Source organism: Nocardioides sp. Root122, from assembly GCF_001425025.1.
Lineage (GTDB): Bacteria > Actinomycetota > Actinomycetes > Propionibacteriales > Nocardioidaceae > Nocardioides.
This window is the reverse complement of sequence record NZ_LMDE01000016.1, coordinates 2024-58448: the sequence shown is the minus strand read 5'-3', so window position 1 is coordinate 58448 and position 56425 is coordinate 2024. Positions and strand designations below refer to the sequence as shown.

Annotated in this window: 55 protein-coding genes and 1 pseudogene (1 of these 56 only partly in view); 18 read left to right on the top strand and 38 right to left on the bottom strand. The window is 71.1% G+C overall.

Annotated elements, in window-relative coordinates; translation table 11 throughout:
* Both ASC64_RS20985 and ASC64_RS20980 read right to left on the bottom strand, forming a co-directional pair.
* Positions 1 to 132 carry the 5' end (the start) of an enoyl-CoA hydratase/isomerase family protein gene (locus tag ASC64_RS20985; RefSeq protein WP_056909513.1) on the bottom strand. It extends 654 nt beyond the left edge of the window, so 132 of the gene's 786 nt are visible here — the first part of the coding sequence; the start codon lies at positions 130 to 132; its stop codon lies off the left edge, out of view.
* Between the two features lie 192 nt (positions 133 to 324).
* The gene (locus tag ASC64_RS20980; RefSeq protein WP_056909593.1) at positions 325 to 1923 is read right to left on the bottom strand and encodes an ABC-F family ATP-binding cassette domain-containing protein; all 1599 of its coding nucleotides are present in this window, start codon (positions 1921 to 1923) and stop codon (positions 325 to 327) included.
* Between the two features lie 123 nt (positions 1924 to 2046).
* On the opposite strand from ASC64_RS20980, the gene ypfJ reads away from it, so the two are divergent.
* Entirely contained in the window at positions 2047 to 2985 is a 939-nt protein-coding gene (gene ypfJ, locus ASC64_RS20975; protein WP_056909512.1) for a KPN_02809 family neutral zinc metallopeptidase, read from the top strand.
* Between the two features lie 13 nt (positions 2986 to 2998).
* On the opposite strand, the gene ASC64_RS20970 is transcribed toward ypfJ, so the two are convergent.
* From ASC64_RS20970 to ASC64_RS20960, 3 genes are read right to left on the bottom strand one after another with little or no spacing between them, the layout of a single operon-like run.
* A complete protein-coding gene (locus ASC64_RS20970; RefSeq protein WP_056909511.1) occupies positions 2999 to 3913 on the bottom strand; it encodes a phosphotransferase in 915 nt (304 codons plus the stop codon).
* Positions 3914 to 3923: 10 nt separating this feature from the next.
* Positions 3924 to 5501 carry an ABC transporter permease gene (locus ASC64_RS20965; RefSeq protein WP_056909510.1) on the bottom strand — a complete coding sequence of 526 codons (1578 nt, stop codon included), beginning with the start codon at positions 5499 to 5501 and terminating at the stop codon, positions 3924 to 3926.
* On the bottom strand, positions 5498 to 6412 hold the full coding sequence (locus tag ASC64_RS20960; RefSeq protein WP_056909509.1) for an ABC transporter ATP-binding protein: 915 nt from the start codon (positions 6410 to 6412) through the stop codon (positions 5498 to 5500). Before ASC64_RS20960 ends, ASC64_RS20965 begins: the two co-directional genes overlap by 4 nt.
* Positions 6413 to 6465: 53 nt before the next feature.
* On the opposite strand from ASC64_RS20960, the gene ASC64_RS20955 reads away from it, so the two are divergent.
* Positions 6466 to 6936, top strand: a complete 471-nt coding sequence (locus tag ASC64_RS20955) for a GbsR/MarR family transcriptional regulator (protein ID WP_056909508.1) — start codon at positions 6466 to 6468, stop codon at positions 6934 to 6936.
* A gap of 20 nt (positions 6937 to 6956) precedes the next feature.
* On the opposite strand, the gene ASC64_RS20950 is transcribed toward ASC64_RS20955, so the two are convergent.
* The 14 genes from ASC64_RS20950 to ASC64_RS20885 all read right to left on the bottom strand — a co-directional run bounded on the left by ASC64_RS20950 (position 6957) and on the right by ASC64_RS20885 (position 18760).
* The gene (locus ASC64_RS20950; protein ID WP_156385332.1) at positions 6957 to 8546 is read right to left on the bottom strand and encodes an ABC transporter permease; all 1590 of its coding nucleotides are present in this window, start codon (positions 8544 to 8546) and stop codon (positions 6957 to 6959) included.
* Positions 8530 to 9408, bottom strand: coding sequence for an ABC transporter ATP-binding protein (locus ASC64_RS20945; RefSeq protein WP_056909506.1), 879 nt, complete (start codon positions 9406 to 9408; stop codon positions 8530 to 8532). Before ASC64_RS20945 ends, ASC64_RS20950 begins: the two co-directional genes overlap by 17 nt.
* A gap of 74 nt (positions 9409 to 9482) precedes the next feature.
* Positions 9483 to 10088 carry an acVLRF1 family peptidyl-tRNA hydrolase gene (locus ASC64_RS20940; protein WP_056909505.1) on the bottom strand — a complete coding sequence of 202 codons (606 nt, stop codon included), beginning with the start codon at positions 10086 to 10088 and terminating at the stop codon, positions 9483 to 9485.
* A gap of 2 nt (positions 10089 to 10090) precedes the next feature.
* Positions 10091 to 10636, bottom strand: a complete 546-nt coding sequence (locus tag ASC64_RS20935) for an NYN domain-containing protein (protein ID WP_056909504.1) — start codon at positions 10634 to 10636, stop codon at positions 10091 to 10093.
* A 29-nt stretch (positions 10637 to 10665) separates the two neighbouring features.
* Entirely contained in the window at positions 10666 to 11067 is a 402-nt protein-coding gene (locus tag ASC64_RS20930; protein ID WP_056909503.1) for a hypothetical protein, read from the bottom strand.
* A gap of 30 nt (positions 11068 to 11097) precedes the next feature.
* On the bottom strand, positions 11098 to 11880 hold the full coding sequence (locus tag ASC64_RS20925) for an aminoglycoside adenylyltransferase domain-containing protein (RefSeq protein ID WP_200937939.1): 783 nt from the start codon (positions 11878 to 11880) through the stop codon (positions 11098 to 11100).
* A 160-nt stretch (positions 11881 to 12040) separates the two neighbouring features.
* Entirely contained in the window at positions 12041 to 12451 is a 411-nt protein-coding gene (locus tag ASC64_RS20920; RefSeq protein ID WP_056909502.1) for a metal-sulfur cluster assembly factor, read from the bottom strand.
* Complete coding sequence (gene sufU, locus ASC64_RS20915) at positions 12448 to 12915, bottom strand: Fe-S cluster assembly sulfur transfer protein SufU (protein ID WP_056909501.1); 468 nt, start codon at positions 12913 to 12915, stop codon at positions 12448 to 12450. Before sufU ends, ASC64_RS20920 begins: the two co-directional genes overlap by 4 nt.
* Positions 12916 to 12972: 57 nt before the next feature.
* On the bottom strand, positions 12973 to 14208 hold the full coding sequence (locus tag ASC64_RS20910; protein ID WP_056909500.1) for a cysteine desulfurase: 1236 nt from the start codon (positions 14206 to 14208) through the stop codon (positions 12973 to 12975).
* A gap of 46 nt (positions 14209 to 14254) precedes the next feature.
* Positions 14255 to 15013 (bottom strand): Fe-S cluster assembly ATPase SufC, encoded by a 759-nt coding sequence (gene sufC / locus ASC64_RS20905; RefSeq protein WP_056909499.1) that lies wholly within the window; start codon positions 15011 to 15013, stop codon positions 14255 to 14257.
* Positions 15010 to 15345, bottom strand: coding sequence for a non-heme iron oxygenase ferredoxin subunit (locus ASC64_RS20900; protein WP_056909498.1), 336 nt, complete (start codon positions 15343 to 15345; stop codon positions 15010 to 15012). Before ASC64_RS20900 ends, sufC begins: the two co-directional genes overlap by 4 nt.
* Positions 15345 to 16568, bottom strand: coding sequence for a Fe-S cluster assembly protein SufD (gene sufD / locus ASC64_RS20895; protein WP_056909497.1), 1224 nt, complete (start codon positions 16566 to 16568; stop codon positions 15345 to 15347). Before sufD ends, ASC64_RS20900 begins: the two co-directional genes overlap by 1 nt.
* A 57-nt stretch (positions 16569 to 16625) precedes the next feature.
* Positions 16626 to 18044, bottom strand: coding sequence for a Fe-S cluster assembly protein SufB (gene sufB / locus ASC64_RS20890; protein ID WP_056909496.1), 1419 nt, complete (start codon positions 18042 to 18044; stop codon positions 16626 to 16628).
* Entirely contained in the window at positions 18041 to 18760 is a 720-nt protein-coding gene (locus tag ASC64_RS20885) for a helix-turn-helix transcriptional regulator (protein WP_056909495.1), read from the bottom strand. Before ASC64_RS20885 ends, sufB begins: the two co-directional genes overlap by 4 nt.
* A gap of 161 nt (positions 18761 to 18921) precedes the next feature.
* Between ASC64_RS20885 and ASC64_RS20880 the strand changes: the two are divergent.
* The 3 genes and pseudogenes from ASC64_RS20880 to ASC64_RS20870 form a co-directional block, all read left to right on the top strand.
* Positions 18922 to 19548: pseudogene (locus tag ASC64_RS20880) on the top strand (ABC transporter ATP-binding protein); the annotation flags it as partial.
* Between the two features lie 266 nt (positions 19549 to 19814).
* Positions 19815 to 20594, top strand: coding sequence for an ABC transporter permease (locus ASC64_RS20875; protein WP_056909493.1), 780 nt, complete (start codon positions 19815 to 19817; stop codon positions 20592 to 20594).
* A complete protein-coding gene (locus ASC64_RS20870; RefSeq protein WP_235563860.1) occupies positions 20594 to 21526 on the top strand; it encodes a COX15/CtaA family protein in 933 nt (310 codons plus the stop codon). Before ASC64_RS20875 ends, ASC64_RS20870 begins: the two co-directional genes overlap by 1 nt.
* Before the next feature lie 7 nt (positions 21527 to 21533).
* Here ASC64_RS20870 and ASC64_RS20865 read toward each other — a convergent pair whose 3' ends face one another.
* From ASC64_RS20865 to ASC64_RS20855, 3 genes are all read right to left on the bottom strand, one after another.
* On the bottom strand, positions 21534 to 22004 hold the full coding sequence (locus ASC64_RS20865; RefSeq protein WP_056909492.1) for a class F sortase: 471 nt from the start codon (positions 22002 to 22004) through the stop codon (positions 21534 to 21536).
* Positions 22004 to 23308, bottom strand: a complete 1305-nt coding sequence (locus ASC64_RS20860; protein ID WP_156385331.1) for a hypothetical protein — start codon at positions 23306 to 23308, stop codon at positions 22004 to 22006. The genes ASC64_RS20865 and ASC64_RS20860 overlap by 1 nt, the downstream gene beginning before the upstream one ends.
* Positions 23309 to 23526: 218 nt before the next feature.
* Entirely contained in the window at positions 23527 to 24492 is a 966-nt protein-coding gene (locus ASC64_RS20855) for a heme o synthase (RefSeq protein ID WP_056909490.1), read from the bottom strand.
* Positions 24493 to 24736: 244 nt separating this feature from the next.
* Here ASC64_RS20855 and tkt point away from each other — a divergent pair, with 244 nt between their 5' ends.
* The 6 genes from tkt (at position 24737) to pgl (ending at position 32875) form a co-directional block, all read left to right on the top strand.
* Entirely contained in the window at positions 24737 to 26836 is a 2100-nt protein-coding gene (tkt, locus tag ASC64_RS20850) for a transketolase (RefSeq protein ID WP_235563869.1), read from the top strand.
* Between the two features lie 26 nt (positions 26837 to 26862).
* Positions 26863 to 27978, top strand: coding sequence for a transaldolase (gene tal / locus ASC64_RS20845; protein WP_056909488.1), 1116 nt, complete (start codon positions 26863 to 26865; stop codon positions 27976 to 27978).
* Positions 27975 to 29624, top strand: coding sequence for a glucose-6-phosphate isomerase (pgi, locus tag ASC64_RS20840; protein WP_056909487.1), 1650 nt, complete (start codon positions 27975 to 27977; stop codon positions 29622 to 29624). The genes tal and pgi overlap by 4 nt, the downstream gene beginning before the upstream one ends.
* Positions 29624 to 31147 (top strand): glucose-6-phosphate dehydrogenase, encoded by a 1524-nt coding sequence (zwf, locus tag ASC64_RS20835; RefSeq protein ID WP_056909486.1) that lies wholly within the window; start codon positions 29624 to 29626, stop codon positions 31145 to 31147. The genes pgi and zwf overlap by 1 nt, the downstream gene beginning before the upstream one ends.
* A 73-nt stretch (positions 31148 to 31220) precedes the next feature.
* The gene (locus ASC64_RS20830) at positions 31221 to 32135 is read left to right on the top strand and encodes a glucose-6-phosphate dehydrogenase assembly protein OpcA (RefSeq protein ID WP_056909485.1); all 915 of its coding nucleotides are present in this window, start codon (positions 31221 to 31223) and stop codon (positions 32133 to 32135) included.
* Positions 32132 to 32875 (top strand): 6-phosphogluconolactonase, encoded by a 744-nt coding sequence (pgl, locus tag ASC64_RS20825; protein WP_056909484.1) that lies wholly within the window; start codon positions 32132 to 32134, stop codon positions 32873 to 32875. The genes ASC64_RS20830 and pgl overlap by 4 nt, the downstream gene beginning before the upstream one ends.
* 82 nt (positions 32876 to 32957) lie before the next feature.
* On the opposite strand, the gene ASC64_RS20820 is transcribed toward pgl, so the two are convergent.
* The 14 genes from ASC64_RS20820 to uvrA all read right to left on the bottom strand — a co-directional run bounded on the left by ASC64_RS20820 (position 32958) and on the right by uvrA (position 49603).
* Entirely contained in the window at positions 32958 to 33947 is a 990-nt protein-coding gene (locus tag ASC64_RS20820; protein WP_056909483.1) for a hypothetical protein, read from the bottom strand.
* 174 nt (positions 33948 to 34121) lie between these two features.
* A complete protein-coding gene (locus ASC64_RS20815; RefSeq protein WP_082550702.1) occupies positions 34122 to 34481 on the bottom strand; it encodes an RNA polymerase-binding protein RbpA in 360 nt (119 codons plus the stop codon).
* Positions 34482 to 34511: 30 nt separating this feature from the next.
* A complete protein-coding gene (gene secG / locus ASC64_RS20810; RefSeq protein ID WP_056909481.1) occupies positions 34512 to 34751 on the bottom strand; it encodes a preprotein translocase subunit SecG in 240 nt (79 codons plus the stop codon).
* 43 nt (positions 34752 to 34794) lie between these two features.
* Positions 34795 to 35601 (bottom strand): triose-phosphate isomerase, encoded by an 807-nt coding sequence (tpiA, locus tag ASC64_RS20805; RefSeq protein WP_056909480.1) that lies wholly within the window; start codon positions 35599 to 35601, stop codon positions 34795 to 34797.
* 2 nt (positions 35602 to 35603) lie between these two features.
* A complete protein-coding gene (locus tag ASC64_RS20800) occupies positions 35604 to 36818 on the bottom strand; it encodes a phosphoglycerate kinase (protein ID WP_056909479.1) in 1215 nt (404 codons plus the stop codon).
* 5 nt (positions 36819 to 36823) lie between these two features.
* A complete protein-coding gene (gene gap, locus ASC64_RS20795) occupies positions 36824 to 37819 on the bottom strand; it encodes a type I glyceraldehyde-3-phosphate dehydrogenase (RefSeq protein WP_056909478.1) in 996 nt (331 codons plus the stop codon).
* A gap of 204 nt (positions 37820 to 38023) precedes the next feature.
* Positions 38024 to 39010: a DNA-binding protein WhiA gene (gene whiA / locus ASC64_RS20790; RefSeq protein WP_056909477.1), complete on the bottom strand. Its 987-nt coding sequence runs from the start codon at positions 39008 to 39010 to the stop codon at positions 38024 to 38026.
* Between the two features lie 32 nt (positions 39011 to 39042).
* Positions 39043 to 40014: a gluconeogenesis factor YvcK family protein gene (locus tag ASC64_RS20785; protein ID WP_056909476.1), complete on the bottom strand. Its 972-nt coding sequence runs from the start codon at positions 40012 to 40014 to the stop codon at positions 39043 to 39045.
* A gap of 1 nt (position 40015) precedes the next feature.
* A complete protein-coding gene (gene rapZ / locus ASC64_RS20780) occupies positions 40016 to 40891 on the bottom strand; it encodes an RNase adapter RapZ (protein WP_056909475.1) in 876 nt (291 codons plus the stop codon).
* Positions 40892 to 40894: 3 nt separating this feature from the next.
* The gene (uvrC, locus tag ASC64_RS20775; RefSeq protein WP_056909474.1) at positions 40895 to 42928 is read right to left on the bottom strand and encodes an excinuclease ABC subunit UvrC; all 2034 of its coding nucleotides are present in this window, start codon (positions 42926 to 42928) and stop codon (positions 40895 to 40897) included.
* Positions 42929 to 42994: 66 nt separating this feature from the next.
* On the bottom strand, positions 42995 to 45178 hold the full coding sequence (locus ASC64_RS20770) for a hypothetical protein (RefSeq protein ID WP_156385330.1): 2184 nt from the start codon (positions 45176 to 45178) through the stop codon (positions 42995 to 42997).
* A 100-nt stretch (positions 45179 to 45278) separates the two neighbouring features.
* A complete protein-coding gene (locus tag ASC64_RS20765) occupies positions 45279 to 45980 on the bottom strand; it encodes a cytochrome c biogenesis CcdA family protein (protein WP_162245828.1) in 702 nt (233 codons plus the stop codon).
* A gap of 94 nt (positions 45981 to 46074) precedes the next feature.
* Positions 46075 to 46515, bottom strand: a complete 441-nt coding sequence (locus tag ASC64_RS20760; RefSeq protein ID WP_056909471.1) for a Rieske (2Fe-2S) protein — start codon at positions 46513 to 46515, stop codon at positions 46075 to 46077.
* 40 nt (positions 46516 to 46555) lie between these two features.
* Entirely contained in the window at positions 46556 to 49603 is a 3048-nt protein-coding gene (gene uvrA / locus ASC64_RS20755) for an excinuclease ABC subunit UvrA (protein WP_056909470.1), read from the bottom strand.
* Positions 49604 to 49767: 164 nt separating this feature from the next.
* Here uvrA and ASC64_RS20750 point away from each other — a divergent pair, with 164 nt between their 5' ends.
* From ASC64_RS20750 to ASC64_RS20735, 4 genes are read left to right on the top strand one after another with little or no spacing between them, the layout of a single operon-like run.
* Entirely contained in the window at positions 49768 to 50472 is a 705-nt protein-coding gene (locus ASC64_RS20750) for a maleylpyruvate isomerase family mycothiol-dependent enzyme (protein WP_162245827.1), read from the top strand.
* Complete coding sequence (locus tag ASC64_RS20745; protein ID WP_056909468.1) at positions 50466 to 51155, top strand: MBL fold metallo-hydrolase; 690 nt, start codon at positions 50466 to 50468, stop codon at positions 51153 to 51155. The genes ASC64_RS20750 and ASC64_RS20745 overlap by 7 nt, the downstream gene beginning before the upstream one ends.
* A gap of 24 nt (positions 51156 to 51179) precedes the next feature.
* Positions 51180 to 51860 (top strand): thioredoxin, encoded by a 681-nt coding sequence (gene trxA / locus ASC64_RS23110; RefSeq protein WP_082550700.1) that lies wholly within the window; start codon positions 51180 to 51182, stop codon positions 51858 to 51860.
* A gap of 28 nt (positions 51861 to 51888) precedes the next feature.
* Positions 51889 to 52530 (top strand): sulfotransferase family 2 domain-containing protein, encoded by a 642-nt coding sequence (locus ASC64_RS20735; protein WP_056909467.1) that lies wholly within the window; start codon positions 51889 to 51891, stop codon positions 52528 to 52530.
* Here the strand turns inward: ASC64_RS20735 and ASC64_RS22415 are convergent.
* Positions 52524 to 53192, bottom strand: a complete 669-nt coding sequence (locus ASC64_RS22415) for a hypothetical protein (RefSeq protein ID WP_162245826.1) — start codon at positions 53190 to 53192, stop codon at positions 52524 to 52526. The two genes, ASC64_RS20735 and ASC64_RS22415, sit on opposite strands and share 7 nt — an antisense overlap.
* 73 nt (positions 53193 to 53265) lie before the next feature.
* Here ASC64_RS22415 and ASC64_RS20725 point away from each other — a divergent pair, with 73 nt between their 5' ends.
* On the top strand, positions 53266 to 53904 hold the full coding sequence (locus ASC64_RS20725) for a sulfotransferase family 2 domain-containing protein (RefSeq protein ID WP_056909465.1): 639 nt from the start codon (positions 53266 to 53268) through the stop codon (positions 53902 to 53904).
* 19 nt (positions 53905 to 53923) lie between these two features.
* On the opposite strand, the gene ASC64_RS20720 is transcribed toward ASC64_RS20725, so the two are convergent.
* Entirely contained in the window at positions 53924 to 54865 is a 942-nt protein-coding gene (locus ASC64_RS20720) for a zinc metalloprotease (RefSeq protein WP_056909464.1), read from the bottom strand.
* 112 nt (positions 54866 to 54977) lie between these two features.
* On the opposite strand from ASC64_RS20720, the gene ASC64_RS20715 reads away from it, so the two are divergent.
* Positions 54978 to 55721: a dienelactone hydrolase family protein gene (locus tag ASC64_RS20715; RefSeq protein WP_235563859.1), complete on the top strand. Its 744-nt coding sequence runs from the start codon at positions 54978 to 54980 to the stop codon at positions 55719 to 55721.
* A 45-nt stretch (positions 55722 to 55766) separates the two neighbouring features.
* Positions 55767 to 56195, top strand: coding sequence for a hypothetical protein (locus ASC64_RS20710; RefSeq protein ID WP_056909463.1), 429 nt, complete (start codon positions 55767 to 55769; stop codon positions 56193 to 56195).
* Positions 56196 to 56425: the final 230 nt, after the last annotated feature.

The window sequence follows — 56425 nt, the reverse complement described above, 5'->3', positions numbered from 1 at the left end:
GATCTCTCCCAGGGCGATCCACATCGCCGGTGTCTGCGCGTTGCGGACGGCGGGACGGTCCAGCGTCACCGTGGCGATCGGGCCCTCGACGTCGAGGCGGAGGCCGACGGCGGCCAGGTCTTCGGGAGTCATGGGGACGACAATACTACTGACGAGTAACGTGGGGTTTCGAGGCTCGCTGCGCTCGCACCTCAACCACCGAGGGGTCCGCTCGCACCTCAACCACCGAGGGATCCGCTCGCACCTCAACCACCGAGGGATCCGCTCGCACCTCAAACCGCTGAGGGATGCGCTCGCACCTCAAACCGCCGAGGGATCGCTACCTCAGGCGAGGGAGACCAGGTCGGCGTACTCCTCGGACCAGAGGTCCTCGTCGCCGTCGGGCAGCAGCAGGACCCGGTCGGGGTCGAGCGCGCGCACCGCGCCCTCGTCGTGGGTGACGAGGATGATCGCGCCGGTGTAGCTGCGGATCGCGTGCAGCACCTCCTCGCGGGAGGCCGGGTCGAGGTTGTTGGTCGGCTCGTCGAGGAGCAGCACGTTGGCGCTCGAGACGACCAGGATCGCGAGCGCGAGCCGCGTCTTCTCGCCGCCGGAGAGCACGCCCGCCGGCTTGTGCGCGTCGTCGCCGGAGAAGAGGAACGAGCCCAGCACCGACCGGGCCTGGGTGTCGGTCAGCTCGGGGGCGGCGCTGTGCATGTTCTCCAGCACGGTGCGGTTGACGTCGAGCGTCTCGTGCTCCTGTGCGTAGTAGCCCATCTTGAGCCCGTAGCCGGGCACGACCTCGCCGGTGTCGGGCTGGTCGACCCCGGCCAGGATGCGGAGCATGGTGGTCTTGCCGGCGCCGTTGAGGCCGAGGATGACGACCCGGCTCCCCCGGTCGATCGCCAGGTCGACGGCGGTGAAGACCTCGAGCGAGCCGTAGGACTTCGACAGCTCGGATCCCATCAGCGGCGTCTTGCCGCACGGTGCGGGCTCCGGGAACGCGATCCGCGCGACCTTGTCGGCCTGCCGCTCGGTCTCGATGCCGGCCATCATCTTCTCGGCCCGCTTGAGCATCGACTGCGCGGCCTGCGCCTTGGTGGCCTTGGCGCGCATCTTGTTGGCCTGGTCGGTGAGGACCTTGGCCTTGTTCTCGGCGTTCTGGCGCTCGCGCTTGCGGCGCTTCTCGTCGTCCTCGCGCTGGGTGAGGTAGTTGTGCCAGCCCATGTTGTAGACGTCGATGACGGCGCGGTTGGCGTCGAGGTGGAAGACCTTGTTGACCGTCGCCTCGAGCAGGGCGTTGTCGTGGCTGATGACCACGAAGCCGCCGCGGTGGGCCTTGAGGAAGTCGCGCAGCCACACGATCGAGTCGGCGTCGAGGTGGTTGGTCGGCTCGTCGAGCAGCATGATCTCGGCGCCGGAGAACAGGATCCGGGCGAGCTCCACGCGGCGGCGCTGGCCACCCGACAGCGTGCCGATCGGCTGGGCGAGGATCCGCTCCTCGATGCCGAGTGCGGCCGCCATCTGCGCGGCCTCCGACTCGGCGGCGTAGCCGCCACCGGCGTGCAGCTCGGCGTCGGCACGCGTCCAGCGCCTCATGCCACGCTCGTGGACCTTCGGGTCCTCGTGGGCCATGTCGACCTCGGCCTCACGCAGTCGGCGTACGACGTCGTCGAGGCCGCGCGCCGACAGGATCCGGTCGCGGGCGATGACGTCGGGGTCGCCGACGCGCGGGTCCTGCGGCAGGTAGCCGACCTCGCCACTGCGGATCACCTGCCCGGACGCGGGCTGGCCCTCGCCGGCGAGGATGCGGGTAAGGGTCGTCTTGCCGGCACCGTTGCGCCCCACGAGGCCGACCTTGTCGCCTGCGGCGATGCGGAAGGTGACGTCCTCCATGAGGAGCCGCGCGCCGGCTCGGACCTCGAGCTTCTGGGCGGTGATCATCTCGAGCGACATCCTACGAAGGGGTGAGCGCAGGAGCCCCATCGGCGGACCCACGCGCTAACCTGCGCAGAAGCTCCACCGGGGTTCGTCTCCCCGTCACCACCTGCGGAAAGGCACACGCCCATGCGCTTCAACCCCAAGGCCAGGCTCGACACGTCCCGTGTCGGTGACGGGGGCGGTGGCGGCGGTGGTGGCGGTCCGATGCGACTCCCCATCCCGGGCGGCACCCGCGCCGGCGGCGGCATCGGCGGCGTCATCATCATCATCCTGTTCGTGGTCCTCACCCAGTGCCTCGGCGGCGGCATCGGCGGCGGGGGCGACACGGGCACGGGCACCCAGTCCCAGGGCGGCACCGACACGAGCCGGATGGACGACTCGGAGCGCTACGACAACTGCAAGACCGGAGCCGACGCCAACAAGGACGAGGACTGCGCCCGCGTCGCGGTCGAGAACTCGCTCTACAACTTCTGGTCCTCGCAGTTCGACAGCGGCTTCACGCCCGCGACGATGATGACCTTCAGCGGCGCGGTCAACACCGGCTGCGGCCAGGCCAGCTCGCAGGTCGGCCCCTTCTACTGCCCGAGCGACCAGAAGATCTACCTCGACACCACGTTCTTCCAGGACGTCCTCGAGGGCCAGCTCGGCGGCCAGGGCGGCGACTTCGTCGAGCCCTACGTGATCGGCCACGAGTACGGCCACCACATCCAGAACCTGATGGGCACCATGGGCAAGGTCCGCACCCAGCAGGGTCCCGAGTCCGACGCCGTACGCCTCGAGCTGCAGGCCGACTGCTACGCCGGCCTCTGGACCAAGGCCGCCACCGGCACGACCGACGCCGACGGCGTGGCGATCTTCGAGTCGCTCGACGACGCCGACATCCAGGAGGCGCTCGACTCGGCGAAGGCCGTCGGCGACGACCGGATCCAGCAGAAGTCCGGCCAGGGCGTGAACCCCGAGGGCTGGACGCACGGCTCGTCGGAGCAGCGGATGCGGTGGTTCATGACGGGCTACAAGGACGGCACCGTGGAGTCCTGCGACACCTTCGCGGCCAGCCAGCTCTGAGCGGCTGGTCGGCTCAGGCGAGCAGTGCCTCGATCTGGCCGACCTGCCGCTGCATCGCATAGATGTACGGCGCCACGCTGGGGTGGCGGAACTTGCCCGCCAGGGCGCCGTCGCCGTCCGCCACGCGCGCCAGGGCCCAGTCCAGGCGCGTGAGGGCGGTGTAGACGGCCATCACGCGGGCGCCGGTGCGCACCTCGTCGACCGACACGAGCCCCGGCGTGAGCGCAGCGACGTACGCCTCCACGAGCGGGTCGACGTCCTCGCGAGTCGCCAGCGAGAGGTAGCCGAGGTCGGCGCCCACCGGCCCGCGGCCCAGGTGCGCCCAGTCGATGGCGACCGCGCCGTCGCCCGCCCGGCCGGGGATGTTGGCCGCTGACGGGTCGCCGTGCTGCGCGACCTGCGGCAGCGCGTCGCAGCGGTCGAGCCACACCGTGCGGTGCGACCAGAGGTGGTCGGCCACGTCGGCCATCGGCGTGCGGGCCAGGGTCCTCCAGCCGCCACGACGCTCGACGAGACCGAGGCGGCTGCGGAGCTGGTCGCGGGCCAGCCACGGGTGCCGGCCCAGGTCGGCGGAGGCGAAGCGGCCGAGGCAGGCCGCGATCCAGAGCCCGGGTGCGTCGTGGCGCTCGACCCGCTCGTGCACGAGGGTGATGCCCTCCGTGTCCTCGTCCACGCGCACGACGGGCGCCTCGCGCAGCCCGGGGGCATCGGCCACCACGCCGGAGAGGGCCACGTCCGCGGCACGCCGCCAGTAGTTCACGTCTCCGGGCACGAGGACCCCGCTGGGGTCGTGCGGGTCGGGCACGCGGAGGCGCTTGACGACCACCTCGCGGCCGCCGACGGTGGCCGACCAGACCCCGGCGGTGGCCGGTCCGGCGCCGGGCAGGTGTCGCCAGCCCGGTTCGGGTTGCCACCCGGAGGCGTCCATGGCCGCGAACCTAGCGCACCTCGACGTCCCGACGCGTGAAGCTGACGATGCCGGCCGAGGTCAGGGCCACGGCGATCGCCGCCAGCACGAGCAGGGGCGGCCAGCGGAAGGCCTCGGCGGGGACGAGGGCGAGGTGGTGGAACGGTGAGAGGTCCTGCACTGCCTCCGGGATCTGGAGCACCTGCCCGAACAGCATGACCACCACGGCGAAGACCAGCCCGGCCCAGGACAGCGAAGCCAGCCGGGGTGCGATCCCGTACAACAGCCGCGCCAGGCCGCTGAGCACCAGCACCGGCGCGAGGTAGGGCAGGGTGGCTACGACGTAGGTGGGCAGGACACTGCCGTCCCCCGTGGACAGCGCGTAGCCGAGGCCGAGCCCGACCCCCGCCGCCAGCACGACCAGCGCGCTCCCGACCACGGTGAACACGACCTGGGCGAGCAGCCAGCGACTGCGCGAGAGCCCTGTCGCCAGCAGCACCTCGACCACACCGCGGTCCTCGTCGTGCCGCGGCCGGATCGCCTGCGAGATCGCGTAGCCACTGCACATCAGCGCGAGCATCAGGATGGCAGTGGCGTAGAAGCCCTTGACGACGTCGTCGCTGCCCCGCGCGAACATGTCCTGGGTGGTCGCGGAGTCGCCGAGTAGGTCGCCGACGTCGCTGCCGAGGGAGCCGTAGGACAAGCCGGTGAGGAAGAGACCGAGGGTCCAGCCGATCAGCGCTCCGCGCTGCAGCCGCCACGCCAGCCCGAGGGGCGTCCCGAGCGCTGCACGGGCACGTGTCGGGCCGGGCCGCGCCGCGAGGATGCCGGCGTCGTGGTCGCGCCGCCCGAACATCGCCGCCGCGACCGCGGCGACGGCGACGGCGGCGAGCGCGAGAGGTACCAGCGGCCACCAGCGCAGGCCCGAGAAGGCGTGCATGCCCTGGTACCACCCGATCGGGGACATCCAGGTCAGCGTCGGCGAGCCCACGTCGCCGATGGCGCGCAGCACGTACGCGGCGCCGATCACGGCGCCGGTGATGCCGTAGGCAGCGCGCGGCCCGGACGTCAGCTGCGCCGCCAGCAGCGCCACCGCTGCGAAGACCATGCCCACGGCGGCGAGACCGACGCCCAGGGCCAGCGAGTCCGCAGCCTCCAACGGGACCGTGAGCAGGCTGAGCACGACCAGGGCACCCGTGAGCAGGTTGGCGACCAGCGCGACCAGCACCGTCGCGAGAGTGGTGGCCCCGCGCCCGACCGCGGACGCACGCAGCATCTCGTCACGCCCGGACTCCTCCTCGGCTCGGGTGTGCCGCACGACCAGGAACATCGACATCAGGCCGGCGGTGACCGCACCGAACGCCGTGGCCTGCCAAGTCACCTGCCCACCGATCGTGTTGAGCGCTCGGGCCGGGCCCGCCATCGCGACGAACGCCGTGTTGGACTGCATCGCGACCGCGGCGCGGTCGAACTCGGCCTGCGTCGCGTAGAGACCCTTCACGCTCACCGCCTGCGACCAGTAGAGCAGCGTGATGCCCAGCGACCAGGCGAGCAGCATCCACCGGTCGCGGCGCAGGAAGTGGCGCAGCAGCGGCCAGGTGCCGGTCACGACCGCACCTCCACCTCGGGCGCGGCCGCGACGTCGCCGTAGTGGCGCATGAACAGCTCCTCGAGCGTCGGCGGCGTCGCGGTCAGGGTGCCGAGGCCCGCGGTCTGGAGCGTGGCCAGGGCCGGGGCCAGCGCGGGGGTGTCCACCTCGAAGGCCACGCGGAGTCCGTCGATGACGAGGTCGTGCACGCCCTCCAGCCGGGCCAGGCCGTCGACGGGACGTACGGTCTCGGCGCGCACCGTCGTACGGGTCAGGTGGCGCAGCTCGGTCAAGGTCCCCGACTCGACGCACCTGCCGGCGCGGATGATGCTCACCCGGTCACAGAGGCGCTCGACCTCCGCGAGGATGTGGCTCGACAGCAGGACCGTGCCGCCCTGGGCACGGAAGTCCTCGACGCACTGCTGGAAGACCGCCTCCATGAGCGGGTCGAGCCCACTGGTCGGCTCGTCGAGGAGCAGGAGCTCGACATCGCTGGACAGCGCAGCGACGAGCGCCACCTTCTGACGGTTGCCCTTGGAGTAGGCCCGGCCCTTCTTGGACGGGTCGAGCTCGAACCGTTCGACGAGGTCGGCTCGACGCCTCTCGTCGATCCCGCCGCGGAGGCGCCCCAACAGGTCGATGACCTCACCGCCGGTGAGGTTGGGCCACAGGGTGACGTCTCCGGGCACGTAGGCCAGGCGCCGGTGCAGCTCCGCCGCGTCCGTCCAGGGATCGCCGCCGAGGAGCCGGACCGACCCGGCACTGGCCCGCAACAGGCCGAGCAGGACCCGCACCGTGGTGGACTTGCCCGCCCCGTTGGGTCCCAGGAAGCCGTGCACCTCGCCCGGCTCGACCTCGAGGTCGAGCCCGTCGAGGGCCCGGAGGGAGCCGAACGCCTTGACCAGTCCGTGGATCTCGATCGGGTTGCTCACCCGATTGACGATACGCTTCTTTCAGAAGTTTCCAAATGTTCTAGGATGAATGCATGTCAACAGAGGACTACCGCGCCACCTTCGTCGCGCGCATGGGCGCGGCGCTGGCCTCCGCGGGGCTCGCTCGTCTCCCGTCCCGCATCTTCGCGGCGCTCCTCGCCGACCCCGACGGACGGATGACGGCCGCCGAGATCGGCGCCGAGCTCCACGTCTCTCCCGGCGCTGTGTCGGGAGCGGTGCGCTACCTCGACGGTGTCGGGATGATCCGCCGCGAGCGCGAGCCGGGATCGCGCCGCGACGTGTTCGTGGTCGACGACGACGCCTGGCGCGACACCCTCCTCCATGCGGACCGGGTCTACGCCCCCATGATCGCCGAGCTGGACCGCGCACTCGCCGCGATGCCCGTGGACGACCCGGCGCGCCGCCGGATCGCGCTGTCGCGCGCGTTCATGGCCTTCGTCACCGAGGAGATGGGGGCCATGACACAGCGTTGGCAGGAGCGGCTCGCCGAGCTCGACCTCTGACCCGAGCACGCCCGGAGCCGTCATCCGATGTCGCGCACGCGGTAGCGCCACCAGCCCGCTGCGAGCAGGAGCGCGGTCGTGCCCAGGAGCGCGAGCTCGACGCCGACCCCCACCGCTTGCACCGGTACGGCCGGCACGTGCTGGAAGGGTGAGATCCCCACGACCCAGCCCGGCAGCTCGAGCAGCTCTCCCACCTCGCCGAGCGTGACGAACGAGACGAGGGCGGCCCAGCCCGCCCAGGTGGCGCGGGGCCACCACGCCCACGCCAGCAGCGCGACCGCCGCCATCACCCACATCGCCGGCACGTGCGCGAGTGCCGCGGGGACGAGCCGTCCCAGAGCGTGCGGCACCCCGCCCACCTGGCTGCCGTAGCCGACCGCCGAGCCGACGCCGTACGCCGTGGCCAGGAGCAGGGTCCCGGCCATGGCGATCCCGGCCTGGGCGGTGAAGACGCGCACCCTGGACCCGGTCGCCGCGAGGACCTCGGCAGTGCGCTCGTCGGCTTCCTCGTGCGCACCGCTGACGGTGACCTGCACGGCGTACGCCGACAGCATCGCCGCCATGATCGCGAGCAGCGCGGCGAGCATCGTCTCCTCCACCCGCCCACGACCGCCCAGCGCCTCCAGCGCGGCGCGTGCGGCCGGCGAGTCGAACAGCGACCCGAGGTGCGGCGCGACGGAGCCGAAGAGCGCCCCGGACAGGAGCGCGGCGACCACCCACCACCCGGTGGCGAGCCGGTTGAGCCGCCACACCAGTGCCGCGACGGACCCGAACCCGCCTCCAGCCGGGCCGGCCCGCTCGGCGAGCATCCCGTTGCCGAGGTCGCGCCGACCGCGCAGGACGTGGGCGGCCACGACGAGGACGACGGCCAGGCCGAGGTAGAGCCCCAGGACCCACCACCGTGGCCCGTCCCACGCGTGCAGGCGCGTGCCCCAGCCGAGCGGCGACAGCCAGCCGAGCGCGTCGGGGCCGATGTCGCCCGCCGCGCGGAGGCCGTACCAGACCGCGAAGGTCGCCAGCGCGAGTCCGCCTGCCGTGCGGGCGCTGGCGGCGAGCTGGGCGCACACCGCGCCGGTGGCGGCGCCGACCAGCCCGGCCCCGGTCCAGCTCGCACCGAAGGCGACGGACCCCGCCGGGTCCAGCCCGGCGGCGACGTCGATGGCTGCCGCGAGCGTGCCGATGACGACGGCCGCGACCCCGGCCTCCACCAGGGCGGCCCGCAGCGGTGCGGCCCGGCCGACGACGGTGGCGCCGACCAGCTCGGCGCGACCGGACTCCTCCTCGACGCGGGTGTGACGGCGGACGACCACCAGGCCGAGGCCCATCACGGCCACGGCGTACATGACGGTCAGCTTGCCCATCGCGAGGTCGCCGATGCTCTGCTCGGAGACGATCGGGCCGTAGAGGGCGACGAGGGCAGGGCTGCTGTTGATCAGCCGGGCGGCAGCCACCCGGTCGGCGGCGTCGAGGTAGAGCCCCTCGGTCGCGAAGGCCGAGGCGGCCACCATCGCCATCAGCAGCCAGATCCAGACCGGGAGCAGCACCCGGTCGCGCCGCAGGTTGAGCCGCAACAGGCCGGCGGTTCCGTTCGCGTCAGTTGCGGTAGGCATCGAGGAACAGCTCCTCCAGCGACGGCGGCGTGCAGGTCAGCGATTCGACGCCGGCGTCGTCGAGCGCCCGGAGCAGGCCGGGCAGCCCGTCGGGGTCGACCGCGCACGTCACCGCCCCGTCCACGACCTCCAGGTCGTGGACGCCGGGCAGGTCGGCAGGGAGGGTGCCGGTGACCTGCGCGCGGACGTGGTTGCGGCGCAGGTGCCGCAGGGCCGCGAGGGTGCCGGTCTCGACGGTCCTGCCCTGCCGGATGATCGTCACCCGGTCGGCCAGTCGCTCGACCTCGCTGAGGATGTGGCTGGAGAGCAGCACCGTGGTGCCCTGCGCCTTGTGCTCGTGCAGGCACTCGTTGAAGACGCGCTCCATCAGCGGGTCCAGGCCCGACGTCGGCTCGTCCAGGACGAGCAGCTCGACCTGCGAGGCGAAGGCGGCGACGAGCGCGACCTTCTGCCGGTTGCCCTTGGAGTAGGTGCGAGCCTTCTTCGTCGGGTCGAGGTCGAACCGCTCGAGCAGCGCGTCGCGGTCGGTGCGGTCGGGCTCGAGGCCGCGCATCCGCAGCAGGGTGTCGATCGCCTCACCCCCGGTGAGGTTGGGCCAGATCGACACGTCGCCGGGGACGTAGGCCAACCGCCGGTGGATCTGCACGGAGTCGGCCCACGGGTCCAGCCCGTGCACGGTCGCGGTGCCGCTGTCGGTGCGGAGCAGGCCGAGCAGCGCCCTGATCGTGGTGGACTTGCCGGACCCGTTGGGGCCGAGGAAGCCGTGGACCTCTCCTGCGCCGACCACGAGGTCGAGCCCGTCAAGGGCACGCGTGGAGCCGAACGTCTTGACGAGGCCGTGGACCTCGATCGGGTTGCTCACACAGCCAACGCTACGACCGCTCCGGCCCCGGACGTCTTGGGAATCGCAGGTCCCGGCCCGTGATTCGCATGACGTCAGGCGTTGGTGACCTGCACCGACACCGCCTGCGCGTCGGCGACCGCCCGGTCGAGCACGGCCCGGCGCGGGTCGGGCACCGGCAGCCACGGGCCCACCACCGTGACGGCGGAGAGTCGCGGGTCGTCGAGGACCGCGTCGACCGCGGCGTGGTCGCCGCCCGTCACCACGAGGCGTACGCCGTCCAGGATCCGCGCCGCGTGGTCCGCTGCCGCCTCGTAGGCCTGCCGCGCCTGGTTGTCGCGGCGCCGGGCGAACCGCTGCTGGCTCTGCCCGCCGGCCTTGGTGCGTCCCTGCACGTGCCGCTGCCCGATCTTGTGCTCGACGAGCTGCGTGCCGGCGAGCCGTGCCACGGCGAACCCGCCCTTGCGGACCAGGAGGACGCCCCACCGCTCGGGGGCCCGGGCTGCCGACGCGAAGGCGCCCACCTCCGGCGGACCGTCGTACGACGCCCCGAACGGCAGCCGGGCGGTGAAGTCGGAGCCGTCGGCGGCGTCCCCGCGCACCCGGCCGTCGACCACGGTCACCGTGGCGTCGCCGTGGCGTGCGGCGAAGTTGTCGACCCACCGCTCCCAGCGAGCGACAGGGACGAGGACGTCGGGCACGGCTAGAGGAAGTCGAGCGGGTCGAACTCGTCGATCGGGATGATCCGGATCCGCGGGAGCGGGGTGTTGAAGGCGCCGATGTCGTACTCGAGGTCGAGGATCCGCAGGCCCGGCAGGCTGCGGAACTGTGAGTTCACGAACTCGGTGAAGCCGATGACGCCCACCTGGCGGCTGCCGTCGCAGAGCGCTGAGACCTGCTCGACGAAGTCGCCGTCGTGGCTCACCAGCACCACGTCGGCCGCCCGCTGGACGAGCGCCTCGGCGGTGCGCTGGATGGCGATGTCGACGATCTTGCCCTCACCGCTCAGCGGGATCGGCTTGAAGCCGATCGCGAGCAGCGCCTGCACGAAGCTGGTGGGCAGCTCGGTGCTCGCAGCGAGGAAGAACAGGCCGGTCACGTCCTGGTCGAAGGCCCGCTCGGCCCACTCCAGCAACCGGTCCCAGCGTGGGCGCTCCTCCGGCCGCGGTCGGCGCCCGAGGATCGAGGTCCCGAGGGTCGCGTCGATGTTCTCCCCGTCGACGAGGAGGTAGGTCATCCGCTCGGCCATGCGAGGACTCTCCCACACCGCCCGCGGCGTCAGGACCGGTAGACGACCTTGAACGCCTCGACGACCTGGTCGCCGGACACGTCGACGTCGGTGACCTCGACCAGCGCCCGCGGTCCGCCCGCGCCGTCGCACAGGATCGACAGCACACCGGTCTCCGGGAGCTCGCCGGCGTAGTCGGCCGACGCGGCCGTGGTCGCACCGTGCCCGTCGGCCAACACCTGCGCGACGAACTCGTCGGACTCGGCGGCTGAGTCGCCGTAGGCCCACGCCGGCGGCGGCACGGACTCCAGCGTCGTCGGCCCGAAGTAGGTCGGGGCCGCGTTGAGCTTGGCGTGGAACCGGGCCAGGTCCCAGAAGACGCGGAGCTCCTCGTGGTCGAACTCGATGTCACTGACCTCGACGGCGCTGGGGTCGACCTCGGACTCACTCATGGCTCGAGCCTAGACGGCGCGCACGAGCGGTCAGGCCGCCTCGGCGACGTAGGCCGCGAACGCCCGCGCCGTCGCCATCGACCCAGGCCGTGGCTCGGCGGTCGGGTCGAACCCGAGATCGCGGTCGGCCAGCACCTGCTGCAGCAGCGGCCGCCAGGCCGGGTCGGCGTGCATCATCGCCCACCGCAGGGAGTCGCGCTTGCTGGCCACCTGACCGGTGCGCACGGTGTAGAGGCTGCGACAGGCCTGCACGACGAGGTAGCGCTGGCACCACGCGAGCGTCGGCGGGCACCAGGCGAGCACGTCGCGGGTGAGCGTCGTGAGGGACGCCCGGGCGTGGTCGCGGAGCACGTCGTCGGGCACCGGGTCCATCAGCCGCACCGGGCACGGACCCACGAGCGTGACCCCGTGCTCGCGCAGGATCCACCGCGTCCACGGCTGGTTGCAGTGCTCCGACCAGCTCATGTCGTCGTGCCCGTGGTCGACGTAGAGCCACGGCCGCCCCAGCCCGGCGGTCGTGCGCAGGTCGTCGAGGACGGCGTAGGACCCCTCGAGGTGACGGTTCCAGAAGCCGTCGCGGTGCGGCAGGTCGCGGTGCAGGGCCCGGAGCGCCGCCTCCTGCTCGGCGTCCGGACGGTCGCGGACCACGACGATGAAGTCGCAGTCGCTGTGCAGGTCACCCGCCCCGAGTGCGAACGACCCCTGCAGGTAGGCGCCGACGAACGACTCGCCCAGCGCCGCCTGTGCGCCGGTGACGAGGTCGTGCAGCACGCCGTTGAGCTCGGCGTAGCGCGTGGGGTGGGGGTTCAGCACGCATGGAGTGTGCGCTCGGCGCCACCGCGCCGCCACGGGTTTTCTCCGAGGGCCTGTCCTCCACGAGGGGTTTCGACCCGCCCGTCACGAGCTCGCGAGCTCGCTCGTGGGGCTCGCTCAACCTCTTCGCGTTCGCGTCCGGCTTCGCCGTCCGCGAGGCTCAGACGTTGAAGCCCAGGGCGCGCAGCTGCTCGCGGCCGTCGTCGGTGATCTTGTCCGGACCCCACGGCGGCATCCAGACCCAGTTGATCGCGACGTCGCCGACGAGGCCCTCGAGCGCGGACTCGGTCTGGTCGGTGATCACGTCGGTCAGCGGGCAGGCCGCCGAGGTGAGCGTCATGTCGAGGACGGCGTTGCTGTGCTCGTCGAGGTGCACGCCGTAGACGAGGCCGAGGTCGACCACGTTGATCCCCAGCTCGGGGTCCACGACGTCCTTCATGGCCTCGGTGACGTCCTCGACGGTGACCGTCGAGGTGCCGCCGAGCTGGCCGGCCTCGGGCACGTCGGGCAGGTCGCTGTGGTCGGCCTGGTGGTCGGTCTGGTGGTCGGCCTGGTGGGTGGACTCGGTCATCGGGTCTCTCCTTCAGTCTGGGCCTGGGCGGTCGCGTCCTTCCACGCCATCCAGGAGAGCAGGGCGCACTTCACGCGCGCGGGGAACTTGGCGACGCCGGCGAAGGCGATGCCGTCCTCGAGGACGTCCTCGTCGGGTTCGACCTGCCCCTTGCCCTGCATGAGCTCGAGGAAGGTCTGGTGGATCTCCATCGCCTCGGCGACCGGCTTGCCGATCACGAGGTCGGTCAGCACCGACGTCGACGCCTGCGAGATGGAGCAGCCCACGGCGTCGTAGGAGACGTCCTGGACGACGGGGCCATCGGGGCCGTCGGCGAGGTGCACCCGCAGGGTGACCTCGTCACCGCAGGTGGGGTTGACGTGGTGGACCTCGGACTCGAACGGGTCACGAAGGCCCTGGTGGTGCGGGTTCTTGTAGTGGTCCAGGATGATGTCCTGGTAGAGCGCGTCCAGATCGGTGCTCATACGGGGTCCCTGCGGAAGCGCGAGCGAAGCGAGTGGTTTCGTGGGGTGTTCATCGCATCAGTCCACCTTGAAGTAGCGACGGGTGTGGTGGAGCGCCTCGACCAGCGCGTCGATCTCCGCCGGTGTCGTGTAGAGGTACGACGACATCCGGGTGGAGGCCTGCACGCCGAAGCGGGCGTGCGCCGGCTTGGCGCAGTGGTGGCCGGCCCGGACCGCGACGCCGCGCGAGTCGAGCACCTGCGCGATGTCGTGCGGGTGGACCCCGGCCAGCTCGAAGGAGACCGCTCCCCCGCGCTGGGCGGCGTCGAGCGGTCCCAGCACGGTGAGGCCGGGGACCGACTGCAGGCCCTCGAGGGCGTAGGCCGTGATCGCCTGCTCGTGCGCGTGGATCGCCTCGAGCCCGATGTGGCCGAGGTAGTCGACCGCCGCGCCGAGACCGACGGCCTCGACGATCGGCGGGGTGCCCGCCTCGAAGCGGTGCGGCGCCTTGGCGTACGTCGAACGCGCCATGGTCACGGTCTCGATCATCTCGCCGCCGCCGTGGAACGGCGGCAGCTGGTTGAGCAGCTCCTCGCGCCCCCACAGGACGCCGATGCCGGTCGGGCCGGTGACCTTGTGGCCGGTGAAGACCAGGAAGTCGCAGCCGACCGCCTGCACGTCGACGGGCAGCTGCGGCGCAGCCTGCGAGGCGTCGATCACGGACAGGGCGCCGACGGCGGCAGCCCGGGCGACGAGGTCGGTGACCGGGTTGATCGTGCCCAGCATGTTGGAGACCCAGGTGAAGGCGACCACCTTGGTGCGCTCGTCGACCAGCTGGTCGGCGTTCGACAGGTCCAGGTGGCCGTCGTCGGTGAGCCCGAACCAGCGCAGCTCCGCACCCGACCGCTCGCAGGCCAGCTGCCACGACACGATGTTGGAGTGGTGCTCCATCTCGGTGATGACGACGTTGTCGCCCGGGCCGAGGTCGATCGTGCGCGCCAGCAGGTTGAGCGCCTCGGTGGCGTTCTTGGTGAAGATCACCTCGTTGCGCGAGGGCGCGTTGAGGAACGCCACCACCTTGTCGCGCGCGGCCTCGTAGGCCTCGGTCGACTCGGCACCGAGCTGGTGCATCGCCCGGGCGATGTTGGCGTTGTGGCGCTCGAGGTGGTCGACCATCGTGTCGATGACGACCTGCGGCTTCTGCGAGGTGTTGGCGCTGTCGAGGTAGACCAGCGGCTGACCGCCCGCGAGCGTGCGCTCGAGGATCGGGAAGTCCTTGCGGATCACGTCGAGATCCGGAAGCAGTCCTTCCATGGGCGTTACCTCGTTTCGGCGGTGGGAGAAGTGGTGCTCGGGTGGCTCAGGCGTTCGCCTTGAGGTACTTGTCGTAGCCCTCTGCCTCGAGCTGGTCGGCGAGCTCCTTGCCGCCGGACTCGGCGACCTTGCCGTCGACGAACACGTGGACGAAGTCGGGCTCGATGTAGCGCAGGATGCGGGTGTAGTGGGTGATCAGCAGGACACCCTTGCCCTCGCGCTCGCGGAAGCGGTTGACGCCCTCGGAGACGATCTTGAGCGCGTCGATGTCGAGGCCGGAGTCGGTCTCGTCGAGGACGGCGACCTTCGGGTCGAGCAGCTCGAGCTGGGCGATCTCGTGGCGCTTCTTCTCGCCGCCCGAGAAGCCCTCGTTGACGGAGCGCTGCGCGAAGGTCGAGTCGAGGTTGAGCCGCTCGAGCGCACCGTTGACGTCCTTGACCCACGTGCGCAGCTTGGGCGCCTCGCCGTCGATGGCGGTCTTGGCGGTGCGGAGGAAGTTCGACACCGAGACGCCGGGGACCTCGACGGGGTACTGCATCGCGAGGAACAGGCCGGCGCGGGCCCGCTCGTCGACCGACAGGGCGAGGACGTCCTGGCCGTCGAGCGTCACCGAGCCGCCGGTGATCGTGTACTTCGGGTGGCCGGCGATGGAGTAGGCCAGCGTCGACTTGCCGGAGCCGTTGGGGCCCATGATGGCGTGCGTCTCACCCTCGTTGATGGTGAGGTCGACGCCCTTGAGGATCTCCTTGGGGCCGTCCTCGGTCTCGACGGTGACGTGCAGGTCGGTGATGACGAGCTTGCTCATGCGGGGGTGACTCCGTTCAGGGTGGTCTCGGTGTCGACGTACACATCGGTGCCGCGTAGGTCGACGGGGAAGGTCGCGACCGGCTCGGTCGCGGGGAGGTTGGTGGGCTTGCCGGTGCGCAGGTCGAACATCGACCCGTGCAGCCAGCACTCGATCTGGCAGTCGGCGACCTCGCCCTCACTGAGGGCCACGGCGGCGTGGCTGCACTCGTTCTGCAGCGCGAACACCTCGTCGCCGTCGCGGGCGACGACGATCTCCAGGTCGCCGATCGTCACGGCGAGGCCCTGGTCGGGCGTGACCTCGTCGAGTGCGCAGGCGCGCTCGTAGGTCATCAGCTGTCCGACCCGAAGGCTGCCAGCGAGCCGACGTCCTTGAGGACGTTCTTGGCGAGCTCGGCCTCGACGGTCGTGAGGAGGCGGTCCTCGATCGACGGCACGCCGACCTTGCGGATCAGGTCGTTGAAGAAGCCGTGGACGACCAGGCGCTGCGCCTCCTGCTCCGAGACGCCGCGCGACTGGAGGTAGAAGAGCTGGTTGTCGTCGAAGCGCGCGGTGGCCGACGCGTGGCCGGCACCCTCGATCTCGCCGGTCTCGATCTCGAGGTTGGGGATTGAGTCGGCCTGGCAGCCGTCGGTGAGGACCAGGTTGCGGTTCTCCTCGTAGGTCTCGATGCCCTCGGCGACCTTGCGGATCAGCACGTTGCCGACCCAGACCGTGTGCGCCTTCTCGCCCTGCAGCGCGCCCTTGTAGACGGCGTGGGACTTGGTGCGAGGCGCGGTGTGGTCGGCGAAGATCCGGTGCTCGATGTGCTGGCCGGCGTCGGCGAAGTAGAGGCCGAGGAGCTCCGCGGAGCCGCCGGGGCCGTCGTAGGTCACGTTGGCGTCCATGCGGACCAGGTCGCCGCCGAAGGAGATCGCGGCGTGCTTGTAGGTGGCGTCGCGGCCGACCCTGGCCTGGTGGTGGGACAGGTGGACGGCGTCGTCGGCCCAGTCCTGGATGGAGACGACACTTGCCTCCGCGCCGTCGGCGACGACGACCTCGACGACTGCGGCCACCGCGGCGGACCCGGTGTGGTTGAGCACCACGACGGCCTTGCTGTGCCGGCCGAACCGCAGCACCACGTGGGCGCCGCTCGTCGTGTCGGCGTCGGTGCCGTCGACCTCGACCACGATGGGCTCGGCGGCCTCGACGTCGGCGGGCACGTCGACGAGCAGCGTCGCAGGGACCTCGGCGAGGACCCGGGCGGTGAAGCGGGTGTTGGGCACCCAGCCGCTGACACCGCGCAGCGAGGTGGCCTCGTCACCGGTGACGACCCCGACGGACACGCCCTCGGGCGCGTTCCAGGTGGCGTGGGTGTTGCGCCCGTCGAGCGGTGCGTCGGCGTGCAGGCCCTTGAGCCGCTTCAACGGGGTGAAGCGCCAGATCTCCTCGCGACCGGTCGGGACCTCGTGGTCGGCGACCACGAAGGAGCCGGCCGGGTGGAGGTGGCTCTCCACCTTGTCGAGCTCGGGGCTCTGCTCCAGCGCGGAGCGAACGGAATCAGTGGTGACGGTCAACTGTCTTCTTCCTTGGTACTCGGAGGAGCTTCGTACTGTCGAGCGGGCCCGGATCAGTCAGCCGACGGCGCCTTCCATCTGCAGCTCGATCAGGCGGTTGAGCTCGAGGGCGTACTCCATCGGCAGCTCCTTGGCGATCGGCTCGACGAAGCCGCGCACGATCATCGCCATCGCCTCGTCCTGCTCCATGCCGCGCGACATGAGGTAGAAGAGCTGGTCGTCGGAGACCTTGGAGACGCTGGCCTCGTGGCCCATCGAGACGTCGTCCTCGCGGATGTCGACGTAGGGATAGGTGTCGCTGCGGCTGATCTGGTCGACCAGCAGCGCGTCGCACAGCACGTTGGACTTCGAGCCGTGGGCGCCCTCGTTGACCTGGATCAGGCCGCGGTAGGACGTCCGGCCGCCGCCGCGGGCGACCGACTTGCTCAGGATCGAGCTCGAGGTGTGCGGTGCCGCGTGCACCATCTTGGCGCCGGCGTCCTGGTGCTGGCCCGCGCCCGCGAAGGCGATCGACAGGGTCTCGCCCTTGGCGTGCTCGCCCATCAGGTAGATGGCGGGGTACTTCATCGTCACCTTGGAGCCGATGTTGCCGTCGACCCACTCCATCGTCGCGCCGGCGTCGCAGGTGGCGCGCTTGGTGACGAGGTTGTAGACGTTGTTCGACCAGTTCTGGATGGTCGTGTAGCGGCAGCGGCCGCCCTTCTTCACGATGATCTCGACGACCGCGGAGTGCAGCGAGTCAGACGAGTAGATCGGGGCGGTGCAGCCCTCGACGTAGTGCACGTAGGCGTCCTCGTCGACGATGATGAGCGTGCGCTCGAACTGGCCCATGTTCTCGGTGTTGATCCGGAAGTAGGCCTGCAGCGGGATGTCGACGTGGACGCCCTTGGGCACGTAGATGAACGAGCCACCGGACCACACCGAGGTGTTGAGCGCGGCGAACTTGTTGTCACCGACCGGGATGACGGTGCCGAAGTACTCCTTGAAGAGCTCCTCGTGCTCCTTCAGCGCGGTGTCGGTGTCGACGAAGATGACGCCCTTCTCCTCGAGGTCCTCACGGATCGAGTGGTAGACGACCTCCGACTCGTACTGAGCGGCGACGCCGGCGACGAGGCGCTGCTTCTCCGCCTCGGGGATGCCGAGCTTGTCGTAGGTGTTCTTGATGTCCTCGGGGAGCTCCTCCCACGAGGTCGCCTGCTTCTCGCTGGAGCGCACGAAGTACTTGATGTTGTCGAAGTCGATCGTCGACAGGTCCGAGCCCCACGTGGGCATCGGCTTGCGGTGGAAGAGCTTGAGCCCCTTGAGGCGCAGGTCGAGCATCCACTGGGGCTCGGACTTCTTCGAGGAGATGTCTCGTACGACGTCCTCGTTGAGACCGCGGGTGGCGGCGGCGCCGGCGTCGTCGGAGTCGGCCCAGCCGAACTCGTAGTTGCCGATGCCCTTGAGCTCGGGGTTGAGTTCTTCGATGGAGGTCATGCCTTCTCCTTCTTCGGTGCGGGCTTCGGTGCGGGCTGGAGGGTCTGGGGGATGCAGGTGGTGCACACGCCGTCGCCGTGGGCGATGGTCGCCAGGCGCTGCACGTGGGTGCCCAGGACGGAGGCGATGGCCTCGGTCTCGGCCTCGCACAGCTGCGGGAACTCGTGGGCGACGTGGGAGACCGGGCAGTGCTGCTGGCACAGCTGCTCCCCCACGCTGATGCCGTTCACCGGGGCGAGGTCGCGCACCGAGGCGGCGTAGCCGTTCTGGGTGAAGACCTTCGCCAGGGCTTCCGCGGGCGTCAGCGACGGGTCGAGGTCCATCACGGCGGCGTAGTCGCGCTCGACGAAGGCGACGCGCCGCCGGGCGAACTCGACGACCGCCTCCTCGCCCTGCGTCTCGGCGAGGAAGCGCATCGCCTGGACGGCGAGGTCGTCGTACTGCTGGTCGAAGCTGTCGCGGCCCGCCTCGGTGAGCGCGAAGACCTTGGCCGGGCGGCCGCGGCCGCGGGTGCCGTAGACCTTCGGCTCGCGCGACTCCACCATGCCCTCGAGCGCCAGGTGGTCGAGATGCCGACGTACGGCGGCGGGGGTGAGGTCGAGACGACGGGCCAGGTCGGCCGCGGTGGAGGGGCCGTTCTCCAGGATCGTGCGGGCCACGCGCTCACGCGTGGGTGCGTCCCCGTCCGGGGTCGCCGCCGTCCTGGTGAATTCCACAACGACAGTGTGACGTTATTGCACTTCGCCGTTCAAGCAAGGGTGACCTAAGTGACGGTGGACACGGGTGCCGGACGCCGACGCGGGGCCACGCCCCCGTGCGACCTAGACTTCGCGACGTGCCAGCGCCCACCCCCGCCGTCGAGGTCGACGGCCTGGTGATGGCCTACGGCGACAAGGTCGCCGTCGACGGGCTGTCGCTCGAGGTGGCCCGCGGATCGATCACCGCGGTCCTCGGCCCCAACGGCGCGGGCAAGACCACCACGCTCGAGACGTGCGAGGGCTACCGCGTCCCGCAGAAGGGCACCGTCCGGGTGCTCGGCCTCGACCCCCAGCGCGACCGCGCGGCGCTCCTGCCGCGCATCGGGGTGATGCTGCAGTCCGGCGGGGCCTGGAGCGGCGTACGCGCGCGGGAGATGCTCGACCACATGGCGTCGCTGCACGCCCGCCCGCTCGACACCGACATGCTCAGCGACCGCCTCGGCCTCGCCGACTGCGGGCGCACGCCCTACCGCCGGCTGTCCGGCGGGCAGCAGCAGCGACTGGGGCTGGCCATCGCGCTGGTCGGCCGCCCCGAGCTGGTCTTCGTCGACGAGCCGACGGCCGGCATGGACCCGCAGGCGCGGCGCACGACGTGGGAGCTGCTCGAGGAGGTCCGCGCCGACGGGGTCACCGTCGTGCTGACGACCCACCACATGGACGAGGCGGAGCGGCTCGCCGACCGGATCCACATCATCGACCGCGGTCGCGTCATCGCCAGCGGCACGCCCGGCGAGCTCACCCGCGAGGGCCGCTCGGCCACCATCCGGCTCGTGGTCAACCGGCCGTTCCCCGACGGTGCCCCGGAGTCGCTGCGCGTTGACCTCGGCCCCGACACCGAGGTCCGCCAGCTCGACGAGGTCAGCATGCTCATCCACGGTCCGGCCGACTCGACCACCCTGGGGCTGGTCTCGCGCTGGTGCGAGCAGCACGACGTGCTCCCCGAGACCCTCAACCTCGGCCAGCGCAACCTCGAGGACGTCTTCCTCGAGCTCACCGGTCGGGAGCTGGCGCCATGAGCACGTTCACGCCCGCACCGGGTGGCGCCACGCTGCCCCGGATGGTGCTCGCCCAGGCGCGCATGGAGGCGCGGCTCATGCTCCGCAACGGCGAGCAGCTGCTCCTCGCGATCGTCATCCCCGTCATCGTGCTGTTCGGCGGCGTCGCCGGCGCCGACCGGATCGGCATCGACCTCCAGGGCCACCGTCCCGTCGACATCCTGACGCCGGGCGTCCTCGCGCTGGCGGTGATGTCGACGGCCTTCACCTCGGTGGCGATCGCGACGGGGTTCGAGCGCCGCTACGGCGTCATCAAGCTGCTCGGCTCCTCGCCGCTCCCCCGCCACGGACTGCTCCTCGGCAAGGTGCTGGCGCTGCTCAACGTGGTCGTGCTCCAGCTCGTCGTCCTCGTGGTCGTCGGGCTGGCGCTCGGCTGGGAGCCGACGCTGGACCACCCGCTCCGCTCGATCGTGGGCGCCGTCCTGGCCCTCGCGCTGGGTACGGCGGCCTTCGCCGCGCTCGGGCTCTTCGTCGCGGGCGTGCTGCGGGCCGAGGCGACGCTCGCCCTGGCGAACCTCGTCTACCTCCTGCTGATGGCGGGCGGAGGCGTCGTGCTGCCGACCAGCGCCTACGGCGCCGCCTCCCCCGTGATCTCGTGGCTGCCGTCGGCCGCGCTCGGCGACGGGATGCGCGAGGCCCTCGTGCACGCGTCCATCGACGGCCGGTCCCTGCTCGTGCTCGCCGCGTGGGCGGCCGTCGGCACGCTGCTCACTGCTCGAACCTTCAGGTGGGAATGATGTCTGCCCTGCTCGACCGGCTCGCCCGGTACCTCTGGCCCCTCGCGCTGGCCAACCTCGTCGCCAACATCGGCATCGTGGTGACGGGCGCGGCTGTCCGGCTCACGGGGTCCGGGCTCGGGTGCCCGACCTGGCCGCGCTGCTCCGACGAGTCGTACGTCACCCACGAGGCGCTCGGCGTCCACGGCATCATCGAGTTCGGCAACCGCACGCTCACCTTCATCCTCGCCGCGATCGCGGTGCTGTGCTTCCTGGCGGCGCTCGGCGCCCGCCACCGCCGCGCGACCCGGCTGGCGTTCGTCATCGGGCTCGGCATCCCGCTCCAGGCGGTGCTCGGCGGGATCACGGTGCTCACCGACCTCAACCCCTGGATCGTGTCGGGGCACTTCCTGCTGTCGATGGCGATCATCATGGTCTGCATCGCCCTCCTCGACGAGCTGCGCAGTCCCGACCGGGTCGCCGCCCCGCCGCTGCCGCGCGTGCTCGCATGGACGACGGCGGCCGCAGGGTGGGTGGTGCTCTACCTCGGCACGGTGGTCACCGGTGCCGGGCCCCACGCCGGCGACACCGACTCCCCGCGCAACGGCCTCGCGCCGGCGACGGTCTCGCACGTCCACGCGATCGCGGTCTACGTGCTGGTCGCGCTCACGCTGGCGCTCCTCGTCGTCGCGCTGCGCGGAGGACACCGCTGGCTGGCCACGGTGACCGGACTGGTCCTGCTCATCGAGGTGCTGCAGGGCGTGCTCGGCTGGGTGCAGTACTGGCTCGACCTGCCGGTCGGGCTGGTCGCGCTGCACATGCTGGGCGCGGCGCTGCTCGCCGCCGGCCTCGCCCGGATCGGGCTCGCCGTGCTCCCCCACCACGCCGTGCACGAGGCACGTGCGGACGGCGGGTCGCAGCCGGACGCCGCGACCCGCCTCCCCCAGCGCTGAGCGCGGGTCAGAGCTTGCGGGCGAAGATCACCGTGCGCTTGGAGTAGTCGTCGGCCTTGCAGGCCACCAGCACGATCCGCGGCGGGCCGGAGACGGAGTAGAGCGCGCCCATCCTGCGGCTGGCCGCCCAGAACTCACGGCGTACGACCTCGAAGCGGCACCCCGCGACGCGGATCCGGTCGCCTGTGCGCAGCCGACCCCAGCGGTCGGCGACGCCGTTGCCGGAGCGCCAGGCGTGACCGGCGTAGACGGTGCTGCCGGTGGGGTCGCAGGGCGGGTCGCCCTTGGCCCACGTGTAGACCGTGCCCTGGAGGCGCGAGCCCACGTCGAGGGTGTCGTTGCGCGCGGGCACCTTGACCACCACGGCGTCGGTGCCCGTGCGGGCGATCTGCAGCCGGTCAGGGGCGGCGTGAGCCGCACCCTGACCGGCCAGCAAGGTCGCGCAGAGCGTCACCGCGAGCAGCGCGACACGACGCATCACGAACCCGTGTGCGGGGCGATCTCCGGAGCCTTCGCGCACGGCTTGGTGCTGAACCTCAGCCGCCAGACCTGCTTGCCCTCGAGGCGGTAGGTGGCGTCGGCGGACGCGGCGCGGACGGTCACCGAGTAGGGCCGCTTGCCCTTCGCGTTGACGGGCTTCAGCGTGCGCGCCTTGAGCCACACGCCCTGGTGGAGCACGGTGCCGTTGACGGTGTAGACCACCCCGGCGCGCTTGCTCACCTTGAACAGGTCGCTCCGGGTGCCGCACTTGTCGATCTGCTTGGCCTTGGCCTTCACCACGCGGACCTCGGCGGGCAGCACCTCCGGCGGGCTCACCGGGCACGGCTGCTGCGTGTCGGTGGGGACCGGGAGCGTGATCACGGTCTGGCCGTTGCCGAACGAGTGACCGGGGTTGGCGGTGATCGTCAGGCTGCCGGTGGGGTTGAGGACCGAGGTCCACGGACCGCTCGGCACCGTGCCGTAGTGGGCGTTGCCCGGGCCGCAGTCGTCGATGACCGGGACCTGGGGAGCCGACTCGATGCACGGCTGGTTGCTGTCGGTCGGGACCGGGTAGGTGATGACCGTCCGGCCGGCGGGGAAGGCGTGGCCCTCGTCGGCCGTGATCGTCAGGCTGCCGTCGGGGTTGAGGACCGAGGTCCACGGACCGCTCGGCACCGTGCCGTAGTGGGCGTTGCCCGGGCCGCAGTCGTCGACGACCGGGACCTGGGGAGCCGACTCGATGCACGGCTGGTTGCTGTCGGTCGGGACCGGGTAGGTGATGACCGTCTGGCCGTTGGTGAAGACGTAGCCCTCGTCGGCGGTGATCGTCAGGCTGCCGTCGGCGTTGAGCACCGAGGTCCACGGACCGCTCGGCACCGTGCCGTAGTGGGCGTTGCCCGGGCCGCAGTCATCGACGACGGGCACCTCCGGCGCCTCCACCCTGATGGTGTTGCAGTCCTCGGAGAACGCGGCGACAGGGATCGTCCCGGAGTTGGTCTGGGTGACCCCGTTGGACCACTCGGCGGACAGCGTGAGCGTCACGTCGGACGTCGGCCGCGACGTCACGGCCTCCGCGAAGGTCCTGGTCTCCTCCCAGCGGAACGTGGTGCCGACGGGCACCGCCTGCGGACGGTTGGAGGCCGTGATCCGCTCGGTCCGCTGCTCGCTGTTGACGACCTCCCAGGTGACGTCCCACCCGCCGCCGGTGCGGCAGGAGACGGATCCGGTGATCGTGTTGTGGTGAGCACTGGACGGAGCAGCGAGGCCGACGATGGCGAAGCCGACGGCCACCACCAACGTCATGATCCTCGACATGCTCCGGCCGGCCGTGCCCCCACGGCCATCGCCCAGGTGCTGTCGTGGCGCGCCAAACATCAGTAGAACCCCCATGAGTACGTGCGGAAGCCCTGCGCTCCCCCACGTTGATGATTCAACGGCAAGCGACGACGAGTGACACGGGAGGAATTCTCAAGAGGTTCTCTGGAAATCCTCATTTCCCCTATTTGTGGCAGCAGGATGCGCTAGCGACCGAGCAGAGGATCAAGGGCCACCGCCACGAAGAGGAGCGAGAGGTAGAGGTTCGAGGCGTGGAAGAGGCGCATCGGGTTGATCTCGCTGAGCACGTCGGACGACTTGGCCCGGCCCCACATGCGGTGCGCCTCGACGAGGAACACCGCGCCGAGGACGACGGCCGCGACGGGGTAGACAACGCTGGTGCCGGCGACCGGCCAGAGCAGCAGCGACACCGCGACCATGACCCAGCTGTAGACGACGACCTGGCGGCCGACCTCTCCCGCGGGCTTGACCACGGGCAGCATCGGCACGTCGACGTTGGCGTAGTCCTCGCGGTAGCGCAGCGCCAGCGCCCAGGTGTGCGGCGGGGTCCAGAAGAACACCACGAGGAACAGCACGACCGGCGTCCACGCCAGCTCGCCGGTGACAGCGGTCCAGCCGATGAGGGCGGGGAAGCACCCGGCGAGGCCGCCCCAGACGATGTTCTGGGTGGTGCGCCGCTTCAGCAGCATCGTGTAGACGAACACGTAGAACGCATTGGCGAGCACGGACAGCGCGGCCGAGAGCCAGTTGACCCAGAGCCCGAGCACCACGGTCGACACGACGGCCAGCACCGTGGCGAAGACGAGGGCGGACGACGCGGACACCATGTGGCGCGGCAGCGCACGTCGGCGCGTACGACGCATCTGCTCGTCGATGTCGCGGTCGTAGACGCAGTTGTAGGCCGACGCCGAGCCCGCGGACAACGCCCCGCCCACGACGGTGGCGACCACGAGGCCGAGCGGCGGGATGCCACGCTCGGCGAAGAACATCACGGGGACCGTCGTCAGCAGCAGCAGCTCGATGACGCGCGGCTTCGTGAGACCGACGTAGGCGCCGACCACGTCGCGCCAGGTCTTCGGTCCCTCCTGGCCGTGGCCGCCGTCACCGGTCGACGCGGCGGCGGACTCAGCGCGCGAGCCGGCGTGGGACACGGTGGAGACCTCGGGAGGACGGTGACGGATGGACGGGCGGATGGGACGCGGGAGAGTGGGAACCGGAGGAGATGAACAGCCTGCGATCCGCGGTCCGCGGCCACCCTCAGGCGGGGTCGAGTCTACTCGGCCACGACGCTAGGCTCGCAGTCGAGGCCACCCCAACGGACCTGTGATCCTGGATGCACCCCCGAGTGCCGCCCGCACTCCACCGAGAGGAACTGCGTTGACCAAGAAGTCCGCCCTGCCCACCACGCTCGAGTGGGACGACGTCGACAAGCGCGCGGTCGACACCGCCCGCGCCCTCGCGATGGACGCGGTCCAGAAGGTCGGCAACGGCCATCCCGGCACGGCCATGAGCCTGGCGCCGGCGGCGTACCTGCTGTTCCAGAAGGTGATGCGGCACAACCCGGCGGACCCACACTGGACGGGTCGCGACCGCTTCGTCCTCTCGTGCGGCCACAGCTCGATCACCCTCTACACCCAGCTCTTCCTCGGCGGCTGGGGCCTCGAGATCGAGGACCTCCGCTCGCTGCGCACCTGGGGCAGCAAGACGCCGGGCCACCCGGAGCACGGCCACACCGCCGGCGTCGAGACCACGACCGGCCCGCTGGGCCAGGGCGTCGCGAACGCCGTCGGCATGGCGATGGCCGCCCGTCGCGAGCGCGGCATCCTCGACCCGGAGACCGCCGAGGCCGACTCGCCCTTCACCCACCACGTCTACGCGATCTGCTCCGACGGCGACCTCGAGGAGGGCGTCAGCGCCGAGGCGTCCTCGATCGCCGGCACCCAGCAGCTCGGCAACCTGACGCTGATCTACGACGCCAACCAGATCTCGATCGAGGGCGACACCGACGTGGCGTTCACCGAGGACGTCGGCGCGCGCTACGAGGCCTACGGCTGGCACGTCCAGCACGTCGACTGGACCAACGGCGGCACCGACTACGTCGAGGACGTCCCCGAGCTCTACGCCGCGGTCCGCGCCGCCGACGAGGTCACCGACCGGCCGAGCCTCATCGTGCTCCACACCGTGATCGCGTGGCCGGCCCCCAACGCCCAGGGCACCGGCAAGTCGCACGGCTCGGCCCTCGGCGCCGAGGAGGTGGCCGCCACCAAGGAGGTGCTCGGCTTCGACCCGGACAAGCACTTCGAGGTCCCCACCGACGTCATCGAGCGCACCCGCGGGCTCGTCGAGCGCGGCAAGGAGGCCCAGGCGGCCTGGCAGGAGCGCTTCGACACCTGGAGGTCCTCGGCCCCCGCCGACGTCCTCGCGACCTTCGAGCGGATGCAGACCCGCGCGCTGCCCGACGACCTGGTCGACGTGCTGCCGACCTTCGACGCCGACCCCAAGGGCGTCGCCACCCGCAAGGCGTCCGGCGCGGTGATCAACGCCGTCGCCGGCGTGATGCCCGAGCTCTGGGGCGGCTCGGCCGACCTGGCCGAGTCCAACAACACGACCATCGAGGACGCGCCGTCCTTCATCCCGGAGAGCCGGTCCACCGACCAGTGGAGCGGCGACCCGCTCGCCGGTCGCGTGCTGCACTTCGGCATCCGCGAGCACGGCATGGGCGGCATCCTCAACGGCATCGCCCTCCACGGCGGCACCCGCGTCTTCGGCGGCACGTTCCTCACCTTCAGCGACTACATGCGCGGGTCGGTCCGCCTGGCCGCGATCATGGGCCTGCCGGTGACCTACGTGTGGACCCACGACTCGATCGGTCTCGGCGAGGACGGCCCCACGCACCAGCCGATCGAGCACCTGGCCGCGCTGCGCGCCATCCCCGGCCTCGACGTCGTACGCCCTGCGGACGCCAACGAGACCGCGGCAGCCTGGCACGCGGTCCTCGAGCGCACCGACCGCCCCGCCGGCATCGCGCTGACCCGCCAGAACGTCCCGGTGTTCCCGCGCGGCGAGGAGGGCTACAGCGACACCAGCAACGTGCACCGTGGCGGCTACGTCCTCCTCGACGTCGACGGCGGCGAGCCGGACGTGATCCTCATGGGCACCGGCTCCGAGGTGCAGGTGGCCGTCGCGGCACGCGAGCTCCTCGCGGCCGACGGCATCCGGGCCCGCGTCGTCTCGCTGCCCTGTCTCGAGTGGTTCGAGGAGCAGGAGGAGGCCTACCGCGAGTCGGTCCTTCCGCCCACCGTGAAGGCCCGCGTGTCGGTCGAGGCCGGCGTCAAGCAGGGCTGGCGCGACTACGTCGGCGACCACGGCCGCATCGTCTCCCTCGACCACTACGGCGCCTCGGCCGACTACGCGCGCATCTACGAGGAGTTCGGCATCACCGGCGAGGCGGTGGCCAACGCGGCCCGCGACAGCCTCCGCACCCTGACCGACTGACGTACGTCCCCACAGGAGGAAACGGCATGAATGATCGTCTCAAGGCCCTGGCCGACGCCGGGGTGTCCATCTGGCTCGACGACCTGTCCCGCGAGCGGCTGGAGACCGGCAACCTCGCCGACCTGGTCAAGAACAGCTTCGTGGTCGGCGTGACGTCCAACCCGTCGATCTTCCAGTCGGCGCTGTCCGACGGCGAGCGCTACGACCCGCAGGTCCGCGAGCTGGCGGCTGCGGGCGCCGACGTCGACGAGGCCACCCGCACCATCACCACCGACGACGTCCGCGAGGCGTGCAAGGTGATGCGCCCGGTCTTCGACGCCACTGACGGCGTCGACGGGCGGGTCTCGATCGAGGTCTCCCCCGGCTTCGCCCACGACACCGAGCAGACGGTCAAGGAGGCAGCCGAGCTCTGGAAGATCGTCGGCGAGCCCAACCTGCTCATCAAGATCCCCGGGACCGAGGAGGGCTGGCCGGCGATCACGGAGACCATCGCCGCCGGCATCTCGGTCAACGTCACGCTCATCTTCGGCCTCGAGCAGTACCGCAACGTGATGGAGGCCTACGTCTCCGGGCTCGAGCAGGCGCTGGCCAACGGCCACGACCTCGCCGACATCCACTCGGTCGCCTCGTTCTTCGTCTCGCGCGTCGACACCGAGATCGACAAGCGCCTCGAGGCGACGACCGAGGGCCCCGGCACCGATGCCGGCCTGCGCGGCAAGGCCGGCGTGGCCAACGCCCGGCTCGCGTTCCAGATGTACGAGGAGTTCTTCGCCGGCGAGCGGTGGGCGGCGCTCGAGGCCGAGGGTGCGCGCAAGCAGCGTCCCCTGTGGGCCTCGACCGGCGTCAAGAACCCCGACTACGACGACACGATGTACGTCGTCGACCTCGTCGTCGAGGACACCGTCAACACGATGCCCGAGAAGACCCTCGACGCCGTCGCCGACCACGGCGAGGTGCGCGGCGACCGGATCCGTCCGTTCTACGACGACGCGCACGCGCACATGCAGGCGCTGGCCGAGGCGGGCATCGACTACGACGACGTGATCCGGGTGCTGATCAAGGAGGGCGTCGACAAGTTCGTGGTCGCGTGGGACGAGCTGCAGACCACGCTGGCTGCGTCTCTCGAGGCCGCTCGGGCATGAGCGTCGCCCCGGTGGACCCGACGACGACGACCGCCTGGGGTGACCTGCAGCAGCTGGCTGACGGCTACGAGCCCGACCTGCGGGCGGCCGTGACGGCCGCCCGGGTGGCCGAGCAGACGTTGACGGCGGGCGAGCTGCACGTCGACCTGTCGAAGAACCTCTGCGACGCCGACATCGACGCGGCGCTCCTGCGACTGGCCGGCCAGGTGGACCTCGCCGGCCGGCGCGCGGCGATGTTCGCGGGCGAGCACATCAACGTCACCGAGGACCGGGCGGTGCTGCACACCGCGCTCCGCCTCCCCGCCGGCGCCACCCTCGAGGTGGACGGGCAGGACGTCGTCGCCGACGTGCACGAGGTCCTCGACCGGGTCACCACCTTCGCCGAGCAGGTCCGCTCGGGCGCCTGGACCGGCGTCACCGGCAAGCAGATCCACACCGTGGTCAACATCGGCATCGGTGGCTCCGACCTCGGGCCGGTCATGGCCTACGAGGCGCTCGCGCCCTACCGCCAGGAGGGCCTGACCTGCCGGTTCATCAGCAACATCGACCCGACGGACGCAGCCCAGTCGCTGGCCGGCCTCGATCCCGAGACCACCCTGTTCATCGTCTCCAGCAAGACCTTCGGCACCCTGGAGACACTCACCAACGCCCGGCTGTGCAAGGCATGGCTGCTCGACAACCTGCCGACCGGCACCGACTCGGCCGCGGCCGTCGCCCAGCACTTCGTGGCCGTCTCGACCGCCCTCGACAAGGTCGCGGACTTCGGCATCGACCCGGCCAACGCGTTCGGCTTCTGGGACTGGGTGGGCGGCCGCTACTCCATGGACTCGGCGATCGGTCTCTCCCTCGTGGTGGCCATCGGGCCGGAGGCCTTCGCCGACCTGCTCGCGGGCTTCCACACCATGGACGAGCACTTCCGCACCGCTCCGCCGGAGTCCAACGTGCCGCTGCGGATGGGGCTGCTCAACGTCTGGTACACCAACTTCCTCGGTGCCCACACCCACGCGGTGCTGCCCTACTCCCAGCTGCTGCACCGCTTCCCGGCCTACCTCCAGCAGCTCACCATGGAGTCCAACGGCAAGGGCGTGCGGTGGGACGGGCAGGCCGTCGGCTACGACACCGGCGAGGTCTTCTGGGGCGAGCCCGGCACCAACGGGCAGCACGCGTTCTACCAGCTCATCCACCAGGGCACCCGGCTGGTGCCGGCCGACTTCATCGCCTTCGCCACCCCGGCGTACGCCCTGAAGGACGGCGACACCGACGTCCACGAGCTGTTCCTGGCCAACTTCTTCGCCCAGACCCAGGCGCTCGCCTTCGGCAGGACCGACGACGAGGTCCGCGCCGAGGGCGTCGCGGAGGACCTGGTCGCCGCGCGGACCTTCCCCGGCAACCGGCCGACGACGTCGATCATGGCGCCGGCCCTCACCCCCGGTGTCCTGGGTCAGCTGGTGGCGCTCTACGAGCACATCACCTTCGTCGAGGGCGCGGTGTGGGGCATCGACAGCTTCGACCAGTGGGGCGTCGAGCTCGGCAAGCAGCTCGCCCAAGGGCTGGGCCCGGCCGTCTCCGGCGACGCCGCCGTGCTCGCCGAGCAGGACCCGTCCACGCAGTCCCTGATCGGCTACTACCAGGAGAACCGACGCTGATGAGCCCCACCAACCCGCTGCGCGACCCGCAGGACCGCCGGCTCCCCCGCATCGCCGGTCCGTGCGGGATGGTGCTCTTCGGCGTCACGGGCGACCTGTCGCGCAAGAAGATCATGCCCGCGATCTACGACCTCGCCAACCGCGGCCTGCTGCCGCCCGGTTTCAGCCTGGTGGGCTTCGCGCGGCGCGACTGGGCCGACCAGGACTTCGCCCAGATCGTGCACGACGCCGTCCGCGAGCACGCACGTACGCCGTTCCGCGAGGAGGTCTGGAACCAGCTCTCCGAAGGCTTCCGCTTCGTGTCGGGCGACTTCGACGACGACATGGCCTTCGACCAGCTGCGCCGCACGGTCGAGGAGCTCGACCAGCTCCGCGGCACCAACGGCAACATGGCGTTCTACCTCGCCATCCCGCCCGGCTTCTTCGGCACGGTCGTCGGCCAGCTCAAGGAGCACGGCCTCGCCGACCACCGCGAGGGCCAGTGGCGGCGCGTGGTCGTCGAGAAGCCGTTCGGCCACGACCTCGAGTCGGCCCGTGAGCTCAACGACATCCTCGGCAATGTCTTCCCGTCGGGGTCGATCTTCCGGATCGACCACTACCTCGGCAAGGAGACGGTGCAGAACATCCTGGCGATGCGCTTCGCCAACAACATGTTCGAGCCGATCTGGAACTCCAACTACGTCGACCACGTGCAGATCACCATGGCCGAGGACATCGGCATCGGTGGCCGCGCCGGCTACTACGACGGCATCGGTGCGGCACGTGACGTGATCCAGAACCACCTCCTCCAGCTGATGGCGCTCGTCGCGATGGAGGAGCCGATCGCGTTCGACGCCGAGAGCCTGCGGATCGAGAAGCAGAAGGTGCTCGCCTCGACCATGCTGCCCAAGCGACTCGACCTCACCACGGCGCGCGGGCAGTACGCCCCCGGCTGGGCCGGCGGCGAGAAGGTCAACGGCTTCCTGGAGGAGGAGGGGATCAAGCCGACCTCCACCACCGAGACCTACGCCGCGATCACCGTGCACTGCGACACCCGCCGTTGGGCCGGGGTCCCGTTCTACCTCCGCACCGGCAAGCGGCTGGGACGTCGCGTCACCGAGGTCGCCGTCGTCTTCAAGCGCGCGCCCCACCTGCCGTTCAGCCAGACCGCCACCGAGGACCTCACCCAGAACGCCCTCGTGATCCGCGTGCAGCCCGACGAGGGCATGACCATGCGGTTCGGGTCGAAGGTGCCGGGCACCGCGATGGAGATCCGCGACGTCAACATGGACTTCGCCTACGGCGGCTCCTTCACCGAGGCGAGCGCCGAGGCCTACGAACGACTGATCCTCGACGTGCTGCTCGGCGACCCGCCGCTGTTCCCGCGCCACGAGGAGGTCGAGCTGTCCTGGAAGATCCTCGACCCGGTGCTCGACCACTGGGCCAAGAAGGGCAAGCCCGAGCAGTACGACTCCGGCACCTGGGGGCCGGCGTCCGCCGATGCGATGCTCGCCCGTGACGGCCGCACCTGGAGGAGGCCCTGATGACCTCACCCCACGCTGCTCCTCGCCTCCCCCACTCCGTTCCTGCGCCGAACAACACCGAGGGGACCCCGAGATGATCGAGCTCACCGACACCACGTCGTCCGAGATCGCCGCGGAGTTCGTCCGCTCCCGCACCCGCGCCGGCAGCCCGGCCATGGGCATGGTCATGACGCTGATCATCGTGGCCCCCGAGGACGACGCCGTGGAGGCCATGCAGGCCGCCAAGCGGGCCTCGCGCGAGCACCCGTCCCGGGTCCTCGGGGTGATCCTCGGCGACGCCCGCGGCGGGCCCCACGTCAATGCGCAGGTCGGCAGCGGCGACGGGTGGGGCGGTGAGACCGCGCTGATCCGGCTCAAGGGCGAGGTCGTCAAGCACGCCGAGTCCGTCGTGCTGCCGCTCCTCCTGCCCGACTCCCCCGTTGCGATCTGGTGGCCGACGGCCGCCCCGGCCGATCCGGCCAACGACCCGCTCGGCCGTCTCGCCCAGCGGCGGATCACCGACGCCGCCGCCGTCGCGCGCGGCAAGTCGACTGCGATGGTCAACCAGTGCCGCTCCTACGCGCCCGGCAACACCGACCTCGCCTGGACGCGGCTCACCCCGTGGCGAGCGCTGCTGGCAGCCGCGCTCGACCAGCACCCGATCAAGGTGACCGGCGCGAACGTCACCGCCGAACGGATCAGCCCGAGCGCCGACCTGCTCGTCGCCTGGCTGTGCGACCGCCTCAAGGTCGCGGTCGAGCGGGACACCTCGTCCGGCCCCGGCATCACCGAGGTCACCATGGACACCAAGGAGGGCCCCATCAGCATCTCGCGCTCCGACGGGCGACTGGCGACGTTCTCCTCGCCGCACCGCCCCGACCGGCCGGTCGCCCTCAAGCGGCGCGAGGTCCCGGCGCTGCTCGCCGAGGAGCTGCGCCGACTCGACGAGGACGACACCTACGCCGCGACCGCGGCGAAGCTCGTGAAGCTGGAGGGCAAGAAGAAGTGACCGTCTCGGAGGTACGCCCCTTTCCCGGCCGCGGTGAGCTCGCCACGGACGTGGCCGCGGCCCTGCTCGAGCGGATCGCCGCTGTCCAGGCGCGCGGCGAGGTGCCCCACATCGGCCTGACCGGCGGCAGCATCGCCGAGGAGATCCACGCGGCGATCGCCCGCCTGTCCGGCGACTCCGACGTCGACTGGTCACGGGTCGTGCTGTGGTGGGGCGACGAGCGCTGGCTGCACAGTGGCTCCGAGGACCGCAACGAGGTCCAGGCGCACCGCGACTTCATCGACGCGGTCGGCGTCGACCCGGACAACGTGCACGTGATGCCGCCCAGCGACGCCGGCCTATCACTCGGCGAGGCCGCCGACGCCTACAGCGCAGCCGTGCGCGAGCGTGGTGCGGGCTTCTTCGAGGTGCTGATGCTCGGCATCGGCCCCGACGGGCACGTGGCCTCGCTCTTCCCCGGGCACCCGGCGGCCGTGGTCGCCGACGCGATCGTCGTACCCGTGGAGGAGTCGCCGAAGCCGCCGCCGGAGCGGCTCTCGCTGACCTTCGAGGCGATGGAGCGCAGCAACGCGGTGTGGTTCGTCGCTGCCGGTGCGGACAAGGCCGACGCCATCGCCCGGGCCCTGACCGGCCCCGCCGCCCCCGGCTCCCCCGAGGCCGTCGAGTGCCCGGCGCGTGTCCCGCGCGGCACGGTGGAGACCATCTGGTGGCTCGACGACGCCGCCGCCCCCCAGCGCTGACCGGGCGCTTCCTCGCGCTGACACGGGCTGACCGGGCACTTCCTCGCGCTGACACGGGCTGACCGGGCACTTCCTCGCGGTGTCACCGCGCCAGGTCGATGTACGACGCCTCGCGGCGCCCCAGCGCGGCCCTTGCCCTGGCATGACCGACGAACAGGCGGTCGCCCGCGGTCAGCTCGGTGCCGTAGACGTCAACCTTGGTGAAGACCTCCATCCGCCAGTGGCGCTCGCTCTCGAGCCAGGCCAGACGGTTCTCGTCGTCCTCCTCCTGATCCGCGTCGTGGAACTGCTCCCCGAAGTACTCGGCACCGAACCGGACGTCCTCGTCGCCCACGTCGATGCGGAAGCGAGGGGTTCCGTCATCGTCGTGCACCCAGATCTGCGTACGAGGCCACGCCGGGACCTCCGCCTCGTGCCAGTGGAGCCGAAGGGCGCTCTCGGGAGGAGACTCTGCTCCGTTGTCGGCGAGGGGAGCCAGTCGTCGGAGCTGTATGACGCCGCGGAAGCCCTTGAAGCGACCGACCTCGTCGAGCAGTTGTGCTCGGTCGACACCACCGCGGAGGAACCCGTCGAGCGCTGCGATCGCGTCGTACCGCCACAGCGAGCGTCCCAGGTCGCACGCCGTGCGCAAGGGTGTGGTCACCGCGAGGTCGCCGACGTGCTGCAGGTCGCGGGCCGCAAGGTCGCGGATCCCACTGGCGACGCCGGATCGGCGCATCCGGCTCTGCTGTCTGCTGTAGAGGTCGAGCTGCGGCATCTCATGGATCGCGCTGCGCGGCAGCGCATCGACACCGTGTATCCACGCCGCCGTCCGATCGACGACGACGGCATGCGCGGGTGCCACGAGGCTCACAGCTGCCACCCTGAGGCGGAACGAGTCCGGCACCTGGCGGGCGACGAACACGCCGCGCACCAAGGGCCTGATCAGGCCTTGAGCAACCAGCTTGTGCCGGAGGCTTGCCGGCACACCGAGCGCGTCAGCCTCGCGCGCGGTGAAGGGACGGTCGAGTGGAAGCGGAGCAGATACGCCGAGCAGGACGACGTCACGGCACCACAGCGGCAGACAGGGCATCGACCGACCATGCCGCAGACGACGCCCCAGCGACGTGAGTCATCCACAGGCGCGCGTTCCTCAGCGCGAGGAAGCGCCCCGTCGGCGCCCTTCAGCGCGAGGGAGTGCCCGGTCAGCGCCCTTCAGCGCGAGGAAGCGCCCGGTCAGCCGCTCCCAGCGCGAGGAAGCGCCCGGTCAGAAGATGATCTCGCCGGCCTTGCGGCGGCTGCGCAGGAGCGCGACGGCCTCGTCGAGGATGTCGGCCGCCTCGGTCTCGCTGCGACGCTCCTTCACGTAGGCCAGGTGCGTCTTGTAGGGCTCGATCTTGGGCGCCGGCGGCGGGTTCTCGCTGTCGAGGCTGGCCGGGAGGCCGCACTTCGGGCAGTCCCACGAGTCGGGCACGGCGGCCTCGATCGCGAACGTCACCACCGACCGGTGGTCATGACTGCAGAAGTAGGTGACGGTCTGCCGAGGGGCAGCCTCGCCCCGCTCGGCCTCGCCCATGGGGCCCGCCCCGACCCGACTCCCACGGATCGCGTTTCCTCCACCAGCCACGACAGCTCCTTCTCCCGGCGACCGGGGATGTCAGTTGCCCTGGTAGGCCATGAGCAGGCCGAGGGCGATGATGCAGGCAAACCAGATGACGCCGACCCCGATGGTGAACCGGTCGAGGTTGCGCTCAGCCACCGACGATCCCCCCAGGCTGCTGGAGACACCGCCGCCGAACATGTCGGAGAGGCCACCGCCGCGTCCCTTGTGGAGCAGCACCAGCAGAATCATGATCGCGCTCGCAATGACGAGCAGGATGGTGAAGAGCAGAATCACGAGCGGAAGCCTACGTCACGTCCGTGACGCACCGGCGAGCGGCTCACAGCACCGGCATGTCGTAGAAGCGGCAGATCCCACCGAACTCGTCGACCTGCAGGCTCGCGCCGCCGACCAGGCACCCGTCGACGTCGGCCTTGTCCATGATCCCCCCGACGTTGGCGGCCTTGACCGACCCGCCGTAGAGGACCCGGACACCGTCGGCCGCGGCGTCGCCGTGCACCTCGCGCACGCGGCCACGGATGGCCGCGCACACCTCCTGGGCGTCGTCGGGGGTCGCCACCTCGCCGGTGCCGATCGCCCACACGGGCTCGTAGGCGACGACCAGGCCGGCCACCTGCTCGGCGGTGAACCCGTCGAGCGAGCCGTCGAGCTGCGTCAGCGTGAAGGGGACGTGCTCCCCCGCCTGGCGTACGTCGAGACCCTCGCCGACGCACACGATCGGCGTCATGCCGGCCGCGAGCGACTTGTGGGCCTTGGCGTTGACCAGCTCGTCGCTCTCGTTGTGGTACATCCGGCGCTCGGAGTGGCCGACGACGACGTAGGAGCAGCCCAGCTTCGACAGCATGGCCGCCGAGATCTCGCCGGTGTAGGCGCCGTTGTCGTGCACGGACACGTCTTGCGCGCCGTAGCGGATGGCCAGCCGGTCACCGTCGACGAGTGTCTGCACCGAACGGATGTCGGTGAACGGCGGCACGACGACCACCTCGACCTTGCCGTAGTCGTGACGCTTGTCGGACAGGGTCCACGCGAGCTTCTGGACCAGCACCACCGCTTCCTGGTGGTTGAGGTTCATCTTCCAGTTGCCCGCCATCAGCGGGGTGCGGCTCTTCTTGGACGCCACGGCCATGCTCAATGCTCCCTCTCGAGTACGGCGATGCCCGGGAGCTCCTTGCCCTCCAGGAACTCCAGCGACGCGCCACCGCCGGTGGAGATGTGGCCGAAGGCGGCCTCGTCGAAGCCCAGCTTGCGGACCGCCGCGGCCGAGTCGCCGCCGCCGACGACGGACAGCCCACCCGACGACGTGACCTCGGTCAGCGCCTGCGCCACCGCACGCGTGCCCTCGGCGAAGGCGTCCACCTCGAACACGCCCATCGGGCCGTTCCAGAAGACGGTCCTCGCGTCGCGCAGCGCAGCCGCGAAGGCCTCGGCGGAGTCGGGTCCGATGTCGAGGCCGAGCGCGTCGGCCGGGATCCCCGAGGCGGGTACGACGGAGGGCTGGGGCTCGCGGTCGCCCGACGGGAACGCCGTGTCGACCACGACGTCGGTCGGCAGCAGGATCTCCACGCCCCGGTCCGCGGCCTCGGAGAGGTAGCGGGTGCAGGTGTCGAGCTGGTCCTCCTCGAGCAGGCTCTTGCCGACCTCGTGGCCCTGGGCCTTGAGGAAGGTGAACACCATGCCACCGCCGATGAGGAGCTTGTCGGCCTTGTCGATGAGGTTGTCGATGACGCCGAGCTTGTCGGAGACCTTCGAGCCGCCCAGCACCACGACGTAGGGACGCTCGGGGTGCTCGGTGAGCCGGCGCAGCACGTCGACCTCGGCGGCGACCAGCCCGCCCATGGCGGACGGCAGCCGGAGGGCGACGTCGTACACGCTCGCCTGCTTGCGGTGCACCACGCCGAAGCCGTCGGAGACGAAGGCGTCGGCGAGCTGCGCGAGCTGGTCGGCGAAGGCCCCGCGGACGTCGTCGTCCTTGCTGGTCTCGCCGTCGTTGAACCGCACGTTCTCCAGCACCGCGACCTCGCCGTCCGCGAGAGCGGCGACCGTCTCGGTGGCGCTGGCGCCGACGGTGTCGGTGGCGAACGCAACGGGGCGTCCGAGCAGCTCGGACAGCCTCGCGGCGACCGGCTGGAGGGTGTACTTCGGGTCGGGCGAGCCGCCCGGGCGGCCCAGGTGGGCGGTGACGACCACCCGGGCTCCCGCGTCGGACAGCTGCTTGATGGTCGGCACGCTTGCGCGGATCCGGCCGTCGTCGGTGATGGTGGTCCCGTCGAGGGGCACGTTGAGGTCCGAGCGGACCAGGACGCGCTTGCCCGTCAGGTCACCCAGCGAGCTGATGTCGGACATCGAGCTCAGAGCGACGAGCCGACGTACGTGATCAGGTCGGCGAGGCGGTTGGAGTAGCCCCACTCGTTGTCGTACCAGCCGAGGACCTTGACCTGGTTGCCGATGACCTTGGTCATCGGCGCGTCGAAGATGCAGGACGCCGGGTCGGTGACGATGTCGGTGGACACGAGCGGGTCGGTCGAGTAGCGCAGGAACCGGCCGTCGGCCGCCGCCTTGACGATCTCGTTGACCTCGTCGACGGAGGTCTCGCGCGAGGCCTCGAAGGTGAGGTCGGTGGCCGAGCCGGTCGGGACCGGGACGCGCATGGCGTAGCCGTCGAGCTTGCCCTTGAGCTCGGGCAGCACGAGGCCGATGGCCTTGGCGGCACCGGTCGACGTCGGGACCATGTTGAGCGCGGCGGCACGGGCGCGGCGCGGGTCCTTGTGGATGTTGTCCTGGAGGTTCTGGTCGGCGGTGTAGGCGTGGATGGTGGTCATCAGGCCCTTGTTGATGCCGAGACCGTCGTTGAGTGCCTTCGCCATCGGCGCGAGGCAGTTGGTCGTGCACGACGCGTTGGAGATGACCGTGTGGGCAGCCGGGTCGTAGAGCTCGTGGTTGACGCCCATCACGATGGTGATGTCCTCGTTGGAGGCCGGCGCGGAGATGATGACCTTCTTGGCGCCCGCGTCGACGTGGGCCTTGGCCTTGGTCGCGTCGGTGAAGAATCCGGTGGACTCGACCACGACGTCGACGCCGAGGTCACCCCACTTGAGGGCCGAGGGGTCACGCTCGGCGAACGCGGCGATGCTCTGGTCGCCGACCTTGATCGACGTGTCGTCGCTGGAGACGTCGGCGTCGAGCCGGCCCAGGATCGAGTCGAACTTCAGCAGGTTGGCGAGCGAGGCGTTGTCGGTGAGGTCGTTGACGCCGACGATCTCGATGTCGGCGCCCGACGCCCGGACGGCGCGGAAGAAGTTGCGGCCGATGCGGCCGAAGCCGTTGATACCTACGCGGACGGTCATGGGTGCATGTCTCCTTGAGGTGTGGGGCCTTCGGTGACCCCGTGGACAACTCTGGTCTTCGGTGACCGGTACCGACCCTAGCGGGTGGGGTCGGTCGTCAGGACCGCAGTCTCCCGCGGTACGGACGGGTAACTCTGGATCGATCCAAGGCCCGGGACGAGCGTCACGGACGGCGCGGGTGCGCGCAAGGGCCGAACGGCCCTGTCAGGCGTCCTCGGCGAGCATGTCGGGCGTCAGGGAGGCCTCGGTGTCGGGGATGCCCAGCTCCTCGGCGCGCTTGTCGGCCATCGCCAGCAACCGGCGGATCCGGCCGGCGATCGCGTCCTTGGTGAGCACGGGGTCGTGCAGCTGGCCGAGCTCCTCGAGCGAGGCCTGCTTGTGCTCGAGCCGCAGGTGGCCGGCCTGGCGGAGGTGGTCGGGGATCTCCTCGCCGAGGATCTCCAGGGCGCGCTCGACGCGGGCACCGGCTGCCACGGCCGCACGGGCCGAACGACGGAGGTTGGCGTCGTCGAAGTTGGCCAGGCGGTTGGCGGTGGCGCGGACCTCGCGCCGCATCCGCCGCTCCTCCCAGGCCATCAGCGACTCGTGGGCGCCCAGGCGGGTGAGCAGCGCACCGATCGCGTCGCCGTCGCGGATCACGACCCGGTCGACCCCGCGGACCTCGCGGGCCTTGGCCGAGATGCCGAGGCGCCGGGCGACGCCCACGATCGCGAGGGCGGCCTCAGGGCCGGGGCAGGTGATCTCGAGCGAGGAGGACCGCCCGGGCTCGGTGAGCGAGCCGTGGGCGAGGAAGGCGCCGCGCCAGGCGGCCACGGCGTCACAGCCCCCGCCGCTGACGACGGCGGGCGGCAGGCCGCGCACGGGGCGGCCGCGCTGGTCGAGGAGCCCGGTCTGGCGGGCGAGCGCCTCGCCGTCCTTGGTCACGCGCACGAGGTAGCGGCTGCCCTTGCGGATGCCGTTGCCCTGCACCATCACCACGTCGGAGGGGTGTCCGTAGACCTCGGAGATGTCCTTGCGCAGACGGCGCGCGGCAGCGCCGGTGTCCAGCTCGGCCTCGACGACGATCCGCCCGCTCACGATGTGGAGGCCGCCGGCGAAGCGGAGCATCGAGGCAACCTCGGCCTTCCGGCAGCAGGTCTTGGTGATCTGGGTGGAGGCGAGCTCTGCCTTCACCTGTGCCGTCATTGCCATGGTCGGAATCCTGCCATGCGGGTCAACGACCCTCAGCCGCTTCCCTCCACGATCCTGCGGAACGCCGCGGCGAGCAGCTCGGGATCGTGTCGAGGCTCACCTGCGACCGCGATGTCGTCGACCACCAGGCGGGCTCCGCGGTCGGCCACCACCTTCGCGAGCTGGTCGCGTTCGTCGCCCACGGTCGTGGCGTCGACGAGCACCGCGTGCACGGTCAGGTCGGGCGCGTGCTCGTAGAGGGCGGCGAGGTGGTCCTCGGGGCCGAACCCGGTGGTCTCCCCCGCCTGCGCCTCGAGGTTGAGCACCACCACCAGGCGACCCTCGGTCTCGGCGAGCGCCCGACGCAGGCCCGGCACCATCAGGTGCGGGATCACCGAGGTGAACCACGACCCCGGACCCAGCACGACCCACTCCGCCGTGCGGATGGCCTCCACGGCCTCCGCGCACGCCTCCGGGTCCTCCGGGACGAGGGCCACGGACTCGATCTGGCCGGCGCTCGTCGCCACCTCCACCTGACCGCGTACGACGGCGACACCCGCCGGGTCGGCCGGGTCGGCGCCGCGGATGCGGGCCGTGATGTCCATCGGCGTCGTCGCCATCGGCAGCACCCGCCCGTGGGCCCCGAGCAGCCGGCCCATCCAGTCGAGGGCCCGGACGTGGTCACCCATCAGCTCCCAGAGCGAGACGATCAGCAGGTTGCCGACCACGTGCCCCTGCATCTCGCCCTCACCGGCGAACCGGTGCTGCACGACGTCGGCCCAGGTCCGGCCCCACTCGTCGTCGCCGCACAGCGCGGCCAGGGCCATCCGGAGGTCCCCCGGGGGCAGCACGCCGAACTCACCGCGCAGCCGCCCCGAGGAGCCGCCGTTGTCGGCCACGGTGACGACGGCGGTCAGGTCGTCGATCGTGAGCTCGTCGTGGAGACGGCGCAGCGCCGACAGGGTGGCCGCCAGGCCGTGCCCGCCCCCGAGGGCGACCGCGGCCTGCGCGGTGTGCCGCGCCACCTCACTCCCTGCCGAGGTCGCGGTGGGCGGTGCTCACGTCGTGGCCCGACTCACGGAGCAGGCCGGCGATCGCCTCCGTCATGGCCACACTGCGGTGCTTGCCTCCGGTGCAGCCCACGGCGACCTGCATGAAGCGCTTGCCCTCGACCTGGTAGCCCTCCGCCACGGTCCGCAGGACCGGGAGGTACTGGTCGAGGAACGTGCTGGCGCCCGGCTGGGACAGGACGTAGGCAGACACCTCGGGATCGCGGCCGTTCTGCGGGCGCAGCTCGGGGACCCAGTGGGGGTTGGGCAGGAACCGCATGTCGGCCACCCAGTCGGCGTCGACCGGGATGCCGTACTTGAAGCCGAAGCTGATCACGGTCACCTTGAGCCGGGTCGTGGCCTCGGTGCCGAACAGCTCGGTGATGCGGTCCTGCAGCTCGTGGACGTTGAAGTTCGAGGTGTCGAGCAGGACGTCGGCGTCGCCACGGATGTCGGCCATCACCTCGCGCTCGCGACGCAGGCCGTGCAGCAGGCGGCCGCCGGCCTGGAGCGGGTGCGGGCGCCGGGCCGCCTCCTGGCGGCGGACCAGCACGTCGTCGGTCGCCTCGAGGAACAGCAGCGTCGTGGGGCGCCCGGTGACCGGCTGGTGACGGTTGGCCTGCAGCGAGTCGAAGAACGACCCGGAGCGCACGTCGACCACGACGGCGATCGGCTGGTGGATGCCGCGGCTGTCGTCGACGAGGCGGACCACGTCGCGCACCAGGGTGGGCGGGAGGTTGTCGACCACGAAGTAGCCGAGGTCCTCCAGCTCCTTGGCCGTGGTGCTGCGACCGGCACCGGTCATGCCCGTGACGATGACCAGCTCGCCGGGAGTCGGCTCATTGGCAGACATGCCCTAGTCCTCCTCGATGATCTCGCCGGTGGCGGTGTTGACCGCCGGCGTCCTGGCAGAAGTCTTGCGGGTGGCGTCGGCCTTGGCGACCGCGTCCTTGATGGCCGTCGCCGTGCGCGGGCCGATGCCGGGCACCAGCGCGATCTCCTCGAGCTCGGCCTCGCGCAGCTTCTTCAGCGAGCCGAAGTGCTTGAGCAGCGTCTTGCGACGCACCTCACCCAGCCCGGGGACGTCGTCGAGCATGCTCTCGACCATCGACTTGGAGCGGCGACCGCGGTGGTGCGTGATCGCGAAGCGGTGGGCCTCGTCGCGGATCCGCTGGAGGAGGTAGAGGCCCTCGCTGGTGCGCGCCATGATCACGGGGTCCTCCTCCCCCGGCAGCCACACCTCCTCGAGCCGCTTCGCCAGTCCGCAGACGGGTACGTCGTTGACGCCGAGGTCGGCGAGCGCCTGCTCGGCCGCCGCGACCTGCGGCGGCCCGCCGTCGACCACGACCAGCGACGGCGCGTAGGCGAACTTGCGCGGGCGGCCGGTCTCGGGGTCGACGAGGAGGGGTCTCTGGGCGTCGTCCGGCTGAGCTTGCGAAGCCGAGCTGCGCCCTGAGACCGCCCGAGGAGCCGGTTGAACCTCAACGCTGCGGGCCTGCTCGTCGAGCAGCCGCTTGAAGCGCCGGGTGATCACCTCGTTCATCGAGGCGACGTCGTTCTGGCCGTCGACGCCGCGGATCACGAAGCGGCGGTACTCGGACTTGCGCGCCAGGCCGTCCTCGAAGACGACCATCGACGCGACGACCTCGGTGCCCTGGAGGTTGGAGACGTCGTAGCACTCGATGCGCAGCGGCACCTCGTCGAGGGACAGGGCCTGCTGGATCTCCTCGAGGGCCCGGTTGCGGGTCGTCAGGTCGCTGGCGCGCTTGGTCTTGTGCAGCGCGAGCGCCTGGGCCGCGTTGGTGGCGACCGTCTGCTGGAGATCGCGCTTGTCGCCGCGCTGCGGCACCCGGATCGACACGCGGCTCCCCCGCCGCTCGCTGAGCAGCTCCTCGAGGACGCCGGCGTCGGGCGGCAGTGCCGGCACCAGCACCTCGCGCGGGATCGAGTCGTCCTCGCCGCCGTAGAGCTGGAGCAGGAAGTCCTGGACGAGCTCCGGCGTGCCGCCCTCGTCGGTGCGGTCGGCCACCCAGCCACGCTGTCCGCGGATCCGGCCGCCGCGCACGTAGAAGATCTGCACCGCCACCTCGAGCGGGTCCTCGGCCAGCGCGATCACGTCGGCGTCGGTGCCGTCACCGAGGACCACGGCCTGCTTCTCCAGCGCCTTGGTGAGCGCGCCGAGGTCGTCGCGCAGGCGGGCGGCCTTCTCGAAGTCGAGCGCCTCCGAGGCGGCGTACATCTCCTTCTCGATGCGGCGCGTGAACGCTGCGGTGTTGCCGGCCATGAAGTCGCAGAAGTCGTCGACGATCTCGCGGTGCTGCTCGGGGGTGACGTTGCCGACGCAGGGCGCCGAGCACTTGTCGATGTAGCCCAGCAGGCACGGGCGGCCGATCTGGGACGACCGCTTGAACACGCCGGTGCTGCACGAGCGCATCGGGAAGACACGGAGCAGCAGGTCGACGGTCTCGCGGATCGCCCACGCGTGGCTGTAGGGGCCGAAGTAGCGGGTGCCCTTGCGCTTGGCGCCGCGCCCGACCATGACCCGCGGGAACTCCTCGCCCACGGTCACCGCGAGCCACGGGTAGGACTTGTCGTCGCGGTACTTGACGTTGAACCGCGGGTCGAACTCCTTGATCCAGCTGTACTCGAGCTGGAGCGCCTCGACCTCGGTGTCGACGACCGTCCACTCGACGCTCGCGCCGGTGGTGACCATCGTGGCCGTGCGGGGGTGGAGGTTGCCGATGTCCTGGAAGTACGACGACAGGCGTGGGCGCAGGCTCTTGGCCTTGCCGACGTAGATCACGCGGCCCTTGGCGTCGCGGAAGCGGTAGACCCCCGGCTTGGTCGGGATCGACCCCGGTGCGGGTCGATAGGAGCTCGGCGTGGCCACCCGCCAACCCTACGGGCGGCCCCCGACACTCCTCGCGGGGTGGGGGCCGCCCGGTCGGGCCTCAGCTCACTTGACCTTGGTGGGCTTCGACTTCGCCTTCGCGGACTTGAAGCCCTTCTTCTTCCCGATGACCTTCACGACGAGCTTCTTGCCGCGCATCGAGCGGGTGATCCTCAGCTTCTTGCCCGTCGCGCCGCGGATCGCCTTCTTGCCGGCGAACCACTGGTAGCGGAACTTCGTCCCGTTGGTCCAGCCCTTCGTGCGCGCCTTGACCTTCTTCCCGACCTTGGCCTTGCCGCCGATCGTGGGGCGCTTGGTGACCAGCTTGCCGATGCGGATCCTGCCCGTCGCGTCGGAGCGGGCGTACGTGGTGCTGGCGAAGCCGAAGGCACGGGGGTACTCGGTGACCTGGATCTTCTTGCCCTTGTCCTTCGACGTCAGGCGGTAGGTGCTGGCCGTGGCGCCCTTGATGGCGTTGCCGTTGCGGCTCCACTGGTAGACGGGGGCGTAGCCGCCGGGCTTCTGGTTGTAGTAGTTGACCCAGTCCAGTCCGAGCGCGGTGAGCGTGCCGCCGACGCGCCTGCTGCCCGTGATCTCGGGGTACTTGCGCGTGCCGTTGGCGTACCAGGCGGCCGGCGCGACGGTCTGCGGCGCCGAGGTGCGCGAGACCGGGTCGTAGCCGGGGGCGTACGCCGTCACGGTGACGGTGAGCGCCCCGCCCGCCATCGCGGGCGTCGGCTGGAAGGTCTGGTCCTCGGCACCCGGGACGGGCTGGCCGTTGATGAGCCACTGGTAGCGGTAGCCGCCGGGAGCAGGCGTGAACCCGGAGCCGGTTGCCGACACGTCGCGGAGTGCCGTCGGCGCCGACATCGAGGCGGTGCCGCCGGCCACGGTGCCGAGGGCCGGGCCGCGGGTGATGGTGACCGTGGCGCCGTTGCCGGCGACCTTGAGCCGGCCACTGGAGCTGGTCCACGCCTCGCCACCGGTCAGGACGCCGTCGTTGCCGGGCACGGGCTGGAGGAACGCGCCGCTCGACTCGTTCTCGCGCTCCACCGTCAGGCCGGCGAGGTAGTCCTGGCCGTAGGGGCCGGTGGTGTAGTTGCACGAGCCGGAGACGTAGCAGGTGCCGGCGTCGTTGCCGGTGCCGGTGCGGTAGTCCACGAAGTGGCGATGGCCGTTGTCGGGGTCGATGAAGACGACACCGCGGAGGCCGGTGGCAGCGGCCCGGGAGGCGAGCGCCCAGGTGCCGCCGCCGCTGCCGTCGACGGTCTCGCCGGCTCCGACGATGCCCTGCTCCCAGCGGTAGACGGTGCCGAGGACGGGGCTGCGGTACTGGTCGGGACCGGCGCCCATGACCTCGTAGACGTCGCCGTACTCCGCGGAGCGGTTGTTGGCGTGCTGGAGGCCGAGGTTGTGGCCGAACTCGTGGTCGAGCGTCGCCTGCGGCTGCGGGCGCGCGTCGATGATGACAGGACCGCCGTTGCCGAACGTGGCGCCGAGGCGACCCCGGCCGCTGGTGGTGCCACCGCAGTTGTTCGGGACCACCACGACCAGGTGGTTGGGCGAGCTGCCCGAGAAGTCGACGCCCGGGAAGGCAGCGCCGCCCACTGCCTGGGCGACGGCGGCGAAGTCGGCTCCGTTGTTGCCGAGGCCGCAGCCACCGGCGACGGAGCCGGCGCTCGAGGCGACGGGCACGACCTCCGAGGCGCGGTTCCAGGCCGGGATCTGGCCGCTCGACTCGCGGACCCAGTAGGCCTGGGACGCGTCGACGGCAGCAAGGATCTGCGCGTCGGTCAGGTCGATCGGCCCGAAGTTGGTCACCTTGGCGACATAGGTCGAGTGCGTGGTCGGGCCGGGCGAGGGCGCCGGCTGGGACGTGCGGGAGGTGACGACCTCCAGCCGCGTGCCCGAGGTCGCGGCGCGGCGCAGCGTGCTCGCGCGCATCGAGCCCGTCAGCCGGGCGCCCGTCTCGACGCCGGGCACGGCGAGCGTGCCGGCGAAGGCCGACAGGGGCTCGGCGGAGAAGCCGCCGGCCAGCTCGACCGTGCGACCCGACGGCAGCAGCAGCGAGTAGCGGTCGTCGTCGCCGTCCTCGCCCGCCGTCACCAGGACCGTGCCCGATGCCTCGAGCGTGGTGCGCGAGGCGCCCGGCGCAGCGGCCGCGCCCCCTTGCGTCGGCGTCAGCAGTGCGGCCGCGAGGGCCACCGCCGTCCCCGCCGTGATCCGTGCCCGAACAGCCTTCAACGACATGTGTGCTCCCCCTGCGCAGTGCCCCCGTCCGGGGCGTCACGGAGCATTGTGTCTCACCCGCAGGGGTCTCAAACCTGGGGCACCGTGCCGGGTCGGACGCCTAGTAGAAGAGCTCGACCGCCTGGAGCTGCGCCCACTGGGTGAACCAGGTCCACCAGCCCAGAAGCATGGCGATGCCGATGCCCACCATGACCAGGCCCGCGACGGCGTTGACCGCACGTCGGTGGTTGCTGACCAGCCGGAAGGCCCGGAGGGCGACCTGCCACATGAGTGCGGCGGCCACGAAAGGCAGGCCGAACCCGATCGTGTAGACGACGAGGAGCAGCCCGCCCTGCAGCGGCGAGGTCGAGGACGACGCCATGGTGAGGATGGCGCCCAGCACCGGGCCCACGCACGGCAGCCACACGATCGCGAACATCGCGCCCAGGACCGGCGCGAAGCCGAGGCCGACCCCCGGCAGCCCCTTGAGCCCGATGGGGGTGGCCCGGAAGGGCACCAGGCCGAGGAAGAGCACACCGGACAGGATCATCAGCACGCCGAGGACGATGGTGAACGAGTCCATGTGCTGCCACGTGAACCAGCCCAGGCTGCCTGCGGCGACCCCGAGCGCGACGAAGACGACGCCGAAGCCCGACACGAACAGCACCGCGCCCGTGAGCATGCGTCCGCGCTTGGCGACACCGTCGGCCATGTCGGACACCGCGAGCCCGGTCGCGTAGGACAGGTAGGCCGGCACCAGCGGCAGGATGCACGGGGAGAAGAACGACACGAAGCCCGCGAGCAGCGCGAGGGGTGTCGCCACCACCAGGTTGTCGCTGATGTCATCCTCCTGCTGGTCGTGCTACCTCCCCGATCGTAGTCGGCCGGGCGCCTCGACGCCGAAGTGGGACCGAGCCTCAGGCCAGGGTGATCGAGTCACCCGAGACCCTGATCTCGACGGCCTCCAGCGGCGCGGACGCCGGCCCGGAGATCGGCGAGCCGTCGTCCAGCGAGAACTTGCTGCTGTGGCACGGGCACGGGATGTCGCCCTCCGTGCTCGACTCGACCAGGCATCCCTGGTGGGTGCAGACCGCCGTGAACGCCTTGAAGTCGCCCTCGGTCGGCTGCGTCAGGACCACCTTGGCTCCCGAGACCACGAAGCAGCCGCCGACTGGCACGTCGGCTGCGGAGGCGAGCGCCTCGCCGCCGGCGCCGCCGCTCGAGCCCGAGCCCGAGTCGGCGCTCCCCGACGAGTCCACGGCCGTGGAGGTGTCGGACCCGCACGCGGCGAGGACCGGCACGCCCACCGCGATCGCGGCGGAACCGGTCAGGGCACGACGTCTGTTGATCGCAGTCATGGCCCGGAGAGTAGCCAGCCGTCCTGAGAGGACGCTGTGACTACGCCTTCGGTGCCCGCTTCGCGGCCGTCTTCTTGGCAGCAGTCGCCTTCTTGGCGGGCGCCTTCTTGGCGGGCGCCTTCTTGGCCGCCGTCTTCCTCGCCGCCGTCTTCTTCGTGGCCGTCGTGCGCCCCGGCGCCGACGCGGCTGCAGCAGTCGCCTTGCGGGGTCGGCCCGGCTGCTGGGCCGCGCGTCCCTCGAGGATCGGCGCGAGGAACGTGCCGGTGTGGCTCTCCGGGACGGCAGCGACCTCCTCGGGCGTGCCCTCGGCGACGACCAGGCCGCCGCGCGAGCCACCTTCGGGGCCCATGTCGACGAGCCAGTCCGCCGTCTTGATGACGTCGAGGTTGTGCTCGATGACCAGCACGGTGTTGCCCTTGTCGACCAGGCTCGACAGCACGCCGAGGAGCTTGCGGATGTCCTCGAAGTGCAGGCCGGTGGTCGGCTCGTCGAGGACGTAGACGGTGCGGCCGGTGGACCGCTTCTGCAGCTCGCTGGCGAGCTTGACGCGCTGCGCCTCGCCGCCGGACAGCGTGGTCGCCGGCTGCCCGAGACGGACGTAGCCGAGCCCGACCTCCTGGAGGGTGTTCATGTGGCGCGCGATCGCGGGCACCGCGGCGAAGAAGTCGGCCGCCTCCTCGATCGGCATGTCGAGCACCTCGGCGATCGTCTTGCCCTTGTAGTGGACCTCGAGCGTCTCGCGGTTGTAGCGCGCGCCGTGGCAGACCTCGCACGGGACGTAGACGTCGGGCAGGAAGTTCATCTCGATCTTGATGGTGCCGTCACCGGAGCACGCCTCGCAGCGACCGCCCTTGACGTTGAACGAGAAGCGCCCCTGCAGGTAGCCCCGCATCTTGGCCTCGGGCGTCGAGGCGAAGAGCCGCCGGATGTGGTCGAAGACGCCGGTGTAGGTCGCGGGGTTGGACCGCGGGGTGCGGCCGATCGGCGACTGGTCGACGTGGATCACCTTGTCGACGTGCTCGAGACCGGTGATCTTCGTGTGCCGGCCGGGGACCGCGCGCGCGTTGTAGATCTGCTTGGCGAGCGAGGTGTAGAGGATGTCGTTGACCAGCGTCGACTTGCCCGAGCCCGAGACGCCGGTGACCGCGCAGAAGACGCCGAGCGGGAAGGCGACATCGACGTTCTGCAGGTTGTGCTCGCGCGCCCCATGGACCTTGAGCTCGCGGCCCACGGTGCGCGGACGGCGGACGGCGGGGATCGGGATCTCGCGACGACCGCTGAGGTACTGGCCGGTCATCGAGTCGGGGTGGGTCAGCAGGTCCTCGACCGAGCCGGAGTGGACGACCTGGCCGCCGTGCTCGCCGGCGCCGGGCCCGATGTCGACGACCCAGTCGGCCACTCGGACGGTGTCCTCGTCGTGCTCGACGACGATGAGCGTGTTGCCGAGCTCCTTGAGCCGGACGAGGGTCTCGATGAGGCGGTGGTTGTCACGCTGGTGCAGGCCGATCGAGGGCTCGTCGAGGACGTAGAGCACGCCCACGAGACCGGCGCCGATCTGGGTGGCGAGCCGGATCCGCTGCGCCTCGCCGCCCGACAGGGACCCGCTGGGCCGGTCGAGGGAGAGGTAGTCGAGGCCGACGTCGAGGAGGAACTGCAGTCGCTCCTGGATCTCCTTGAGCACCCGCTCGCCGATCTGGCGCTCGCGCACCGAGAGGTCGAGGGTGCGGAGGTAGTCGGCCGTCTCGTTGATCGGCATCGCGCAGACCTCGGCGATGTTCTTGCCGCCCTCGTCCTTGGCGCCCAGGGTCACCGACACCGAGACCGGCTTGAGGCGCGTGCCCTTGCACGTCGGGCACGGCACCTCGCGCATGAAGCCCTCGAAGCGCTCCCGGCTGGTGTCGGACTCGGCCTCGCGGTGCCGGCGCTCGACGTAGGGGCGGACGCCCTCGAACGCGGCGTAGTAGGCGCGCTGGCGGCCGTAGCGGTTCTTGGTGACGACGTGGACCTTGGTCTTGTGGCCCTCGAGCAGCGACGTGCGGGCGTGCTGGGTGAGCTGGTCCCACGGCGTGTTGAGGTCGAAGCCGAGCTCCTCGCCGAGCGCGTTGACCAGGCGCAGGAAGTAGTCGGCGACGTGCGCGCCGCTCCACGGCGCGATCGCGCCCTCGCCGAGCGTGGCGCCCGGGTCGGGGACGACCAGCTCGGGGTCGACCTCCATCTTCGTGCCGAGGCCCGAGCAGGCCGGGCACGCACCGAAGGGCGAGTTGAAGGAGAACGAGCGCGGCTCGAGGTCGTCGGTGTCGATCGGGTGGTCGTTGGGGCACGCCATCTTCTCGGAGAACCGCATCTCGCGCTGCGGGTCCTTCTCCTCGAGGTCGACGAAGTCGAACACCACGAGCCCGCCGGCCAGCCCGAGGGCGGTCTCGACGGAGTCGGTGAGGCGACGCTTGGAGGTCTCCTTGACTGCGAGGCGGTCGACGACGACCTCGATGGTGTGCTTGAGCTTCTTGTCCAGCGTCGGCGGCTCGTCGAGGGAGTGCGTCTGCCCGTCGACCCGGGCCCGGCTGAAGCCCTGCTGCTGCAGCTGGCGGAAGAGCTCGACGTACTCGCCCTTGCGACCGCGGATCACCGGCGCCAGCACCTGGAAGCGCCGGCCCTCCTCGAGCGCGAGGACGCGGTCGACGATCTGCTGGGGCGTCTGCCGCTCGATCGGGGCGCCGCAGGTGGGGCAGTGGGCCCGGCCGGCACGGGCGTAGAGCAGGCGGAGGTAGTCGTAGACCTCGGTGATGGTGCCCACGGTGGAGCGAGGGTTCTTCGAGGTGGACTTCTGGTCGATGCTGACCGCGGGGCTCAGGCCCTCGATGAAGTCGACGTCGGGCTTGTCCATCTGGCCGAGGAACTGGCGCGCGTAGGCGGACAGCGACTCGACGTAGCGGCGCTGGCCCTCGGCGAAGATGGTGTCGAACGCGAGGCTGGACTTGCCCGAGCCGGACAGGCCGGTGAAGACGATGAGGGAGTCGCGAGGCAGGTCGAGCGACACGTCCTTCAGGTTGTGCTCGCGGGCGCCCCGGATGATGAGCTGGTCGGCCACAGTGGTCCTCGGTGGTGGGAGCATGACGGAGTCGAACACATGTTCGTCTCCACGGAGTGCCGGGGTCAAACCGACACGCTCTACCACCCTAGGACCCACCACCGACAACGGACCCATCCGTCACCCACCCGGGTGGGCCCCGGCGAGGTGGCACGATGTCCTGCGTGACCGACCTCACTACCCTCTCCCCCGACCTGATCGCGCGGGCCGACCGCGAGCTGGTCCGCACCGTCGACGGGCTCCCGGACGAGGCGTACGCCGAGCCCTCCCTGCTGCCCGGCTGGACCCGCGCGCACGTGATCGCCCACCTGACCCTCAACGCCGAGGGCCTCGGCGGCGTGCTCCACGGGGCGCACCTCGGCGAGACCCGGACGATGTACGCCTCGCAGGAGGCCCGCAACGGCGACATCGACGACCTCGCTGCCGTCGAGCCGACCGAGCTCCGCGAGCGCTTCCTCGCCTCGACGGGCGCGTTCAACGAGGCGCTCGAGGCGATGGCGGACGGTGACTGGGACGGCCGGTTCGACCGCACGCCCGGCGGCCGGTCCATCGCGCTGGTCAACGTGCCCCTGATGCGCCTTCGTGAGGTGGAGATCCACCACGCCGACCTCGACGCCGGCTACGCGGCGGCCGACTGGGACGAGGACTTCTGCGCGGTGCTGCTGGAGTCGCTGACCAAGGTCGCGACCGCCGAGCCGTTCACGGTCCGCCCGACCGACCTCGACGGCAGCTGGCGCTACGGCGAGGGTGACGGCGGTCCCGTCGTCACCGGTACGGCGGCCGCGCTCGGCTGGTGGCTCACCGGCCGCGGCTCCGGCGAGGGCCTGACGTCCGACACCGGCACGCTGCCGGAGATGGAGGCATGGTGAACGAGACCTACACCGGCTCGGTGTCCCCCGGCGGGGATCCCGACGTCCGCACCCTGGGCTGCCTGACGCTGACCAAGGTCGCGGTCGACGAGCAGATGTCCAACAACTGCTACCTGCTGCACTGCTCGGAGACGGACGAGGTCGTCCTGGTCGACGCCGCCGCCGAGCCGTCGCGGCTTCTCGAGATCATCGGCGACCGCTCGCTCACGTCGATCGTGACGACGCACCAGCACTGGGACCACCACCGCGCGCTCGCGGCAGTCAAGGCCGCCCACCCCGGCGCGACCGTGGTCGCCGGCATCCCCGATGCCGACGCGATCGAGGAGCAGACGGGCGTGCCGGTCGAGCGCCGGGTCGGTGAGGGCGACAAGGTCGCCGTCGGCACCTGCGACCTGATCGTCATCCCGGTCGCGGGGCACACCCCCGGTTCGATCTGCCTCCTGCTCGACGACGCGGAGGTCGCGCCCACCCCGCACCTCTTCACCGGGGACTGCCTGTTCCCCGGCGGGGTCGGGGCGACCTTCGGCGACGCCGAGGCCTTCACCCAGCTGATCGGCGACGTGGAGACCAGGATCTTCGACCGGCTCCCGGACGAGACGTGGTTCTACCCCGGGCACGGCGACGACGGCGTGCTGGGCGACCAGCGCCCGCACCTGGCGGAGTGGCGCGAGCGGGGCTGGTGAGCGTTTCCGTGGCAGGCTGGAGACATGAGCACGCGTGAGCTGACCCTGGCCGACTTCGAGCAGACCGTGAGCGGCGAGGGCATCGTCCTGGTCGACTTCTGGGCCGCGTGGTGCGGGCCGTGCCGTCAGTTCGCGCCCATCTTCGAGAAGGCGTCGGAGGAGCACCCCGACATCGTCTTCGGCAAGGTCGACACCGAGGCCGAGCAGCAGCTCAGCCAGATGGCGGCGATCACCTCGATCCCGACGCTGATGCTGTTCCGCGACGGCGTGCTGCTCTTCAACCAGGCCGGCGCCCTGCCGCCCCAGGCCCTGTCCGGGGTGATCGCGCAGGCGCGCGGGCTCGACATGGACGCCGTGCGCCAGGAGATGCAGGCCGCGCAGGAGGCCGCCGCCAACGGCCCGCAGGACGAGGTGGGCCTCGACGACTTCGCCGCCGCGCACAGCCAGGGCGCGTACGTCGTCGACGTCCGCGAGGCCGACGAGGTGGCCGGCGGACGCGTCCCGGGCGCGGTGCACATCCCGATGAACGACGTGCCCGGCCGGGTCGCCGAGATGCCGCAGGACCAGCCGGTCTTCGTGATCTGCCAGTCCGGCGGACGCAGCCGCCAGGTGGTCGACCACCTGCGCGCCCAGGGGGTCCCGGCCATCAACGTCGCCGGCGGCACCGGCGGGTGGGCCCAGCGCGGCTGGCCGCTGGAGCGGTGAGCCTCCCGGGGTGGGATAGCCTCGGCGCGTGCTGATCAGCGACTCCCGGAAGGTCCTCTTCGTCCACGTCCCCAAGACGGGCGGCGTCTCGGTCGAGGAGACGGTCAAGGAGGCCTGTCCCGATGCACGCAAGGCCCGCGTCCCGATCGGTCGGCACGCCACCCTCGGCAAGATCATCAAGCACGAGCCGCAGGTCGTCGACTACTGGACCTTCGGCTTCGTCCGTAACCCCTGGGCGCGGATGGTGTCCTGGTACTCGATGATCGCCGCCTGGGACCGACGGCACGGCCCGCGCAGCGGCAAGCCGCAGGACGTCAAGCACGGCTCGATGCGCGACGGCAACGAGATGTGGCGCGCGGCAGCGGCCTACTCCGGCTTCGAGGAGTTCGTCATGCGCGGCACCGAGGAGCTGCCCCGGGTGGGCGTGCCCCAGATCCGCTACCTGCGCGCGCCCAAGCACGACCGCGAGGTCGACTTCATCGGTCGCACCGAGAGCTTCGTCGCCGACCTGCAGAAGGTCCAGGTCCACCTCGGGCTCGAGCCGACGACGCCTGTGCACAAGAACAAGTCCAAGCACGGGACCTACCACGACTACTACACCGACGAGACCCGCAAGCGGGTCGCGGAGGTCTACGCCGAGGACATCGACCTCTTCGGCTACACCTACTGACCCGGCCCCTGCTCGACCGGCTCGGCCAGCACCGTCCCGCGGGCGCCCGACCACTCGCCGGAGTCGGCGAGCCGTCGCCACACGTCGTACTCCGGGGCGAAGTGCGCGACCAGTGCTGCCCGGGTGTCGTCGGCGAGCTCGCCACGCTCGGCGGTGGAGGCGTTGCGCCGCTCGAACTCCAGCGGCACCCCGAGCCGCTCGCTGAACCACGCCGACCACACGTCGGGGCGCTCGACGCTGAAGACCCGGTCGACGGCCACCGCCCCCTGCGCGTGGATGAACCTCGCCGGTCGGCCCTTCGGGACGGGCGCGCCGTCGTCGCCCGCGAGGTAGAGGCGGGCGAACTGCTCGAAGGTCAGGTCCGCGGTCGACTGCCGGGCGTCGTCGCGGGCGCGGTAGCGCCACCACGACTCCAGCCAGGCGATCGGCTCGCGGAACATCGTGACCAGCTCGTAGGACTCGCGCGGGTGCCCCTGCGCGGCCAGGTCGTGCGCCCTGGTGTGGACGAAGCCGCGCGCGGGCAGGTGCTTCTGGCCGGGCGGCGAGCCCACCACCTCGGTGGCGTACGGCGACAGGGTGCGCTCCAGCGACGTGCTCGCGGTCTTCGGCAGGGCGAGCAGCACGAAGTCGCGGCCGGGACCCCGGCCGAGGAACGTCATCACGGGCCCGATCATCCCCCATCGGGCTCCGCGGTCGGTGGCGCCTGCCACCCGTGCGTGGGCTAGCCTCGCGCCCGTGCTGATCTCCGACTCCAAGCGCGCGCTGTTCGTGCACGTGCCCAAGACGGGCGGGGTCTCCGTGGGGGTCGCCTTCGAGCGCTGCTGCCCCGACGCGCGCAGCAAGACGCCGGGCGTGAAGCCGCCCCTGGGCCGGCACGCGCCCTACGAGCGGATCCTGCGCGCGGAGCCGCAGACGGCCGACTACTGGTCCTTCGCGTTCGTCCGCAACCCCTGGGCGCGGATGGTCTCGTGGTGGTCGATGATCCACGACTGGGACCTCGCGCACGGGCCGGCCAGCGGCAAGCCGCAGGACGGCGACAGGATGCGCGGCAACGACATGTGGCGGGCGGCGGCGGCATACTCGGGTTTCGAGGAGTTCGTGCTGCGCGGCACCGAGGAGCTGCCGCGGGTGGGACGACCGCAGGTGCACTACCTGCGCGCACCCGGCCGGGAGGTCGACTTCGTGGGGCGCACCGAGACCTTCGCGGAGGACCTCCAGACGGTCGAGCGGCGACTCGGCGGCGAGCCGACGCACGTCCCGCACCGCAACAAGTCACCCCACGGCAGCTATCGCGACTACTACACCGACGCCACCCGCGCGAAGGTCGCCGAGGTCTACGCAGCAGACCTCGACGCCTTCGGCTACACCTTCTAGCCCGGCTGGGTCGCGGGCGTCAGCTCGCGCGGTACTGCTGCCAGGCGTCGCTCATGCGCGCGACCTGGCCGGCGGTGAACTGGTACATGCAGCTGTCCTGCGTGTAGTCCATGTAGTTGTGGATCGGGTCGAGACCCGGCGCGGTGCAGGTGTCGGCGCCGGTCGGGCAGTCGAACTGCGCGGTCGCCTCGGCCGGGGTGTCCGCGACCTGGTCACCCTGGCCCCGGCAGCCGCCCTGGAACGTGTGGTAGAGCGCGAGCCAGTGGCCGACCTCGTGGGTCAGGGTGTCACCGAAGGCGTACTTGCCGGCGGTGCCGCCCGGCATCGACTCGTCGAGGATCACGACGCCGTCGTTGCTGCTGAGCTTCTTGGTCGGGAACGTCGCCCAGCCCAGCAGGCCGTCGCCGATGTTCGCGGTCCACACGTTGAGGACGTTCTTGCCGCCGACGCGGGTCGCGGCCTTCATCTGCTTCTCGACGTTGCCCGGGGTGACGGTCGACCACGTGTCGTTGGCGAAGTAGTCGATGTTCTGCAGGCTGAACGAGAACGGCGTGGCCGAGGACGCCTGTGCGCCACTGCGACCGGCGTACGCCTCGTTGAGCACGCCGACCTGCGCCTGCACGAGGCTGGCGAGCCGGTCGCGGTCGGCCTGGGTGGCCGACGTGGGCGTGATGACGTGGAAGTACGTCGGGATGCTCACCGAGGCGGCGGCGAGGGTGCTGGCGTCGGCCAGGCTGGCGTACTGGTCGCCGGTGCCCTGGAACAGGTTCGGCTCGAGCTTCTTGGAGCCCTCCCTGACGCGGGCCGGTGCGGCGCCCCCGTGGTCGTTGGCACACGCCGCGACCTGCGGGGACGGCGCGAGGGCGGTGGCGGGGACAGCGGCCGTGGCCGAGAGCGTCGTGGCGGCGAGCGCCATCGACCCGGTCACCACGAGGGAGCGGAGAAGACGGGAGTGGGACATTCCGAGAACCTGTCTGTCGGGGGTTGGGTGTCCAGCAACCTAACCGCGCGGTCAGGAAATGGACAGGGGTGTCGGCCTTCCCTCCCGGCGCCGCGACTGCGAGCCTTCGGCGGTGGACGCACTCGACTCCTGGACCCGCTCCGAGCACACCGACGACGTCAACGGATCGCCGACCACCCACCCCGTGTGGCGGCGTGGCAGCGGACCGGGGGTGATCGTCGTCCACGAGATGCCGGGGCTCACCAACGGCGTGGTCCGCTTCGGTCAGGAGCTCGTGGAGGCGGGCTACACGGTGCTGCTCCCCCACCTCTTCGGCCCGGCCGGGCGGGAGTTCAGCAACGTCGACGTCGCGAAGGTGCTCCCCCGCCTCTGCATCAGCCGCGAGTTCACCACGTTCGCCCGCGGGGAGACGACGCCGGTCGCGGGATGGCTGCGCTCGCTCGCCCGCTCGCTGCACGCGGAGGTCGGCGGGCCGGGCGTGGGAGCCCTCGGGATGTGCTTCACCGGAGGCTTCGCCCTGGCGATGATGGTCGACGAGGCCACCGTCGCGCCCGTGGTGTGCCAGCCGAGCGCCCCCTTCATCGGCCTCCCGGGACGCGCCGCGGACCTCAACCTGTCCCCCGCCGACGCGGACGTCGTACGCCGTCGCGCGGCCGCGGGCTGTGCCGTCCTCGGCGTCCGCTACACCTCCGACCCCCTGCCGGGCACCCGCTTCGACACCCTCACCTCCCTCATCGGCGACGCCTTCATCAAGGTCGAGCTGGAGGGCAAGGGCCACTCGACCGTCACCGAGCAGCGCTCCCAGCGCGCCGTCGACGCGATCCTCCACTTCTTCGGCGAGCGCCTGCACGACTGAAAAAGGCCGCGTCCCGCGCGCACCGACGCAGCTACGCTCGCCGCCATGGTGGACCCGGATCACGCGTGGGCGGTCGAGGTGGTGGGCGCCTGCGACCCCGTGTTCCGAGCCGCGGACGTCGGGTTCGTGCACCAGGTCGGCTACGGCGACGAGCACCGCCGCACCGTGGTCAGCCTGCTCTGGGAGGCGGACCCCACGAGGTTCGCCGACCGCTATCCCGAGAGCGGCATCATCGAGAGCTACGGCGCGGACCAGTGGCCGGGCGTCCACTGCGTCGACTTCTGGGTCTACGTCGAGCCGGAGGCCGGGCGGTGCCGGCTCAGCGTCGAGGGGTGGAACCTGCCGGAGCTCTTCCTCGAGCTCCGCGGCATCGGTGCCGTCGACGGCGCGAACCTGGCGGACACCTTCGCCCGGATCCTCGGCGTGACGTCCCCTCGAGTCACGCAGACCCACCAGCCGGGAAGGGTGGAGTAGCCGCTCGCGGAGCGACCCGCGCGTCGTTGGCCCAGGAGGGACGAAGTCCCATCACAAGACCCCAGCCCGTCCTCCTCGGTGGTTGAGGTGCGAGCGCCAGCGAGCCTCGAAACCACGCCCCTTGGTCACCCTCTCGGTGGTTGAGGTGCGAGCGCCAGCGAGCCTCGAAACCACGCCCCCTGGTCACCCTCTCGGTGGTTGAGGTGCGAGCGCCAGCGAGCCTCGAAACC

What these genes read in the sequence shown, in the direction of transcription:
- ASC64_RS20980 (WP_056909593.1), bottom strand. Translation starts at nt 1,923, where the DNA reads ATGATCACCGCCCAGAAGCTCGAGGTCCGAGCCGGCGCGCGGCTCCTC.
- ypfJ (WP_056909512.1), top strand. Translation starts at nt 2,047, where the DNA reads ATGCGCTTCAACCCCAAGGCCAGGCTCGACACGTCCCGTGTCGGTGAC.
- ASC64_RS20970 (WP_056909511.1), bottom strand. Translation starts at nt 3,913, where the DNA reads ATGGACGCCTCCGGGTGGCAACCCGAACCGGGCTGGCGACACCTGCCC.
- ASC64_RS20955 (WP_056909508.1), top strand. Translation starts at nt 6,466, where the DNA reads ATGTCAACAGAGGACTACCGCGCCACCTTCGTCGCGCGCATGGGCGCG.
- ASC64_RS20950 (WP_156385332.1), bottom strand. Translation starts at nt 8,546, where the DNA reads ATGCCTACCGCAACTGACGCGAACGGAACCGCCGGCCTGTTGCGGCTC.
- ASC64_RS20935 (WP_056909504.1), bottom strand. Translation starts at nt 10,636, where the DNA reads ATGGCCGAGCGGATGACCTACCTCCTCGTCGACGGGGAGAACATCGAC.
- ASC64_RS20930 (WP_056909503.1), bottom strand. Translation starts at nt 11,067, where the DNA reads ATGAGTGAGTCCGAGGTCGACCCCAGCGCCGTCGAGGTCAGTGACATC.
- ASC64_RS20920 (WP_056909502.1), bottom strand. Translation starts at nt 12,451, where the DNA reads ATGACCGAGTCCACCCACCAGGCCGACCACCAGACCGACCACCAGGCC.
- sufU (WP_056909501.1), bottom strand. Translation starts at nt 12,915, where the DNA reads ATGAGCACCGATCTGGACGCGCTCTACCAGGACATCATCCTGGACCAC.
- ASC64_RS20910 (WP_056909500.1), bottom strand. Translation starts at nt 14,208, where the DNA reads ATGGAAGGACTGCTTCCGGATCTCGACGTGATCCGCAAGGACTTCCCG.
- sufC (WP_056909499.1), bottom strand. Translation starts at nt 15,013, where the DNA reads ATGAGCAAGCTCGTCATCACCGACCTGCACGTCACCGTCGAGACCGAG.
- ASC64_RS20900 (WP_056909498.1), bottom strand. Translation starts at nt 15,345, where the DNA reads ATGACCTACGAGCGCGCCTGCGCACTCGACGAGGTCACGCCCGACCAG.
- sufB (WP_056909496.1), bottom strand. Translation starts at nt 18,044, where the DNA reads ATGACCTCCATCGAAGAACTCAACCCCGAGCTCAAGGGCATCGGCAAC.
- ASC64_RS20875 (WP_056909493.1), top strand. Translation starts at nt 19,815, where the DNA reads ATGAGCACGTTCACGCCCGCACCGGGTGGCGCCACGCTGCCCCGGATG.
- ASC64_RS20870 (WP_235563860.1), top strand. Translation starts at nt 20,594, where the DNA reads ATGTCTGCCCTGCTCGACCGGCTCGCCCGGTACCTCTGGCCCCTCGCG.
- ASC64_RS20865 (WP_056909492.1), bottom strand. Translation starts at nt 22,004, where the DNA reads ATGCGTCGTGTCGCGCTGCTCGCGGTGACGCTCTGCGCGACCTTGCTG.
- ASC64_RS20860 (WP_156385331.1), bottom strand. Translation starts at nt 23,308, where the DNA reads ATGACGTTGGTGGTGGCCGTCGGCTTCGCCATCGTCGGCCTCGCTGCT.
- tal (WP_056909488.1), top strand. Translation starts at nt 26,863, where the DNA reads ATGAATGATCGTCTCAAGGCCCTGGCCGACGCCGGGGTGTCCATCTGG.
- pgi (WP_056909487.1), top strand. Translation starts at nt 27,975, where the DNA reads ATGAGCGTCGCCCCGGTGGACCCGACGACGACGACCGCCTGGGGTGAC.
- zwf (WP_056909486.1), top strand. Translation starts at nt 29,624, where the DNA reads ATGAGCCCCACCAACCCGCTGCGCGACCCGCAGGACCGCCGGCTCCCC.
- ASC64_RS20830 (WP_056909485.1), top strand. Translation starts at nt 31,221, where the DNA reads ATGATCGAGCTCACCGACACCACGTCGTCCGAGATCGCCGCGGAGTTC.
- ASC64_RS20820 (WP_056909483.1), bottom strand. Translation starts at nt 33,947, where the DNA reads ATGCCCTGTCTGCCGCTGTGGTGCCGTGACGTCGTCCTGCTCGGCGTA.
- tpiA (WP_056909480.1), bottom strand. Translation starts at nt 35,601, where the DNA reads ATGGCCGTGGCGTCCAAGAAGAGCCGCACCCCGCTGATGGCGGGCAAC.
- ASC64_RS20800 (WP_056909479.1), bottom strand. Translation starts at nt 36,818, where the DNA reads ATGTCCGACATCAGCTCGCTGGGTGACCTGACGGGCAAGCGCGTCCTG.
- gap (WP_056909478.1), bottom strand. Translation starts at nt 37,819, where the DNA reads ATGACCGTCCGCGTAGGTATCAACGGCTTCGGCCGCATCGGCCGCAAC.
- whiA (WP_056909477.1), bottom strand. Translation starts at nt 39,010, where the DNA reads ATGGCAATGACGGCACAGGTGAAGGCAGAGCTCGCCTCCACCCAGATC.
- rapZ (WP_056909475.1), bottom strand. Translation starts at nt 40,891, where the DNA reads ATGTCTGCCAATGAGCCGACTCCCGGCGAGCTGGTCATCGTCACGGGC.
- ASC64_RS20770 (WP_156385330.1), bottom strand. Translation starts at nt 45,178, where the DNA reads ATGTCGTTGAAGGCTGTTCGGGCACGGATCACGGCGGGGACGGCGGTG.
- ASC64_RS20760 (WP_056909471.1), bottom strand. Translation starts at nt 46,515, where the DNA reads ATGACTGCGATCAACAGACGTCGTGCCCTGACCGGTTCCGCCGCGATC.
- ASC64_RS20745 (WP_056909468.1), top strand. Translation starts at nt 50,466, where the DNA reads ATGGTGAACGAGACCTACACCGGCTCGGTGTCCCCCGGCGGGGATCCC.
- trxA (WP_082550700.1), top strand. Translation starts at nt 51,180, where the DNA reads ATGAGCACGCGTGAGCTGACCCTGGCCGACTTCGAGCAGACCGTGAGC.
- ASC64_RS20720 (WP_056909464.1), bottom strand. Translation starts at nt 54,865, where the DNA reads ATGTCCCACTCCCGTCTTCTCCGCTCCCTCGTGGTGACCGGGTCGATG.
- ASC64_RS20710 (WP_056909463.1), top strand. Translation starts at nt 55,767, where the DNA reads ATGGTGGACCCGGATCACGCGTGGGCGGTCGAGGTGGTGGGCGCCTGC.